The organism is uncultured Arcticibacterium sp. (genome assembly GCF_964021845.1).
In the GTDB taxonomy this organism is placed as follows: domain Bacteria; phylum Bacteroidota; class Bacteroidia; order Cytophagales; family Spirosomataceae; genus Arcticibacterium.
This window is the reverse complement of sequence record NZ_CAXHZC010000004.1, coordinates 461,372-505,970: the sequence shown is the minus strand read 5'-3', so window position 1 is coordinate 505,970 and position 44,599 is coordinate 461,372. Positions and strand designations below refer to the sequence as shown.

Below are 44,599 nucleotides of genomic sequence, written 5' to 3'. Positions count from 1 at the left end.
TTCTTATGACAGAGGTAGCGACAGACGTGACTCTGGAAGAGGTGATGCTAGACCTCCATTTAATAGAGGCGATAAAAGAGACGACAGAGGGGAAGAAAGACATTTTAGAAAACCACCTAGAGGTAAAGGAAAAACAGAGAAATCGGGATTTTCAAGAGAAGAAAGACCAAGAAAAGGCAGGCCTGAACTATCTACTTTCAAACCAAATTTAGATAGACAAGTTGGGCCAGAAAGACCACCTCGTTATGATGCAGCTGCTCTTAAATCTAAAGCTCCTGAGCGTATCAAAGAAAAAATAATGGAAGATGCCCCTTCAAAAGAAGAGGAAATCAGACTAAATAAATACATAGCCAACGCTGGCTTGTGTAGCAGAAGAGAGGCTGATGAGCTCATAGAGTCAGGAATGATTAAGGTGAACGGAAAAGTAGTAACCGAAATGGGCTACAAAGTAAAAGACAGCGACACCATAAAATATGGTAAAGATGTTTTGAACCGTGAAAGAATGATGTACATCCTTCTTAATAAGCCAAAAGACTTCATAACCACAATGGACGACCCAAAGGAGCGTAAAACTGTTATGGATCTAGTGGGTGGAGCTTGTAAAGAAAGAGTTTATCCAGTAGGAAGGTTAGATAGAAATACCACTGGTTTATTATTACTAACTAATGATGGCGAGTTAACGGAGAAACTAACACATCCTACTAACGACATCAAGAAAATTTACCAAGCAGAATTAGACCAACCTATTACTACCGAGCACTTTGAGGCCATCAAAGCGGGTATTGAGCTAGAAGATGGTTTTGTAAAACCAGACCAACTAGCTTTAGTAACTCCTGATGCACACGTAGTAGGAATAGAAATACACTCAGGAAAAAATAGAATTGTAAGAAGGATATTTGAAAACTTTGGATACGAGGTTACAAAATTAGACAGAACAACTTTTGCTGGATTAACAAAAAAGGATTTGCCTAGAGGAAAATGGCGTTTTCTTAATGAAAAAGAGCTAATCAGATTGAAATACATGATCTAATGGTTTTTTGCTAATCCGTTGAAAACCTACTATTTTAGTACAAATAAACCTTAAACCAAATATAGAAATGTTAGACAATCTGAAAAACAAAGCAGGTGACTTAGCCAATAAGGCAAAAGACACCGCCGCTAAGACTGTAGATACTGCTGCCGACGCTGCTGGTAACGTAGCAAATGCTGCTACTGATGCGGCTGGAAACGCTGCAAATGCCGCTACCGATGCTGCAGGAAGTGTTGCTAAAGGAGCAACTGATGCTGTGGAAGGTACTGCAAATGCAGCCAAAAACGTAGCTAGTGAAGCCACAGGTGCAGCTAGTGCTGCTGCCGGTAAAGCAAAAGGTGCTGTTTCTGGATTAGCAGATGAGGCCACTGAAGCCACTTCTAAAGCTAAAGCTGCCGCTTCAAAAATGGCAGACGAAGCTTCTGAAAAGTTTGATGATATAAAAGAAGACGCTAGCGAAGCATTTGACGATGCTAAAGCAAAAGCGAAAGAATTTGCTGGAGATGCTGAAGAAGCTGTAAACAAAGCCAAAGAAAAAGTGAAGGACTTTGTAGACAGTGAAAAGGTTCAAAACCTTAAAGCTGAGGCTTCTGAAAAATTTGAAGATATGAAAGATGATATGGAGGAAGCAACTGAAAAAGCAAAAGCGAAAGCCTCTGAATTAGCCGATGAGGCAGAAGAAGCAGTAGAAGAAATTACAAAAAAAGCAAAAGGCTTTTGGAGTAAGCTCTTTGGGAAATAATAAAAATACGCAATCATAAAAAAGCCTCTTCCTTTTAAAGGAAGAGGCTTTTTCTTTGTTGTACTGCTAAAGATTAATCTAAAACTACCCTCCTACTAATTCCATCTTCACCCTGACTCACTATCACAAAGTGTGTTCCTTTAAGACCCTTCTTTAAATCTATTTGCCCTACAAATTCTCCTTTAAAGTCCTTCGTTTCTTTTTGAGCTACCACTTTACCTTTGGTGTCAATTACTGAAATACTTACATCGCCCTCTTGAGGTGCAAAAAACTTCACATTAATAACATCAGAGTTAGGCTTGTTTGGGAAAACATCTAAAGAACGAATTGGGCTATTACCAACCTCTGCCAATACGTTATCAGACCAAGCATAAAAACGAGGTAAGTGCTTTTCTATTCTATAAGGAATTTCCTCTCCAAGCATTTTCATATTATCACCAAAACGCTCCATTTCTATTTCAAAATCTTCCTTCCAGTCGTTCCCTCCTTTTCTGTTTTTCTTATAGATTCTAACTTCATTATCATGCTCGCTATCATAATGCTGCCATACACCGTTTTCGTCTTCTGATAGCTCAAGCTCTTCATCTTGCTCCCCCATGAAAACGTCTCTATCGTCTTCTATCACCACTTTCAGCCTTTTCTTACTATTTACATCACCTATAAGTGAGTCTTGCACATTCTCAATCACAGCATCCCTTTCGGCATCTGTCATGCCCGCCGTGTTAATTTTTCTTACCGTAACTTCTTTTTCGCCATCTACTATTTTTTCTACACGAATTGTTACGGTTGACGACTCACTTTGGGCGTAAACCATGGAGCTCATGAAAGCCAAACAGGCTAATATTGCTAACTTTTTCATAATTAAGTTTTAGTTTTTTATAATTTGTACTGTAGTGCTTTAGCACCTTAACAACACAAATCTATATTATTCATTTCTTAATTTTTGTTAAAGAAACTTAATGTCTCTGCGTCCTAGTACTCGAAAAGAATGAAACGAATAGAAATTCGGAAAGATAATTGTAGCACATATTCTGAACAATTTTCCACGACTTCATCGTTGTTAAAATATGATACGTAAAATTTCCTATATCCTTAGTTTTCTATTCATCGTTCAATTTTCTTTTGCGTCAGCTCCAGTTACCTCTTCCGAGAGCGTCGAGGTAGTTGTCAATAAAAAAGGCAAGAGGAAGAAAAATGGTCGTTACAAAAAACGACGAGGTCTATTCAAAAGAATTTTCAAAGGGAAAAGCAACTGCGACTGTCCAAAACACTAGAATTTGTGACAGAAAAAAGAAATAATATATACGAGTTACATCTTAAAGAACTTCAATTAAAAGATGGCAGTGAACCCTCAAAAGCTATAGCGTTTGACTTTCAAAATCATGATAACATTTTTGAACTATTAGAACGCTTCAAAAACAGAGAACTCTTTGAAAATAAAAATGATAATATAGAATTTATGGTTGGCTTAAAGCTATTCAGTGAGGTAATTCTAAAAAACAAGAAACACCCCATATTTGAAGAATTTGCCCCAGCATTTGGTCAATTAATGAAGAAGCTTAAAGGAAAATAGTTAGCATTATTATTCCCCGCAAATTCCAACTAGAAAGAAAGTCTCATTAATTAGCACTTTACAAAGTTCTAATTCTGATTAACCGCAGTTAAATCCGTTGATATTTAATTTTCCGCAAATAGCTTCTAAATCTTTTTTGTATTTTTCTAATTTCCAAAGTACATTTGACACCCGTTAGGATATGCCACATTTGTGGGAAATCTTTCATTCAAAACTTAAGCATAAAAACGATCAATGAGCGTACTTGTCAATAAGGATTCAAAAGTTATAGTACAAGGTTTTACAGGAACAGAGGGAACCTTCCATGCAGGTCAAATGATAGAATATGGCACTAATGTAGTGGGTGGTGTAACCCCAGGCAAAGGTGGTCAGACTCATTTAGACAGACCTGTTTTTAATACTGTAGAAGAGGCCGTTGAAAAGGCTGGAGCTAATGTTTCCATAATTTTTGTACCTCCAGGGTTTGCAGCTGATGCAATCATGGAAGCTGCTGATGCGGGTATTAAAGTAATTGTTTGTATCACAGAAGGAATTCCAACTAAAGATATGATTACTGCCAAGTCTTACATCAAAGGCATGGACTGTACATTAATAGGACCTAACTGCCCAGGTGTAATTACACCAGGCGAAGCGAAAGTTGGTATTATGCCAGGTTTTGTATTCAAAAAAGGAAAAATCGGTATTGTATCTAAATCAGGTACTTTAACCTATGAAGCTTCTGACCAAATAGTAAAAGCTGGTTTAGGAGTTTCTACAGCTATCGGAATTGGTGGTGACCCTATCATTGGAACATCTACTAAACAAGCTGTACAATTATTAATGGAAGACCCTGAAACAGAGGCTATCGTTATGATTGGAGAAATTGGAGGAAACTATGAAGCTGAAGCTTCTAGATGGATAAAAGAGCAAGGCAATCCTAAGCCAGTAGTTGGTTTTATTGCTGGTCAAACTGCACCAAAAGGTAAAAGAATGGGACACGCAGGTGCTATAATTGGTGGTGCTGATGATACTGCAGAAGCTAAAATGAAAATTATGGCTGAATGTGGAATTCACGTTTGTAAGTCTCCTGCCGAAATCGGCGAAGTGATGCTTAAAGCTCTTGGCAAATAAGCCAAACATTTTAAAATCTTAATGAAGAGATTGCCCATAAGGGCAATCTCTTTTTTTGTGCTCTTTTAAAATTAAAATGAGAATCAAGCACAATTATCTTATATTTGTTTAACTAGAACTATTTTTCAGTGAACAATATTAAAGATTCTTTTACCATCAATGACCTCGAGAACATCTCAGGCATTAAGGCACATACCATACGTATTTGGGAAAAACGTTATGATTTACTCCAACCTGAAAGACTTAACAGAAACGTCAGGTTATATAACCTAGAGAGTTTACAAAAAATCCTTAATGTTGCTTTGCTTAATAAGCATGGAATAAAGATTTCTAAGATTGCTAAACTTTCTGAAGAAGAGATAATCCTAAAGACACGAGAGTTCGTAAATCAGGCATTCAAGAACGATAAAGCATTAGTACTCCTAAAACTCTGCATGTATAATTTTGATACCTCACTTTTTAACGAGATTTATGGAGAGCAGCTACAGACGAAAACCTTTAGTGAAATATTTCTTGACCTTTATGTACCTTTCTTAGAATTTGTAGGGTTAAACTGGCAGACAAACTCCATTAATCCAGCTCATGAGCACTTCATAAGTAATCTGATTTATCAAAAGATTCAGGTGAACATTGAAAACCTTGATTGGAATACAGAGAAGGATACGGATGCTACTTATGTAATTTACTTGCCTGAAGAGGAAATGCACGAAATAGGTATTCTATATTTTAATTACGAACTATTACTTCGTCATAAGAAAACTATTTACCTCGGTAGAAGTGTGCCTATTTCAGATTTAGTATCGCTCCAGAATCAGTTCAAGAAAGTTGTTTGGATAAGTCAGTTTACTGTATCACCTAAGTCAGACCATATAGAGATTTACCTAGAACAAGTGAAAGAACTCTTAATAGGTAATGGAAATGAATACTGGGCTATTAGCTATCGTTTGAAAGACTTGAAAATTAATACAGACCACAATAATCTTAAAACATTCACTTCAATTAAAGATGCAATTAAAAGTTTATAATTAATTACACTCTGTTTAATTAATTACTATTTTTGTTAAACAATATGAAAAAAATATCTATTATCGGTTCAGGCTTTTCTTCCATTTCGGCAGCATGTTACCTTTCTCAAGCAGGTCATGAAGTTCAAATTTTTGAAAAGAACAAAACCATAGGAGGTCGAGCCAGAAGGTACGAAAAAGATGGCTTCACTTTTGACATAGGCCCTACTTGGTACTGGATGCCAGATGTCTTTGAAAAATTCTTTAATGACTTCAATCAGCATCCAAGTAATTTTTACACTCTTGAAAAGCTCAATCCAGGATATGAAGTCTACTTTGACAAAAACGACAGCGTTAAAGTCTCTGGTGATATTGAAGAGATTTATCAACTTTTTGAAGACACAGAAAAAGGAAGTGCAGCCGAGTTAAAGAGTTTTCTTAAACAGGCTAAAAGAAATTATGAAATAGCCGTTCAAGATTTAGTTTACCGACCAGGGAATTCGCCGTTAGAACTTATCACTTTAGAAAGTGCCACTAGATTACGCCTACTTTTTGTAAGTATTCAATCTCAAATACAGAAGAAGTTTAAAAGTCCGAGATTGAGAAAGCTGCTTGAATTCCCCGTGCTTTTTCTCGGAGCTAAACCTAGTAATACTCCTGCCATGTATAATTTCATGAACCATGCAGATTTTGGGCTTGGTACATGGCATCCTAAAGGAGGTATGTACTCCGTCATAGAAGGAATGCAAAAGTTGGCAGAATCTTTAGGAGTGATGTTCACTACCGAAGCCAACGTTGATAAGATTTTAGTAAAAGATGGAAAGATAGACGGTCTAACAGTCAATGGGAAAAAGATAGAATCTGATTTCGTATTATCAGGTGCTGACTATCATCATACAGAAACCTTACTAGATGAAAAGCACAGACAGTACTCTGAAAAATATTGGTCAAAGAAGGTTTTTGCTCCTTCTGCCCTATTGTTTTATATCGGTATAAATCACAAGCTAGAAAACCTTTCGCATCATACGCTATTCTTCGATACGGATTTTGAGCCACATGCTGCAGATATCTATGATAATCCACGCTGGCCAGAAACACCTTTATTTTATGCCAGCTTTCCTTCTATGACTGATGAGGCCTTCGCCCCTGTGGGTAAAGAAGCAGCTACTTTTTTAATCCCACTTGCTCCAGACTTGGAAGATACAGAAGAGCTTCGCCAAAAGTATTTGAAATTAATTTTAAAGCGATTAGAATCTCTTACAGGACAAGATATTCAAAATAACATGCTATTTTGTAAATCATATTGTGTAAATGATTTTAAAGAAGACTATAATTCATATAAAGGAAATGCCTATGGATTAGCCAATATTTTGACGCAGACGGCTTTTTTAAGACCAAAAATCAAGAGTAAAAAAGTGAAAAATTTGATCTTCTCAGGCCAATTAACCGTACCTGGACCAGGAGTTCCTCCTGCTCTTATCTCGGGAAAAATAGCCGCGGAGCAAATACTCCAAAACATTTAATTTATGAAACACCTATTTGATGAGCTCTCACTTCAGAGTTCAAAACTTGTTACAAAAAAATATAGCACTTCTTTCTCCTTAGCTGTTGGACTTTTATCTCCAACAATAAGACCTGCTATCTATAACATCTATGGTTTTGTTCGTTTGGCAGATGAGATTGTCGATAGTTTTCATGAATATCCTAAAGAAGAATTGTTTAACAAGTTTGAAGAAGACTATTATAGTGCCTTAAAACATGGAATAAGTTTAAATCCTATTCTTAATGCCTTTCAAAAAACAGTAAAGGAGTACGACATTGATGCGGAGCATGTATCAGCATTTATGAGCAGCATGCGAGCTGACCTAGAAAAACAAAAGTATGAGAGCCGGAAGGAGATTGACACGTATATTTATGGTTCAGCAGATGTAGTTGGACTCATGTGTTTAAAGGTTTTTGTAAAAGGAGACCATGAAAAATATTTGCTTTTAAAAGACTCTGCCATGCGTTTGGGCTCCGCTTTTCAAAAAGTCAATTTCTTAAGAGATTTAAAAGATGACTATGAAATTCTTAACCGTTCATATTTCCCAAATATTGATTTAAGAAATATTACTAAAGGTCAAAAAGAAGAGATAGTTAGAGAGATAAAAAATGATTTTGAAGAAGCATATAAGGGTATAGTAAAACTACCACTAGAGGCTAGAATGGGGGTATATGTAGCATATAGGTATTACAATCGTCTGCTGCATAAGTTAGAACAAACCCCTTCTGAAAACATCATGAATGAGCGTATAAGGGTTTCTGATTTAAGAAAACTAGCTATTCTGGGAGACTGCTACATACGCTTTAGGCTAAACAAATACTAAAATGAAAGCAATCATAATCTTACTGACACTTTGTGCATTCCCTCTAAACGATGTAAAAAACTTGTTAAATGACTTTCACAGCATTAAATCAGAAACAGAGGAAAAAGCCTTTATAAAAAAGTATGGTGTAGAAAACTCCGCCACGTATCAAGCTTATGTGTGCTCTATGGAAATGAAGCAAGCTGAGCATGCTTTTAGTCCTATTAGAAAACTAAGTATTTTTAATGATAGCAAAGACAAACTAGAAAAGCTAATTAGTAAAAACCCAGAGAATATTCATCTCAGATATATTAGATATTTAGTACAGTCCAATGCTCCATCTTTTCTATCTTACAATGATAATTTAGAAGTAGATAGAAAAATGTTAAAAGATTATATTAAGTCAAATTCTTCTGACGACACCCTGAGTAAATACATTAAGATAAAATGCTCCTTATGATTTTTGCATTAACCACATTAGTAACTTTTTTAATAATGGAAGGTGTCACTTGGTGTACACATCGTTTTATTATGCATGGCCTTTTATGGGTTTTACATGAAGACCACCATCAACCGCATGAAGGTTTTTTTGAAAAAAATGACCTCTTTTTTGTCATATTCGCTATGCCAAGTATTGCATTATTTTACTTCGGTGTGGAAGGGGGATTAAATATCCTCTTTTTCATTGGCCTTGGAATCATGCTCTACGGCTTAGCCTATTTTTTAGTGCACGATGTATTAATACATCGCCGCTTTAAATGGTTTGACAAAACCACCAATCCATATCTTAGAGGTTTAAGAAAAGCTCATAAAATGCACCACAAGCATCTTGGCAAAGAGCATGGTGAATGTTTTGGGATGTTGTACGTACCTTTAAAATATTTCAAAGTACATCAAACGGCATGACTTGGCTATACTTTCTACTTAATATTGGGTCTTTAAGTATTCCTTTTTTATATTCCTTTCACCCAAAGATGAACTTCATCAGACACTGGAAGGCAATATTTATGTCCTCGTTTATTATAGCCGTCATCTTTATAATATGGGATGTAATTTTCACTAGAAATGGCATTTGGGGTTTTAATGAAAAATACCATTTTGGCATTGAATTCTGGAGTCTTCCTTTTGAAGAGATACTCTTTTTCTTTTGCATTCCTTATGCTAGTATTTTCATACATTACTCTTTAGAATATTTTGTTCCTAAGGTAAAATTGAGTCTAACTTTGGTAAAAGCCATCACTATCTTACTTGCTATTTTAGCAGTGGTGCTAAGTATCCAGTTTTCAGATAGAGCTTATACTTTTGTTAATTTCACCTTCTTCTCCGTAGTACTAGTTGTTTCGTGGTTAACAAATTTGGAGCTTTTAAGGAGGTTTTATATTTCTTTCCTAATTATTCTAATTCCTTTTTTCATTGTCAATGGAATACTTACTGGCAGCTTTATTGAAGAGCCGGTAGTGTGGTATAACAATGCAGAAAACTTAGGTATCCGTCTTTTTACTATTCCGTTAGAAGACACTGCCTATGCCTTCAGTATGATTTTTTCTAACCTAATGCTTATGAAGTATTTTCATCTAAAAATCTCAAAATGATAACATTTAAAAGCCATTCTGGAATACATACTTTAAAAGCTGAGCAAATATTACCTATTTCGCTTGAAGAGGCTTGGTCTTTTTTCAGTTCTCCACTAAATCTTCCACGAATAACACCTTCAGACATGAGTTTTAAGGTAACTTCTGAAGTTGATAAAAAAGCTTATCCCGGTCAAATAATCAGTTATAAAGTAGGCATATTGCCTGGTGTAAGAGTTAATTGGGTTACCGAAATAACTGCAGTAAAAAGACTAAGTCACTTTATAGACGAGCAGCGTTTTGGCCCTTATACCATGTGGCATCATGAGCACTTTTTTGAGGCTTTACCAGATGGTAAGACTTTAGCTACCGACAAAGTGTCTTACAAAATACCCTTAGGACCTATCGGTAACCTGATGAACATTCTTTTTATAAAAAGTAAACTAAAACACATTTTTAGTTACCGAGCAGAAAAGCTCACCGAACTCTTTCCAAATGACTAAATCCTTAAATATTTTCTGGTTTAGAAGAGACCTAAGGTCTGAAGATAATCACGCTCTTTATGAAGCTTTAAAGAGTGGCAAAACACTTCCTATATTTATTTTTGATACCCGAATCATAGACGAGTTAGATAAAGATGATGCTCGAATTAGTTTCATATACAAAACGCTTAAGCACCTTCATCATCAGTTTAAAGGCTCGCTTAAGGTATACATAGGTGACCCTCTTAAAGTTTGGAATGAAATTATAGAGAAATTCGATGTAGAAAATGTTTTTCTCAATAAAGACTATGAGCCATATGCTTTAAAAAGAGAAGAGGCTGTAGTTGACTTATTGGCAAATAATGGAATAGCTATACACCAACTTAAAGACCAAGTAATCTTTGAAAAAGACGAGGTAGTAAAAGATAATGGAGAGCCATATACAGTTTACACGCCGTTCAAAAACAAATGGCTGAGTCAGTTTAAGGATGACTTTATACGTCCATATGCTAGTGAAGCAAATCTAGGCAACCTAATTCCTTCAAAATTTGACTTTCCCACTTTAGAGGAAATAGGTTTTAATGCATCTGAAATAAAGGTACCTGCATACACTTTTGATAAGCTTGAGAATTATGAAGATGTAAGAAACATTCCTGCCTTAGGGCAAACCTCCTACCTCAGCACTCACCTAAGATTTGGCACAATTTCCGTGAGAAAAGCCGTTAAACTCGCCAAAGAAACAAATCAAACGCTATTAAGTGAGTTAATTTGGAGAGAGTTTTTCATGCAAATTCTTTTTCACTTCCCTCATGTAGTTACCCATAGTTTTAAGCCAAAATATGATAAAATAACATGGCGAAACGCTGAGGATGATTTTAAAAAATGGTGTAATGGCGAAACAGGTTACCCAATTGTAGACGCAGGAATGCGTGAACTTAACGAAACTGGCTTGATGCATAACAGAGTAAGGATGGTTACAGCTAGTTTCCTAGTCAAACACTTACTTATAGACTGGCGAGAAGGTGAAGCGTATTTTGCAAAAAAGCTTCTGGATTATGATTTATCAGCTAATAACGGAAACTGGCAGTGGGTAGCGGGTACTGGCTGCGACGCTGCCCCGTATTTTAGAATATTTAATCCTACCTCACAACAACAGAAATTTGACCCGAAAGCTAAATATATCAGAAGGTGGGTTCAGAATTTTGATGACCTAAGCTACCCAGCTCCTATGGTAGAGCACACATTTGCCCGAAAAAGATGTCTAGAAGTCTATAAGCGGTCTTTATCTTAATTTTTATAAATTGCAACGTGCACTGTGAAGAAATAAATTGTACTATTCAGTCATTTTTTTGACTAATTATTTTACATATTTAAGTCTGTAATGCATTTCATTGCATCCTAAGTGTATTTAGAAACATTTTTACACTCTTAAAATATTTTAAAATAGCAAGCTTGATTATAAAAATATATTCAAAACTGTCATCTTTTTTCTATGTCTTGGCAAAGACTTTATTAAATAAAATGAAGCTGACTTCAGGTGGTATTTTTCTAAAAATGATACTGCCCTTGCTTACTATTTGTTACTCCACCGCTTTCTCACAGCAATACGGTCTCGGTTTTCATGGAAATGAAAAAAACAGTGACCTCAGAACATCACTAATTCTTGGAGATAAGAAAAAAATAAGTATTAGTAATGACTTTGAAATAGACTTCAAAGCCAAAACAGATTCCCATGACAATAATTTTTATGGTTATATTTTCAGATTAATAGACACCGACGACAATAACATTGACCTAATTTTTAGGAGTAACACTTTTCAATTTATTATTGGCCAGCAAAACTTTGATTTAAGTGACAAATCAAAAACACCAATAGAAACTAAAAAATGGAATAACCTTAAATTAAAGGTTGACCTCATTAGTTCAGAGGTATGTTTCTATGTTAATGAAGTTCTTTTAGTAAAGACAAAAAGTACCTCGAAATTTGCCAAGGACTTTACACTCTATTTTGGTCAAAGTCACCATCCCGGATTTAGCTATAAAGACGTGGCGGCCATGACCATTAAAGACATAAAAATAAGTTCTGAAGAAAAACTAAAACATCATTGGTCTCTAGACCAAATATCAGGAAGTATAGTTACTGATACAAAAGGGAATCTAAATGGAAAAGTGCTGAACCCAAAATGGGTAAAAAGAAAAAACTATACTTGGGAGCTGGTTTTAGATAATAACTTTGATGGTGTAATAACTACCTCTTATAACAGTCCAGAAAATCAGCTGCACATATTCTCAGAATTCAATCACTTTTCGTATAACCTTGAAGAAAACAGTTCGAATATTGAAACTTATAAGGGAGCAATACCTAAAATCACTTTTGGCGATGCTGGTGTTAGCTTTAAAGACAAAAATGGTTTTGTCCGAGTAAACAAACATCAATTCTTTCCATATAACCCTAAAGAAAGAAATTTTTTACCTAAAGTTTCTGAACCTGACACGCTTACTGAATTCTGGCATCACAACACTTATATATACCCTGAAGACACCGCTATTGTTACCATAGGTGGCTATGGCATGTTTAAATATAAGAACTCTTTCCAAAAATTTTCATTACTAACAGGTGTGTGGGAAAACCTGAATATGAGTGGAGACATCCCCGCACCGAGGTATTTAGCAGGTTTTGGAAACTCTAAAGATGCCACTACTTCCTATTATATTGGTGGTTATGGGTCTGACTCTGGAGACCAATTAATTACGCCAAAAAACTATTATGATTTCTATAAAATTGATTGGATAAATAATGAAGTATCCAAAGTATACACACTTCCAGAGCCTAAAGAGCCTTATGTTTTTGCCAACAACCTGATTTTACAGGAATCTAAGGATCTTTTTTGGGGAATTACTTTTAATCAGTTAAAACACAACTCAGAACTACAATTAGTACAGGGTTCTTTAGAAAAACCTGAGTTAACTAACATAGGGGATAAACTACCTTTCTTATTTAATGATGTTCGAAGTACAGTGAACCTTTACTTCAATGAACTTGACAAAAAACTCTTTTTAGTGCTTACGCTTCATGATATTAACATTAGCCGTACAAATGTCAAAGTTTACCAAATAAGTGCTCCGGAAGATAAAGAAACTGAAGCTACCTTCTCGTTAATATACCTTATCCCTCTTTGTCTAATTGGTCTTTTAGTTTTCTTAAGAATATATTTGAGACGAAGAAACAAAGTCGGACAGCTTTTAGATATACAAAGTGGCAGTGTAGAAATAAAACCAGTTAAACAAAAGGAATCGCCAGCTTCAGAACAAAAGAGCTCTGTCATACTCTTTGGAGAATTCCAGATTATAAATCAAAACGGAAAAGACTTCACAAGGGCTGTAAGCCCTTTACTAAAAGAGATATTTGTTTATATTTTAATGCATACCCTTAGGTGGAACAAAGGCGTAAGCACTTCCAAACTTGATGAAATGTTTTGGTATGATAAAAGTAAAGCAAGTGCTAGAAATAACAGAGCGGTGAATATCCGAAAACTAAAAAGTATTTTGGAAGAAGTTGACGGCATATCACTTGCTAAGAAAACAGGGAATTTAGAAATAGAATATGACGAGAACCTAGCCTGCATAGATTACGCTAAGTTTTTAAAAATTGCCCTTTTTGAATCGGAAAACTCAAAAGACCAAATAGACCAATTATCAAAAATAGTTCAAAGAGGAACGCTATTGCCAAATCAAGATTTTGAGTGGCTTGACAGCTTTAAAAGCGAAACTTCGAATAAAATAATTGATAAATATTTACTTTTTGCTGAGACTTTAACGCTTTCTAAAGAAAACGCAAAAGAGCAGATTGATATAGCGAATAACATTTTCCTATTCGACCCATTAGATGAAATAGCAATGAGCTTGAAATGCAGGGCTCAGCATATTTTAGGAAAACACACGCTGGCTAAGGAGACTTATGAAAAATTCGTAACTAATTACGAAAGCCTTTTTAATGAAAAGTTCGGCAAAACCTATCAACAAATACTGGAAGAATAAGTAAACATTTCGCTTCGCCCCCCCTATCTTATCAAGCCTCATCCTTACTCATAATTATCTTCTGAGTCATTACCCCCCTTATTATTCCTTATCAAAAAGGACTTAAGTATATTTTTTGGAGACCAAAATCCAATCATCATATTCCTTCTCCCAATATAGTAATTACGAGACATTATTATATTTTTCTACAAATTCTATAATTCGTTAAGCTTTTGTTAAGCTTTTATTAACACACTTTATGTATAATTACAATTATTAATTTTTTTTAGTAATTCAATGTTACTTTTTAATACTTAATAATACTTTAACCTTTTTAAACCTTTCGTAGCATTAAAACGCTACAAACCCTTTCATTACTTAATATTCAATATTCCAAAACTAATTTATTACATGAGAAAAAAACTATTCCGATTGTTTCTTGCTCTGATGGCTACTGTAAGCAGTACGGCCTATGCTCAAGACGCAACAATTACAGGTAAGGTTACTGACGCATCAGGGGAAGCCCTGTATGGTGTTAACGTAACTGTAAAAGGTACCACGAAAGGTACTATAACAGGTGAAGGCGGAGTTTATAAGATAGCTGCCGCTTCAAACCAAACTTTAACTTTTAGTTATATTGGTTTTGATTCTAAAGATGTCTTGGTAGGCAATCAAACTACTATCAACGTTTCATTATCAGAAAATGCCAGTGTTCTTGGCGAGGTTGTAGTTACAGCATTTGGTATTGAGAAAGACAAGAAGAGTCTTGGATACTCCGTAACACAGGTTGAAGGAGACAAATTTACTGAGTCTAGAACAGCCAATCTTGGTAATGCATTAACTGGTAAAGTAGCCGGTGTAAATGTATCTACACCTTCTACTGGTGTAGCTGGTTCTAGTAGAGTGGTAATTAGAGGGGGGTCATCTTTAAGTGGAAACGACCAGCCTCTTTATGTTATTAACGGTGTACCTATGGACAACTCTAACCTTGGTAATGCAGGCTTATGGGGTGGAAATGACAGTGGTGACGGTTTGAGCTCTATTAATCCTGATGATATTGAGAACATCTCTGTATTGAAAGGTAATACGGCCTCTGCACTTTATGGTTCTAGAGCCTCTAACGGTGTTATCTTAATAACAACCAAGTCTGGTAAAGGAGCAAAAGGTCTTGGAATTAGCTATAACACTAACTACACTATGGACAAAGCTGTTGACCATACTGACCTTCAAGAGGTTTATGGAACTGGAATTGACGGTTTAGCTCCAACATCTTTAGCAGAAGCTTTAGACAATGGAGGTAGCTCATGGGGAGCAAGACTTGACGGTTCAAATGTAATACAGTTTGATGGTGTAGAAAGACCTTACTCTGCTACAGGGGAAGGCCTAAATGATTTCTATCGTGTAGGTAACACATGGACAAACACTTTAGCACTAGCTGGAAGTAATGACGTTGGAAATTTCAGATTCTCCGCTTCTAATCTTCAAAATGAAGATATCATGCCAAACTCTGGTTTCGATAGAACTACTTTCAATGCGAACATGAACGGTAAGTTTGGAAAATTTGACTTAGCTGTTACTGGTCAATATAGTTTGGAAAGTGCGAAAAACAGACCTAGACTTTCTGACTCTCCTGGTAATGCTAACTATACTGTAATTACAAAAGCTCCAAATATTTCATTTGCCGATTTGATGGGAGACCCTTCTAAATTAGGTGCTATGGAAGATGGCTATGAGCTTGGTCATACTAGTAACATTTATGCCACAAACCCTTTCTGGGCAGCATATCAGTTTTTACGTCTTGATGATAAAAACAGATTCTTCGGAAATGCTTCTGCCACATATCATATCACTGATTGGTTATATGTAAGAGGTAGAATTGGCACTGACTTTAATTCGGTTCGTTTTGAAACTACGGAACCTTACGGTACTGCTTACAAGCTTACTGGTGATTATAACATCACAAACAGAACTATTCGCGAAGACAATGCTGACTTATTCATTGGCTTTAACAAAGACTTTGACCAAATCAGTTTTGATGCCATAGTAGGTGGTAACCGCATGAGAAGGTCTGATGAGTCGGCTAGAGTTGGAGGTCAGGGACTTAATGTACCGTTTTTCGGTAGTGTTAATAACGTAGCGGCTACTAGTTATGGTTACGGTTTTTCAGAAACTGGAATTAACTCCATCTTTGGTTCTGCTAATATTGGATACAGAAATTTCTTATTTCTTAACCTAAGTGGAAGACAAGATCAGTTTAGTACGCTTTCTCCTGAAAACAATACTATCTTCTATCCTTCTGTAGGGCTTAGTTTTGCATTCTCTGATGTTATCCAAAACCAACCTTCTTGGTTAACCTTCGGAAAAGCTAGATTATCTTATGCACAAGTAGGTGGTGGAGCTCCTGGAGCATATACCAACAACTTGACTTATAGATTAGAAGGCTATCAGCATGACGGTGCTGTTTTAGGAAACATCAACAATGGTTCTATTCCTAATCCTAACCTTAAGCCATTTCTTTCTAGTGAAATTGAATTTGGTTTAGATTTAAGATTCTTGAAAAACAGATTAGGTCTTGATTTTGCTGTTTATCAAAGAAATACAGTAGATGACATCCTTAATACTTCTATCTCTGGAACTTCTGGATACGGAAGTACTTCTATTAACGTAGGTGAGCTAGAAAACAAAGGTGTTGAGTTTTTGATAACTGGTACACCAATTAAGAAGGGTGACTTCACTTGGGATTTATCTCTTAACTTTTCTAGGAACATCTCTAAGGTTCTTAACCTTGGGACAAATGCAAAAGGAGAGAACATTGAATTTCTTAACTTAGAAGAAGCAAGATCAAGACAAGAAAGAATCAGACACTATGTAGGTGAGCAATTAGGTGTGATAGCTGGTTATAAGCAAGCGACCATCGATGGTGTTCCTGTTTATAGTGATGCTGGTTACCCTGTTAGAGGTGATTTTGAAATGTTAGCTTTGGGAAGACACCCAATTAGTGCAGGTTTCTCAAATACATTCTCTTACAAAAACCTAAGCTTAAGTTTCTTAATTGACATGCGTCAAGGTGGAAACATGATGTCAGGCACAAACCTTGGACTTCACTCTGCTGGTCTTCATAAAGGAACATTAGAAGGAAGAGAAGATGGACTTACTGTAACTGGTGTAACAGCTGCAGGCGAAGCCAAAACATGGCAAATTGCCCCATCAGATGTAGATCAATATTACCAAGAGTACAGAACTATTACTGAAAACTTCATTTATGATAGTTCATTCGGTAAGTTGAGAGAGCTTTCTTTAGGCTACAGCCTTCCATCTAGCCTATTAGCTAAGACTCCTTTTGCGTCGGCTAAAGTATCTGCCGTTGGTAGAAACTTAGCTCTATTATGGTCAAGCGTTCCTAACATAGACCCAGAAAGTGGTTATACAAACATTGGTGGAGCTCAAGGTCTTGAGTACTTCTCTATGCCAACCACAAGAAACCTTGGTTTTAACCTTGCACTTTCTTTCTAATTCAAAAAAAAGACTTTAAAGATGAAGAAAAACATAAAACAAATAGCTCTTTTCACCCTTGCTGCATTAACATTTGCATCTTGTGATGAAGACAAACTCACCGAGTTAAACATAGACAAAAACTCTCCTACTTCTATTGACATGGGTTACCTGTTAGCTTACAGTCAATTGCGAGTGGCGGGTAGTAGATACGAAAGCTGGAGAACTAACCTAATTTATAGTTCTACCATGATCCAGCATAATGCTACTTTAGCTGGCTACTGGTCAGGTGACAAGTATTACTATAACTCTTCTTATAGTGGGGCGTATTGGGAAAGTCACTATACAAACCCAATCAAAAACCTTACAGAGGTAGTTGACAAAACCGCTGGAATCCCAGAACTGGCAAATATTCATGCTGCAGCTCAAATAATGAGAGCCTTTGACTTGCATAGAATAACTGACCTTTATGGTGATGTACCTTACCTTCAAGCTGGACGTGGAGTAGCAGATCAAGCTAACTGGTTCCCTACTTATGACAGCCAAGAAGTGATTTATCAAAACCTTATTGCTGATGTAAAAGCAGCAAGAGATGAATTCTCAGAGTCTGCGAATGCTTTAGGTGACCAAGATGTCTTATTCAAAGGTGACCTAGTTAAATGGAGAAAATTCGCAAATTCTTTATTGATGAGAATAGCGATGAGAATGAGTAATGTAGACGAAGCTACTGCCAGTGCAGTATTTGCAGAAGCTTTTGCTAGTGGAGCCATTGATGGTACAGACTCTAATGCTTTTTTAGTTCAACAACTAGGAAACGGTGGAGATACAAACTACAATGGAACCTCATTGGTTTACGCAAATCACTCAGGTGGTGGTGGTGACGATAACGCCAGAATCTCTAAAACTTTTATGGATTGGATGAATGCTAACAATGACCCAAGAAAGATGATCATTGTAGGTGGTGTTGGTAATTTTTATGACAGCAGCACATGGAATACAGATCCTGATGCTCAGCAAGGTTTACCGAATGGTTATACAAGTACTACTATCAAAAACATACTTCCTGATTTTGGTACTTATAATGATTACAGTTTCCCAAATCCTGAAATTTTAGACTTAGACGACCCTACACCTTTCATCTCGCATGCAGAAGTTGAATTCATGAAGGCAGAAGCTGCCCTTAAAGGATGGATTTCTGGAAGTGCAGAGGCTTACTTTAATGCTGGTGTTACCGCAGCAATGGATTCTTGGTCTCTTTTTAAAGTAGCTACTCCAGCTCCTGAAGAAGTTAGTGCTTACATTGAAGGTTTAGGTTTTGGTTCTGCTGATAATCAATTAGAATTGATTGGTGAGCAATACTGGGCTGCTACTTATTTGAACCATATCGAGTCTTGGGCAAACTACAGACGTTCTGGATTCCCAGCGTTAGTACCAACTTCTGACCCAAATAACGTAACAGGCGGAACTATCCCTCGTAGGTTAAGATATTATGAAGATGAGGCTGGAAGTAACCCTAGCAGTTATACTGCTGCGGTGGCTGCTCAAGGTCCAGATTTAATGACTACCCGCATGTGGTGGGATAAATAATCTTAATTGATTTATATTAAAAAGGCTGTTTCGATAATCGAAACAGCCTTTTTGCTTTTAAGAAGATTGTGATTAATTCAATTCCTCAATTCTTTGATCATAAAGTTTTTTACTTTCTTCTACAGCTACATTAAGCTCATTCATGATACCATCTACTCTGCCTTCAATACTCTCTAACTGAGCGTTAATATTATCAAAAGAATTTAAGGCTACCGCCACCTCTAAAGCCTTTACCACATCCACCGCATCTGTATGAAGTAGTCTTAATTTATCAATGGCTTTTGAGGTATTCACTAGCGTGCCATTATATTTTACTCTAGCCGTTTTAATTGCTTTTGAAAGGTCTGCTTTACTTTTAGCGTCAGATAAACTATTGGTTTGCTCTTCCATGGCAGTAAATAAGCCCTCCGCTTTCGCTTTTAGATCCTCATATTCTTTCGTTAAATCCTTCACTCGCTTATCCACTTTTTCCCAATTGCCATACACTTTGGCAAATTCCTTATCCTCGTTTTTGGCATCTGCCAAAGCGGCCTGTAATCCACTCAATGAACTGAGGCCCTTTGTTACATTTTCGTTTGTAGTGTTTTTATCTTTTTCAAAAGTCTCCACTTGTTTTTGAAAAGCGGCTTTCAGTCTTGGCAAATCTTCTGGGCTTTTATTTTTCCAACAAGAGCTTGCTATCAAACTCAAGAGAAATAAAGGGGCAAGTATTTTTTTCATTTGATTTATTTTTTTGAACAATCTCCAAAACTAACATTTTCAAAACACAATCCAATTTGACCTAAGGAATATCTATTCGTTTCAATGGCCTTTATTGCGTAAATTTGACCTATAAATTTTAACCATTTTAGTATGCCTCGTATAGCACTTTTATTATGCTTGTTTCTATCTGTAACATTCAGTAGTTCAGCACAAGAAAGACCAGATTTCCTAACCAATTATAATGGAGTTTGGGTTGATTCTGTTTTTAATTCTTTGACTATTGACCAGAAAATAGGTCAATTACTAATGCCTAGAGGTAATTTCTCTGGCCAAGGATATGAGCCAGAAAAATTAAAAGAATGGGTTACAAAATATCAAATAGGAGGCTTGGCTATGTTTGCTGGTCAGCCAAGTGTTCAGGCTCAGATAATTAACGACCTTCAGGAGCTTTCAGAAGTGCCTCTTTTGATAGGGATGGACTTCGAATGGGGTTTAGCCATGCGTTTAGACAGCACTGTTCGGTTTCCTTACCAACTTTCTTTAGGAGCCATGGATGGCGAAACCGACCTTATAGAGGCTATGGGAAAAGAGATAGCTCTTCAATGTAAAAGACTGGGTGTTCATGTTAATTACGGACCTGTGGCCGATGTCAATGTGAACCCAAATAACCCCGTTATTAATTTCCGTTCTTTTGGCGAAGATAAATTGGACGTGGCCAGAAAAGCCATGGCATACATGAAAGGGCTTCAGAGTGAACACGTGATTGCTACCGCAAAACATTTTCCAGGTCATGGAGATACAGGTGTAGACTCTCATTATGATTTACCCGTAATTCCTCATAACAGAGCAAGGCTTGACAGTATTGAGTTATTTCCATTCAAAACCATGATAAACAATGGTCTAACAGGAATAATGACAGCCCATTTAAGTATTCCAGCCCTAGATGACACTCCTAACCTAGCTGCCACACTTTCTCCCAAAATTATTACAGAGGTACTGAAAAAAGACCTAGGTTTTGAAGGATTAACATTTACAGATGCCATGGATATGCAAGGTATTACAAAGCATTTCCCTAATGGCACTGCTTTGGTACAAGCCATTATAGCCGGAAATGATATTCTAGAAACGTTTATTGATGTTCCTACGGCCGTAAAGGCCATAAAGGCTGCTTTAAAAACTGGAGAACTCACCGAAGAAATTTTGAACGAACGTGTTTTAAAGATTTTGAAAGCTAAATCTTGGGTAGGTTTAGACCATTACAAACCTACTCAGGTCCACAATCTCATAGCTGATTTGAACACAAAGAATGCAGATTATATTAATAGAGAATTTGCAGAAAAGACACTTACACTGGTAAAAAATGAGAACAATACTTTGCCAATAAGAAACTTACAAAGTAAAATAGCTTTTGTGTCTCTCGACAACCCTCAGACTACACTTTTTCAAGAAATGGCAAGCAACTATACCAAGGTTGACTTTTACAATATACCTGCCAAGCCATCTGAAAGCTTGATAAAGGTTATTCAAAACAAAACGAAAGATTACGAAGAACTGGTAGTAGGTGTTCACCTTCAAAGTATAAGGCCTTACAGCAATTATGGCGTAACAGAAGGAAATCAAGCAGCTTTAAATGCTCTCCTTGAAAACCCTAACGTAACCGTAGTACTCTTTGGAAATGCCTTTTCATTGGATAAAATTAAAGGATTAGAGAAAGCAAAAGCCATAGTGGTGGCCAACCAACTTTCGCCATACATGGAAGAGGCAGCTACACAGGCTATTTTTGGAGCAATTCCTTTCTTAGGTCATTTGCCTGTAACGGTAAACGAAATGTACCCATACCGCCATGGTTTATACCCAGCGGCTCTAAAGCGACTTGCCTACGGTGTTCCTGAGCAGGTAGGAATAAATTCAACAATACTTAATGCTAGAATCGATTCGGTAATATATCATGGATTAACAGAGAAAGCATACCCAGGAGCAGTAATGCAAGTAGCCAAAGACGGAAGGGTGATTTACCGAAAGGCTATTGGTTTCCATACCTATAAAGATGCAAAAAACGGTGTAGTATTAGAAGAAGAGCAAACTTTTGAAAAAGGGAACAAGGATGTCATGGATAATTATGACCCATTTGAGCCAAATAGTCAAGTAGGTTCTCCTATGCTCATTGGTAATGAGGAAGCCAAGAACCTACGTGGTTCTGTTCAATTAACTGACCTCTACGGTCTTGCTTCAGTTACTAAAATAAGTACCTCTGCCCTAGCGGTAATGCAACTTATGACGGAAAATAAGTTTGAGCTAGATGCTCCATTTGGTCAATATTATGAAGAGTTTAAAGGTACCAACAAAGAGAACTTGACTTTCAGAGATATGCTTACACATAGAAGCGGCTTGAAAGCATGGATTCCGTTTTGGATGGACTGTATTGACAGCCTAACTACCATTAACAAGGGCTTAATTAAGCACCCTGAGTTATTATCACAATTTGAATATTTTCCAGAGCCTGAATTGAATTTTTTCCAGCGACTATTTAGACAAAAGACTACTCCTGCTATTGACTACCAAGGGTCTGTATTGAGAAATAATGATTTATGGCTAAGCCTAATGGACACCGAAACTATCACATGGAAACCTAATATCTTTTCAAGTGCTCCTTCTGATAGCTTTACCGTGCAGGTAGCTGATAAACTGTGGCTTCATAAAGATTACAAGAAAACCATTTTTAAGCAGATAGAAACCTCCAAGGTAAAACCAGAGCAAGGCTATATTTACAGCGACATGCACTATTATTTCTACCCGGAAATAGTACCTAGAATAACAGGAAAGCCATGGGAAACATACTTAAAAGAAACTTACAAAGACTTAGGAGCTAACTCTTTAACCTATAACCCTACACGTTTTTATCCTTTAAGCCAAATAGTACCAACGGAGCTTGATACACTTTTTAGGAAATCACAAATTCATGGCAGAGTACATGATGAGGGTGCAGCTTTACTAAGTGGTATTTCTGGTCATGCTGGTCTTTTTGGAAATGCAAATGACCTAATGAAGCTTATGCAGATGTATCTTCAAAATGGCTATTATGGTGGTAGGCAATTTATTTCGCCCGAGGTCATTATGGAGTGTACTAAATATCAATTTGACCCCGTTGATAATAGAAGAGCCATCGCTTTTGACAAACTTCACCCTAATAAAAACATTGCCAATGGACCTCAAAAAGGCTCTGACCTAAGTTATGGCCACAGTGGTTATACTGGAACTTTCACCTGGATAGACCCACTTTATGACATGGTTTATGTATTTCTGTCAAACAGAGTTTATCAAACAAGAGATAATAATAAGATAAGTAAAATGAATATCCGAACGGAGGTAGGAAATCAAATTTATAAAACTATTCTAGGGGAATAATCCCCTTAGAATGGTTTTTCTTATTTACTAAGAATTTTTAATTCAGCTTGATATAAATCGGGTTCAAAAGTAGCAGAGTCGTTTAGCAGCTGCACGCCTCCATTGTTATAGACTTGCCATTCAGGTAGCCCTTCACCATTTGGATTACCTGTTTTAATAAAGTTTAACCAATAAGAAGATATTAATGTTTCCGCTTTGCGGTCAATATCTCTCCAAGGCCTGTCCCATGTGTGTAGATTATGCAATGTTAATGGCACATCAGAAGTGTGGAAAGCTCCATAATTCGGAAAACCTGGCTTTTCTACTGGAACGTGGTTAATTTCATATACATAAACGGGCTGGGTATTATACTTTGCCAAAAGATGCACGGGTAAACCAGCAAATCCTAGCATATTTTTCTTACTTATGCTTGCCTGCAATTCGTCCGAATTATTTCCTGGAAAAAGAGCTAGGTACCCTTCCGCTTTTTCACCATATTCTTCTGTTATTTCCTTTTTATAATCCTCAGGAGAAATCTCTGGGGCAGAAAGTAACTTGCCATCGCCAGACACCCATCCCCCTAAAAATGGTACATCATTAAACTCTCCAGACTTAAAAGAGCCTTCTAAATCATTTGCCAGCACTACGCCATCTCTTACTGGAGCATAACTTGTATAACCTACCTTATTTACCATCTGAAAGAGTTCTTCGGCAGGAACGCCACGTAAATCTTGTATGCTTTTACCATCCAATTTATCGAAAAGTTCTTTTCCTTTAAGTTCTGCTTCTTCTAAAGTTACCGCTCTATTTCCTCCAAGGAAACCTCCGCTTTGACCGATAGCTTTATTAAAGAGCCCTTTCGCCAATGGCGAAGCCACCAAAGAATGAACACTCATACTACCTGCCGACTGCCCAGCTACGGTTACATTATTAGGGTCGCCACCAAAAGCTGCAATATTCTTTTGTATCCATTTGAGAGCTTGAATTTGGTCTAGTAGCCCGTAATTACCAGAGATTCCTTCGTCATTTTCACTACTTAATTCTGGATGAGCTAGATAGCCAAACATATTTACACGGTAATTTATGCTAACAAAAACCACGTCGTTTTTGGCATATTCTTCTCCATCATAAATAGCACAGCCCGCTGAACCAGAATTAAAACCTCCACCGTATATCCAGACAAAAACCGGTTTCTTTTCTTTTGTGTTTTTTGCCCATATATTTAGGTAAAGACAGTCTTCACTAAGTGGTTCTGGAGGAGAAATAAACTCCGCCGTCCACATTCTAAAAGGTTTTGGTTTAGACTGAATTGGGCTTGCTGAAAATTCTTTGGTCTGTAGTACGCTTTCCCAAGTTTCGTGTTCTTGTGGAGCTTTCCATCGTAGGTCACCTACCGGAGGAGCGGCAAAAGGAATGCCTTTGAAAATATCAATATCGCCTTTCTCATAGCCCTCAACGGTTCCTTTATCGGTTTTTACAATAAAACTATGTTCAGGTTTACAGCCAATGGCAACAAAAAGAATAAATAAAAAACTAAGTAACTTCATGGATAGTTATTGGGTTGAAAGTTTGAAGTTAAGTTTTTCCTTCAATTTCTCTATCCTACCTTGTGGTATTAGTTCTATCTCTCAAAGTTATCTTCAAAAACCACATGCCCATCTAAATCAGAGATTTTAATATTATCTACAGCACCTCTTCCCTTGATAAAGTATTGGATACCACATAAATCACCAACCTCTCCACGGTATGGGCTTTCAAAAATAAGTTCTTCGTCTACAAATATCTTAGCTACTTGGTCTTTCATTATAACCTTGACGTCTCGCCAAAATGATAAATCAATTCCCATTTTATTTAATTTAGCTCGCTCCTCAAAACTTTTAAGGTGCGTGTCTGCAATCAGCATGTTTGCATATATGACAGCATCTGGAGACAATAAATTAAAAGCAAGTTGCTTCCCTTCACGTCCAAATAAATTTAAACTTACATCAAACGCCCATGCACTGCCCATTTCAGCAGAGTTTTTAACACGTGTCTCAAAAACCAAGGCGTCTCCTTTTATCTTAAAATCCTTGAATAATTGAAAGTTACCATAAGTTTCTTTAACATCTGTGGGAGCTAACTCCTCTGGTAATCTCATAACCCCATTTTCTATAAATGGAACGTTGTATATCGGCTTATCTAAATTTACACTACCCCACCAATCTCTTGTTTTCACAAAAAGTACTTGAGTCTTTATAGGTTTACTATCCACCATAAGCCGAACAGACCTCCTACCTGGTGTACGAAACTTAAACTTTTGTTTACCTTCTCTTTTTTGAACAATTTCCACCTGCCCATTAATATCAAATAAGGCTCTACTATAATCTAAATTTTTTAGGTCGTAATCTATATCTATCTCCTCATCAAAAAAAAACTCTGATCCATTATTAACCACGAATCCAGGTTCCGAATCTTCTATTTGCCCTCCATAACTCCAATAAATAAATGCAATACCAAAGACTACTAAAGCGGCCAAACTCAGATACCATTTTGATTTTTCACCTCCTAACCGTTTGGTAGGTTCTTTTGAACTAGCATTTTTAAGACAAAAATCTTTGAAATGTTCGTAGCCAAGATAAACTGAAAAAGCGTCTTTATTTTTATCATTAAAAGACTTGCTATAGCTAAGATCTAAAAATCGTCTGACGGAGTCTTTTGAAACACTTCTTCTACTTGCTACAGCTAAACCAAACTTCTTAGATAAAGCTTCGTCTACCTCATCCTTTATCTCGTTGTAAAAACCATCCTTATTATTGACAGAATCTAAGCCTTCATATTTTTCGGCAAAGGTTACCTGCTTTTCTCTATCCCAATCCTTCTGGATTTTAAGATGTACAGCTTCTCTTAGCTTTAGCGTATATATTTTTTCTGGCGTCATAAGTGGTTTGTAGTAGAACACTGCAAGTTAATAGTTTAAAGTTATTTGCAAAAGGTTTGCAAACACCTAGAAAAACTCTTGCTATCGGTTTATAACTGAAAAAAGTGAGTTTTGACTTACTAAAAGGTACCAAATGCCACTCTTTCTCGCTTACTTAAAAATCCACAAAATTCTATGAACTACTTTTCTTCGAAAGTTGAAAAACTAATAGGAAGCAACCTTAAAGATGTTTCTCACTTCAAAGCCGATATAAATTACACATGTATTCATTTAAAAAATGGAGAAAAGCATATGTTAAGTTATACCCTGAAACGCTTTGAAGAAATGCTTGAAGACTCTGAAAACTTTGTCAGAATACATAGAAGATATATTGTCAATTTCGATTTTGTCTCCTATAGCAATAAACATGAAGTTCAATTACGGAATGGAGAATTCCTTCCGATTGCCAGGAGGAAGAGAAGTTTAAGTAATAGTCATTAAAAGATAATTAAGTTCTCTTATAACCCTTTACCTTTTTCAGGTATAACAACTTTAATGGCAGACAGAGCTATCCCTTTCGCTCCTAATATTCATAAATGGATATGGTTCTCATACTTTCTCTTTTTGAATAATACCGACACACGTTCCTTGGCAAAGTTCCACTTTTAAGTAATACAACTTCACAAACACTATACGAATGAAAATACTGCTGTGGTAATTCGTAAAACTCTTAAAAAAACAAAGTAGAGCTTTTCGGTGCTATTTAAGATGCAAATACCTTCGGTCAAACAGCTATTACCAAATCACCTTTAGACGCCGGTGCAGACAAAACTCTTGTTCACGAAAGGTGCAACACCGCTTTAATGCAATCCAAGAACTCAAAAGGCTGCAAACACTCTTAGAAGGGACTTAAGGCAACTTTTTTTTTAATAAAAAATCCGTGTCAATTTCTTCTAAAGAAGATTTCAACACGGATTTTCTCTTTTCAAAATTAAATCTTAGTAAAGGTTATCAGCCTCTTCATCGTCGTCAGACAAAAACTTATTTGGGTCAAAAAGGTTATCCAATAAGTCATTAAAATGAAGACCTTTATCTAGCGACTGTTTACTAATTAACGAGAATTCGGCTAATCCATGAAGAGCAAATTCCATCATAAAGAGCTGTTGTTTCCCTTTTAGCTCTGGATGTAGCAAAACAACCAATTCTTTAAGACCATCAATTGTTCTTAGCCTAGCTGCATATTCCTTATCAGTAAGGTCATTTAAAATATCAATCTCATTTCCACCAGCAAACCATGAAGTTATTTCCGTATAAGGATTTTTAACACTCTTCTTTTTCTTGATAATTTCAGGGTCAGGGAAATACTTTAAAAATTCTGTTCTCACGGCTTTCCCTATCAAACTCTGGGCTACATAAACCGGACCTTCTACCTCGCCTTCATATACCAACTCTATTTTCCCATTAATAGCAGGAATAGCTCCGTAAAGATCTCCCAGCCTAGCATAAACATCTTTTTCCCCATTAATTAATGTTCTACGTTCTGCGGAACTTATTAAGTTTTCAAAAGCCGAAATAGTCATTCTAGCAGAAACTCCAGACTTAGAGTCTACATATTCACTTTCTCTAGCTTCCACCGCTATTTGCTCCACTAAATCTTTCAGAATTTCATCTGCTTTGATTTTCTCTTGCCCTTTTTTCAAAACAGCTTCTTGCTCGGTAATTTTTCTACCAATCTCAATAGACTTAGGATAATGCGTCACTATCTGAGAATCTATTCTATCCTTTAGAGGAGTTACTATACTTCCTCTGTTAGTATAATCTTCGGGATTCGCTGTAAATAAGAACTGAATATCGAGTGGCAATCTTAATTTAAAACCTCTGATTTGAATATCACCTTCTTGAAGAATATTGAAAAGAGAAACCTGAATTCTTGCTTGCAAATCTGGCAACTCATTGATAACAAAAATACACCTGTTAGAACGTGGTATTAAGCCAAAGTGTAATACGCGTTCGTCAGAATAAGGTAATTTCAAAGTAGCAGCCTTTATTGGGTCCACATCACCAATTAAATCGGCGACAGATACATCTGGCGTAGCTAATTTCTCATTATATCGCTCAGCTCTGGCAAGCCAGGCTATGGGTGTCTCATCACCTTTTTCGGCAATTATATCATGTGAATACCTTGAAAGTGGCTTTAAGGGGTCATCATTTAGTTCAGAACCAGCCACTATTGGAATATACTCGTCTAACAAATTGACCATTAATCTTGCGATTTTGGTTTTAGCTTGTCCTCTTAGTCCCAAAAGATTAATATGGTGCTTTGAAAGAATAGCTCTTTCAACGTCAGGTATCACGGTATCTTCATACCCCCAAATACCTTCAAAAACCTGCTCCTTGTTCTTTATCTTTTCAATCAAATTATCTCTAAGCTCATCTTTTATCGATTTGCTTTCATATTTGATTTTCTTTAATTCCCCGAGTGTTTTAACTTTTAAATACTGCTTGTCAAAAGACATAATTATACGACAGGTTTTAATTTCTTGAACTATTAAACGAAAGTTTTTCAGTCTAAGCCTTATTAACAGTAATAAAACCAAACGAATTCCTAATTTTGAAAAAAACAATTCGGTAAATGAATTCTAAAACCCTTTTAGCAAGAAAAAGAGTAGCCTTGGTAGCCCATGATAACATGAAAGCACAGTTAGTAGAATGGGCTAAATACAATAAAGCTACACTTTTAAAGCATCAGCTTTTTGCCACAGGAACCACAGGAACGCTCCTTGAAGATGCTCTAGATGTGCATATTACTAAACTTATGAGCGGTCCCTTAGGTGGCGACCAGCAAATAGGTGCATTAATAGCCGAAGGCAAAATTGACGTATTAGTTTTCTTTTGGGACCCTATGTCTGCCCAACCACACGATCCAGACATAAAAGCATTATTAAGACTAGGTGCTGTCTGGAATATCCCAATAGCCTGTAATCGCTCTTCGGCAGATTTCTTATTAACCTCACCTATAATGAATCAAGAATATGAAGTAACACTTCCAGATTATGCCTCATATTTGAATAGAAAAGTTTAATATCCAGTTCCTTATCAATACTTTTGCAAAAAAAAGCCTTCTTGAAGCTTAAAATACTATTTCTCCTCCTATTTGTGCAAACCGCCTATGGTGCTAAAACTGGCCCCAATGATGGATATTTTGTGATATATAACTTATCACAAGATCTACATGTTTACAATCAACAAGAGGAGGCCTATGAACCATATATAGAGGGTATTACTCCCCCAAATTTTGCCCACACTGTTTTTTTTGAGGTCGCTAATTATCAATATGCTACCCTCTTGATAAAAACTGATGTACCAAAGAGTTATGTATTTATTAATGGCTTGCTTTACAAAAATCTAGTAGAAGACGAATGGTTGGAAATCCCTATTAAAGAACTTAGTAGGTATGGTGAACAAATAGCCTTATCTTTTTATGGAAGTACAAACCCAAACTATAAAGAGATGATTATAGCTAGTAAAGTGAGTACTACTAGCCTTTCTTCTAAAATCATTAGAAATAACCTTTTCAACATGAAGCTAAGGGAGCAACTCGCTAACTTTAATGTTTACATCATACTTCTCCTCATAATTTTTACGTTTTTAACACTTCTGAGCGTAATTAATCCGAAAGCATTTAATGAGTACTTTAATTTCCAAGACCTACTCACCGTAAAGATAAGAGATACAAAGCTCCTTATTAGCAAGCCTCTCAATCAAATAAATATCACATTTGTGGTGCTTTTAAGCATGCTTAGTAGTTTTTTCTACCTACTTCTTAGAGGAAAAGGAATTTACATGTTCCAAAACCAATTCCCTCATACTGAAGTACTAAGTAGCTTTTCTTTCTTATTTATATTCCTCAAAGTAAGCCTCCTTTGTGTAGCAGGGTACTTAGGAAAATACTTTCTTCTAAACATTGTAGGAAACCTTTTCGGTTTAGAAAAATCTATCAATATTCATTATTTCAAAGCTATCCAGTTCAACCTTTTCGCTTTTCTCATAATTGGAATAGGACTTTTCGCATACTTTATAACACCTTCATCTGTGAATCTAAACTTAGGTTTCACATTGCCTTTATTGGGCTTTTTGACCTATGGATTACGTACAATACTAGTTTACTTCACTATTTTAAAAAGTACAGGTATTCAAAGTGTTTATTTATTTGCTTACCTTTGTGTCGTTGAAATCCTGCCAGTTTTTATAGGTATCCGATTTGCTTTTTAAATTAAAATTGATAGACTAACAATTTAGAATATTTTTATATAAAGGGCTTGAAAAGAACATCTGGCAATTACCAACAGACTTTGAGTGCACAGGTACTCAGGTTTCGTAAACCCAATTAACAATCAAAATACGCTACTCTAGAATGAGTCAAAACTTAGAGCAAGATCTTGGGAAGGAAAGGAAGAAAAAGGTAGAAAGTATTTTAGTCACCTTATCTGACCCATTAAAAGCAGGGAAAAATAATACGCCTTACGACAAACTGAAGGAAAAATATGGCATTAAAGTAGATTTCAGAAACTTCATTGCAATTGACGGTTTGTCTTCAAAAGAATTCAGAAAACAAAAAGTTGATATTCTTAGCCACACGGCCATCATTTTTACTAGTAGAAATGCTGTTGACCACTTTTTCAGACTTTGCGGAGAGTTAAGAATAGAAATGCCAATTGATATGAAATACTTCTGTATTTCTGAACAAACAGCGAACTACCTACAGAAATATATTACCATCAGAAAACGTAAGATTTTCTCCGGAACTCGAACTGCCGCTGATCTAGAACCTTTCTTGGTGAAAAACAAAAAAGAAAAGTTCTTATTCCCATGCTCAAATATTAGAAATGACAGTATTCCTGATATCATGGAAAAAAACGGCATCTCATTGACAGAAGCCATCATTTATGAAACTGGACCTGCAGATTTATCTGACCTGACCGAGGTATTCTATGATGTCATTTGTTTTTTTAGTCCTTCTGGTGTTCAGGCTTTGGTTCAAAATTTTGAAGGCTGGCAACAAAAAAACACGAGACTTGCAGCTTTTGGTTCTACTACGGCACAGTCTATAGAAGATGAAGGTTTAATTTGTGACATTCAAGCACCCCTGCCAAATGCCCCATCTATGACAGGAGCATTAGAACTGTACATTAAAGAAGCCAATAATTTATAGATTTCCTAAGTAAAAGCGACGGTCAAATTTCCAATTTTTAAGACGATATACACTTTAAAGAGATTTTATATTGATAAAATTTGTTATCCTTACATAATTGGAATTAATTCAGGACGTTTTACTACAAACAATTAAATCTTTGGATAAACTCTTCAACATTAAAAAAATATTCTTGGTGTGCACCTTGAGTCTCTTTGGTCAATTAACTTTTGCCCAGTCAGACCCTCAGTTTACCCAATACGTTTTTAATAGATTTTATCTTAACCCTGGAGCTGCTGGCCTAGGTGGTCAAACGGATATCACTGCGTTCTATAGAACGCAATGGTCTGGCTATACTGGTACTTTTGACCCAGGTGGGGCACCACAAACCCAGTTGATTTCAGCCTCAGTTCCGTTTCCTCAGTTAAAAGGAGGTTTGGGTCTTTACTTTATGAACGACCAAATTGGTGGAGGAAGTGGCAACAGAGAAATTAACTTTTCATACGCATTTCATAAAAGAGTAGGAAATAACACGCTAGGAATAGGGGCTTCCGCTGGATTGTTTACAAGAACACTGGATGGCGGAGAATTTAGACCTAGAGAACCAAATGATGATGTTATCCCTACTTCAAAAATAAGCGAATCTCAAATTGACATAAGTGCTGGAGTTTATCTTTATAACCCATCTTATGAACTTGGGCTTTCTGTAAAACATATAAATCAACCCTCTTTTGGGTTTTCAACATTAACAGGAAAAAACCCATTGAATAGAAGTCTCTATTTAAATGGAAGTTTTCTAATTGGCATATCTTACACACTGGACGTACGTCCTATGTTTGTCATAAAAAGTGATTTTAAAACAGTGTCACCTGAAGTTGGAGCTTTGGTCTCTTACAACTCTTCCTACTGGGCAGGGTTAAACTACAGGTGGCAAGATGCGGCATCTTTCCTAATAGGTGGCAATTTCTTGAACAAGAAGGTTAAAATAGGTTATGCTCTAGATTATGTAGTTTTTGGTCAACTAGCCAAAGCTACCACATCTCATGAGCTAATGCTTTCCTATACTTTAAGCCCTCCTCGTTCTGGAAAAAAATCTATTATTCGTACTCCGCGGTATAGATATTAAATTTAAATTTTAGACCTCTTACTGGTAAAATACGTAATTGGTTAAGATCAATTTAATGAATGAATTTGATTGGCATGATTTATGCAAATTGAACTCTTGAAATAAGATAATGATAGCAGAAATGTGCTTTCCGCATTTTCTGCGAACTTTAATTTATTTCCACAATAATAAGGAATAAGACTACGTTTTTAGTCTGTTCTTTAGTACTAACAGGCTTAAAATACTAATAATTAACATCTTGTTTATATGAACAGGTTTCAGTTTCAAACATTATCAAAAACTTTGCTCATCGTAATACCCCTTTTGGTATTGCAAAGTTGCGGCTTCCTTAATAAAACCATGGAGAAGGTGGGAATTGGTAAAAATGGTGGAGGAGATATCGCAGGTGATGGCTTAGACGGTCTTACCAATGGTGAAGTGGTAGCTACTGCCCGTAAAGGCTATAAGCAAACCGCACCTACTGGTATGGTTTTAATCCCTTCTGGCTCATACACTATGGGCCAAGCAGACCAAGACATTCTTTCTTCCAGAGTTTCTATGAACAAAAGGGTAACTATTAACCCTTTCTATATGGATGACACTGAAATCACCAACCATGAGTACAGAACTTTTGTAAACTACATGTTTGCTGACTCTGTTTCTGTCCTAGGTGAAGAATATATATCTTCTAAACTAGCTCCGGACAGTACCGTATGGAGTAGAGATTTCTCTTATCATAACGGAGATCAAATGACAGAATACTATTTCTCAAGTCCTGCTTTTGATATGTATCCGGTAGTGGGTGTTAGCTGGGATGCAGCTCAATACTTCTCTGACTGGAGATCAAAGCAATACAATGCTTTTAGAGAAGAAAACGGTCAATTTAAGTCTCCTAGGTTTAGACTTCCATCTGAAGCCGAATGGGAATGGGCTGCTCGTGGTGGCAAAGAAGGTGCTAAATACCCATGGGGTAACCCATACGTTGCTAATGGAAAAGGTTGTTTCCTAGCAAATTTTAAACCTTACAGAGGAAATTACAGAGCAGACGGCTATTCCTATACCGCACCAAGTAACTCTTTTAATACAAACGACTTTGGCCTTTACAACATGGCCGGGAACGTGGCAGAATGGACACAGGATGCTTACTCCGAATCTTACATGCCAGTAACATGGGATTTAAATCCAGTGTACGATGATCCTGATGAGCCGAGAAAAGTTATTAAAGGTGGCTCTTGGAAAGACGTAGCTTACTTCTTAGAAACTGGTACTACTTCTTTTGAATACAGAAGCACTACTCGTTCTTACATTGGATTTAGAAATGTAATGGACAGACTTGGTTCTATACCAGGTAGAGAATAAAAACATAGAGCGGTTTTCAAGCCGCTTTTTCTAATTAATAAAATAAACCAATTAAATCATTTAACTAATTTTTCATTCTAATGGCAGCAAACAGAGAACCTAGCATTTTTTGGGATAAAGTTATTCCTTTCTTTTATGGCCTTGGAGCGGCAGTCGTAATTGTCGGTGCATTAGGTAAAATTCAACATTATGACTGGGCTGGTATAGCTCTGCCAATTGGATTAGGTACAGAAGCTCTTATATTTTTACTTTATGCATTCCAAGTAGTACTTAGACCCGATGTTGAGTATAAATGGGAAAATGTTTACCCTGAACTTTCTGATGATTTTTCTGGTGCTCCGAGGAAAGCCGTTTCTACTGAAAACATTGGCCTAACATCCAAAATGGATAATATGCTTGCTGATTCTGGAATCGGTTCAGATGTTTTTGACAACCTTAAATTGGGTTTCAATAAATTGACAGAAACGGTTAGCGGATTAGGCGAAATTTCAGATGCTACCGTAGCCACAAAAGAATACGCTGCAAATGTAAATGCCGCTTCTCAAAAAGTAGGTGAAATGAATAATGCATACGGAGTAGCAGTAACTGCTATGAACAGCATGGCTGATGCCACAAAAGACGCTCAAGATTATAGAGATCAATTTCAAAAAATCACTCAAAACATGGGTGCTTTAAACGCGGTTTACGAATTAGAACTTCAAGACACAAACAAACACCTGAAAGCGATGAACTCGTTTTACGGTAATCTTTCTTCTGCTATGGAAGATATGTCTGAAGCATCTAAAGATACGCAGAATTTCAAACAAGAGTTAAACAAGCTTACAACTAACTTAACATCGCTAAATTCTGTTTATGGTAGTATGCTTTCAGCAATGAAAGGTTAGTATCCCCAGCTCTTAAATAAATCATAAACCGTTTAAAAATAAGATATTATGGCTGGTGGAAAAGAATCACCTAGGCAGAAGATGATAAATGTGATGTACCTGGTACTAACAGCAATGTTAGCTCTCCAGGTCAGCAATTCGATTCTTCAGAAATTCCTTACAATTGATAATAGTTTAATAGCTTCTAACATTCAGGCGAATACTTCTAATGAAAGAATTATTCAATCTATGAAAGAAGCAGTGGACAAAGCAGGTAACAAACCTGAGTATGTACAGTTACTTTATGCTGCTGACAGTGTAAGGAGTGCTACGTCTCAAATTAATGCATACATTGAAACATTACGAAATAGAATTGTTGAAGAAGCAGGGAAGGGCATAGACCCTGAAACTAATCAAATCGTTAATCTTGCCGAAGAAGAAAAAGTTTCAAATATTTTTGTTGGTCCAGCTGACAAAAAAAACGGAGAAGGCTACATACTTCAACAAAAATTGAGAGCCTACACTGAAGGTATTTCAAAATATGCTAATGGTGCTGTTAGCCTTTCTGACCTAGCTCCAGATGCTAAGGACGACCCTGCATTTAGCGGTACAAAAGACCCAGGAGAACTCAATAAAGATTTTGCTCAAGTTATGTTCTTGGCTACTCCAGTTCCTGCAGCATTGGCTTCTTTAAGTCAAAAGCAATCTGAAATTAGAAGACAAGAAGCGGAAGTGTTAAGTCACCTTGCTCAGCAAGTAGGTGCTAAAGAAATTAAATTTGACAAAATATTTGCAGTAGTTATTCCAGATTCAAGAACAGTAGTTGCAGGTCAAACCTATAAAGCCGACGTGGCTATTGGAGCATACTCAAGTGCCATCACGCCAAAAATCAGCATTAATGGTTCTCCATTAGCTGTAGTTGATGGTAAAGGTACTTATGAAACAAGAGCTCAAGGTGGCCAGTATGACGCCAATGGTCAATTAACCAGGTCATATAAAGCTACCATCTCTTATCCAAAACCTGATGGTTCTACTGAGCTAGTAGAGCAAGAAGAAACTTACACTGTACTTAAACCATCCGTACAGTTAGAGTCGGCTTCACTGCCAGCACTTTATTTCAGATGTGCCAATAAATTACAAACAAGTTCACCGGGTCTTGGGCCATTGTTTAAGCCTACATTCTCTGGTCAGGGAGCTGACTTTATTGCTGGTGGCGGCGGAAACGTAACCGTAGTACCGAATGCTAGTAAAGTGGTATTGAATGTTAACAATGATGGTGTAAACCTACAGTCATTCCCTTTCAAGGTAAGACGTGTACCTAAACCAACTATTCAGGTTTTAGCAAACAACGCTCCTGTAACAGATAATGTTAGTCAAAAAGGTCTTCCTGCGTCTTCTGTAAGAACGATTAATGTTCAAGCCATTTCAGACGAGGACTTTAAAAACAACAATCCTGAGGATGCTAGTTTTAGAGTTACAGACTATGATATTTTCTTAGCTTCTGGTATAAGACCAAAGGGAAGACTTAAAGGTGTGAGTGGAAGTCAAAGTTTAGGCTCTATTGCACGCGATGCAGAGGCAGGAGATCGTTATATAATTACTATTAATAAAGTAATGAGAAGAAACTTTAAAGGAGAAACTCTGGAAGTCAATGTAGGAGAGATGACTGTCCAGATTCCTTTGAGATAAAATTAAAAGAAAAAGACAATGAGAAAAATCAAATCGCTAGCTATTTTGACTGGTCTTGTGATAAGTCAAATGGCTGTTGGTCAGGAAAAGTCAGACAATGGTATGAATCCTTTGTCTCTACGCCCAATTCACGAGTCAAACGTAGCTTACAAAGTAGGTCTATGGAGAAGAGTAGATTTAAGAGAAAAGCAAAATCAACCGCTTTTTGCTAATAACAATGAGATTACAAAGTATCTTATTGAAGGTGTTAAATCTGGTATTTTGGATGCCTACTCTGATGATCAATTGGAAGAAAGACTGACGCTAAACGAATTTAACGAACGAATGTTCAAGCGTTTTGAAGGCGGCGGTTTATCTCAAGAAGAGCTAGATGCAGGTTTTGGAACAGACGATGCTGGAACTGATGACGGATGGGGTGAAAGTACCACCGGCGGTACAGATGACGGCTGGGGTGAAGAAACTACTACGGAAGATAACTCTCAAGATGGAACTGTAGCTGCTGCTAGCACACAAGCTCCTTCAGACGGATACGAAATGTTTCCAAATGAGTTTTACCTTTTAGAACTTAAAGAAGATTGGATTTTTGACAGACAGCGTTCTCGTCAATATTTCGATATTCAAACCATAAGCATCAAAATACCTGCAGAGGCATCAAATGATGGTTTAGAAAAAACTTTAGCTACGTTTAAATATACGGATTTGGAGCATTTCTTTAGAAATAACCCTAATGCAGTATGGTACAATGAAGCTAACACAGCTAAGCATATTAACTTAGCAGATGCATTTGAACTTAGACTATTCCATGGTAGAATAGTTAAGAAATCTAGCTCATCTGACAGATACCTTGATCAGCAGTACAAGTCTCCAAAAGAAGCTTTAAACAAGTCTCAAGAATTAGAGTATGAACTAATCGAATTTGAGCATAACCTTTGGGAGTTCTAACTCCTCATGATTTCAAAAATATAAGCCTCGGAATTTTTTAAAAGTTTCGAGGCTTTTTTATGCCGTGCCAACCTTCTAAAACAACCAAAATGAATTCTACTTTGACTCTTATAGTCTCTTCAAAAAGCATGTAAAAAAAAAAGCCCCGCATCACTTTACTGATGCGAGGCCAATTTCAAGGACAAAGACCTTAAATCTTAAATTTAAAGTTAAAAGACACCTTAATTTCTTCATCAGTTGACATACCCATAAGGCTTGGAGGTTCCACTCCAAAATCTGTCATGTTCACATCAAAATCACCTGAGATTGATAAAACACTTTTGCTTAATTTTTGGACACCCACTACAGTAAATGGTTTAGTTTGACCATGAAAAACTAATTTACCCTTTGCAGTAACCTTATCTCCGACATAAGAGAGCTCTTCTGCAGTAAAAGTTACATTCGGATATTTTAAAGCTTCCACTGTCTCTATAACATGAGAATCTCGGTTTGAGTTACCACTATCAAAACTATTTACAGCCACCTTAACAGCAATAATTTCCATTTTTTTTGAATCCTCATTATAAACACCGATTCCGTTAAAGTTTTTACTCACGGCCTCAAAGCTGTGTAATGGATGATGCAAGGCGTACATAAATGTGGAAGAACCTGTATCCGCTATCACCTTCTTTTTAACAGGCATATTACTTACAAAACTTCCGAGACAAAGGATTACTCCCAATGCCAATATTGATTTTTTCATAATAAATAGATTTCTTAAAATTCCAACTTAATTGTTACAATAGAAGCTGTGTAAACAACGAAAGTTCCTACTGCGGCAGCTCGGTGCCATTTTTTATCCACTTTTCCCGCACTGGCTTTTTGAGCCAGAATATTGGTAGCTATCATTCCTGTAAAATGCGTAATAGCCATAAGTTTGTGCAATTTGATATTATCAAACTTCTTCCTGTTCACCATAGGTGGTGGTGACGCCAGAGCCATTAAAGCTGTAGTTCCGTACGCAATATTGGTACCTAGGGCTACGCCTTTATGAGCTTTTCTTACGTCAAAATTAGTTCCATCTTTATATAATTTTGGTCCTAGAATGGCCTGACCTATCATACCCGCAGCAGCTAAAAAACCAGTAGCCTGATGTATTTTGAACATTGTTCGCCTAGCTTTTAACTCTCGCTGCCTACTTTCTGCAGTTAATTCCTTTGGAGCAAAACCGACCTTCCTATACAAGCCATTCTCCCCCCAGAGCATTCTTTGCGTAAAGAGCATCTTCTCTGGTAAATAGGCAGGTTCTACCTCTTCTGAGTTGATATCGCCCATTAAGTCATCTAGAGAAATTTCCTGACCTATAGAAACATTAAAAACGCCGAAAATCAAAGCAAAAAACAAAGTCCAATTTTTCATGTACATACTTTTATTAATTACTCAAATTTAGGCAGATATACTCAAAGTGTTTTTATCAGCAGAAAGCACTACTTTAAAAACTGTAAGTCCTGAGCCTGCTGGTGATTTTGTAACCGCTCCCGAAGTAGCAAATTCAGAACCATGATTAGGACATCTGAAATCATTATTATCTTTGCGATATTCTACAGAAGTACCTTGGTGTGGACATTTCTTGGAAAGAGCTATATAGCTTTCAGAACCAACATTGGCTATGATGACATCACCTGCATAATCAAAAGCACCGTCAGTTTTTAGTTTTGAAAAATTGGCATCCGTCAAGTCTAAAGTGAAATTTATATTTGAGCCTGTAGAATTTCCTACAATAGCATTACTTGTCCCTTGCTGACCTCCAGGATTATTATTGCCTTGAGGCTCTACACCGTCGTCTGAACTGCAAGCGGCTAAAGTACCCATGCAATAAAAAGCCATAAGGGCTTTAGAACTCATGCCTAATTGTTTTAAAAATTGTCCTCTGTTTAATTCGCTCTTTTGCATATTTCTAAATTTTTAAAGTTTGGAATAATATGCAGTTAATACGAGAAGCAAACAGAAAAGGTTGATTTCTTAATTTCTTAAAGGAACCTTTGTAGAGATAAATAGCCCTGCCGTGGCCAATTTGACCTTTCCGTAACCAACGTTTCCTACCGGAATTTTAAAAAATGGTTCTACTTGGATAGACATTTTGTTAAATAATCTTTTTTCTAATCCTCCAGATACATTAATTACTCCTGCAGCGTAAAAACCAGTTTTCCCTTCCCAAGACTTCCAGACTTGGTCATTGTAATTGCTAGCAAATATGTACTCGTAATTTTCCTTCAGCATTAAATAACTGGTAAAGCCAGCCTGAGCAAACCACCTATTTCTGGTATTAGTAAAATCATACCGTATGTTTAGAGGAATATCAATCATACTACAGCGAGCATCAATTTGATTCAACTCAGCGGGTGCATTTCCCCAAGTTTCTGGCCATTTGTACTGAGCAGGGCTAGCTTGATAAAATTTTAAAGACTTTATAACACCCGTTTGAATACTCCATTTATTGTTAAACCTATGCTCCAAAAGAGCAGCCCAATTATGACCTATTTTAAAGAAAGAGTTTTCTGGTACCACACTAAAATCAGGAGAAAATGCAAACCTCAAAGCGAAACCTTTTAGCATTTTTTCTTCTTCATTCACCTCTAATGAAACCTTTTCAGGGCTAAGAATAATATGTGGGTGCAATTTAATTTCAAAGGGCACAAAATCCTTCCTAGAAAGTTTAGTCAATGAAACTATATCACCTCTATTTAACTGTTCATATAATGGTTTTTTATTTTCTAATGTCAATTCATTCTTGCTTGACGGTTTTGAAAAATCTGCCCCTAAACCTTTTTCAAGTACATCTCCCTTGTTAGTATTCCCAGAACTCCTTTTTACCCCTTTTTCAGAATTCGGCTTTACACTCTTTTTGGAAGCTGAAACATCATCACCTAAATCCTCTCCTAGCCTATTTAACAGCTCTCTTTTCTTCAAATCAGCAGTACTCCCCTTTACTCCAGATCTATTTTTTTCATGATTAAGTTTAGGCATATTTCCTGCTAATTGCTCAGTTCCGCTCAAAAGCTCCTTTTCAAAGTTTTCCTCTAAAGGGTTGCCAGTAGTTCGTTCATTTTTAAGTGAACTTAAGGGATTTAACCCTTCAGATAAATTTGAATCTCCGCCAATAGACTCCACTTTAGTCGTTTTTAAAATGGAAATCTTAGCAGTATTCTTATCAAATAATTTAAAGCCTACATATGAAATAGACAAAAGGAGAAGGATGATACTTGAATAAATCAAGGGTTTCTTCCACCATGTAACTACCGGTGCTTCAGTATCATCCAATAAAGCGACCATTTTATCCCAAGAAGACTCATTAAAATCAGGCACAGACTGGTCGGCAGACTCTTGGAAGAGTTTGTCGAGGTCGGTATCCTTCATGTTTTTAAAATCTTTCATTTTATAATATTCGAACGCTCAGAAATTGACACTAATTTCTCTCTTAAAACCTTCCTTGCCCGAGACACATTTGATTTTGAAGTACCTATACTAATGCCGAGCTTTTTTGATATTTCATCATGAGAAAAACCATCAATGGCAAACAGACAAAAACTTGTCCTATAAGCCATTGGTAATTCATGTACCAGACACATGAGCTCATCATGGCCTATATCGCCTTCTGCATTTTGTAGGTTGCTTTTAAGAGAAAAAGCAGTATTAATATCCTGATGGTAGTAATGTTTTTGCTGACTTCTATAAAAGTCTATAGAAGCATTTATCAGAATCCTCTTAAACCAATTCTTAAAAGAATGGGAGGTATCATACTTTTCTAAGTTTTTAAAAACCTTAAGAAACGCATTATTTAAAACCTCTTCTCCTTCTTCTTTAGTTTTACAATATCTTAAACATATTGACATAGCAAAGCCATAATGACTGGTGTACAATTTTCTTTGTGCACCACGTTCACCGTTCTTACATTTTTCGATCAAGTCGAAAAACTCGGAATTGATAGCCTTACCGTTCATTCTGAACCAATACGTATGAAAGAAAGGAAAGGTTGCCCTTAAATTTTAATTTATTATCACCCCTATTTAGTGGTGTTCTTGCGAAGCATTATATCCCACAGCAAAAACTATGGTTTCCAAAATAGTCCCAAGAATAAAGATAAATAAATCACCAAAAACTGCCAAGATTGCGAGTATTGCAAGATAGATAACAATCATTAACCAACTAGGAATTTTTGTAGATACACTTTCAGACATTTTTTGCTACGTTTAAATTTGTCACGAAACTACGAAATTTACCATTTCCAATGAACTCAAATAATCTTTTTTTGTCTTGAACTTCTTAGCTTACTTTGAAGCTATTATTAAAAAAGCAGCCAAATAATCTGATTTTCCGTATCTGAAAATGATGAAGACAGTTTATATACCCGTTATTCTTCTTGGCTTTCTGTTTTTCTCCCAAAGCTTTTGCTATGGACAAGACTCCCCTTATTACCAAAGACCTACTGAGCGAAGCCTTAACAATAATGATATAGCTCTGCCAAATCTTAAAACCGAAAAAGTTTATTGGTATTTTGGGGGAAACGGCGGACTAAAGCTCGCTTCACAAAAAATAAATAATGACTTAGAGGGTAGCCTTACAGCAGCCAAAATTAATACAACCTACGGTGAAGCCTACTTTGGCGTTAATCATGACGACCGCTGGCAAGCTGAATTAGGTTATATCAACAACCCTTTTAAGCTACAATGGCAACTATACCAAAATAGTTTAAGAGCACCTATCCAATTTATTGCAAACGAGCCAAGTCATGGTTTAAGTTTAAAATTTAAGAAAAGGCTTTTCACACTAGACAAAATCACCAAAAACACAAGACTAAACCTCACCTCAGGGCTGATTTATGCCGTTGACAGAAAAAACACCACCCTTTCAAATTATGCATTTAGAATTCCTACGGGATTAAGCCAAAATGGCTATACCGACACCTTAACTGTAACTGGTAATTTCACTCAAAAAGCTGCTCCTTTTTCTGGAGAACTAGGCTTAGAACTTATTAACCGTTTGGCTAATCCCATAGAAATAGGTGTTTATGCAAAATATGTACTTAATGGAAAAGATATTCTGAAGGGGAAGATGGCCGTGGAAAGCAATTTTACCGAATCTAAAAATTCTGAATTAACGCTTAACGGGAGTAATTTCATGTTCGGTCTCACTATGCGTTGGAATTTCTTACACGGAATACGTTATATACCAGAAATAGAGTAATATACGTACCAAAAATGCCCTAAAATTCATGGTAAGGCAAAATAAAAATGTTAACATTGTATAGAAAATAACTCCCTTAAACTTAACAATACTAGCATGAGTAAATTTACAGAATGTGTAGAGCTCTATAAAGCTCAAAATTCCGAATTAGGATTAGGACTTAGCGAATCACTTTTAACGAGTGTAGCAAAAGGACTAGGCCCTTCTATATATAATCCTGATTCTTCTAAGGTTTCTGGTTCAGACCAATCAGAATTAGACCGTGTAAAAACTAACTTTTTAATTAAGAAGTTAGGTCTGGCTGATAGCCCTGCTTTAGATGCAGCAATAGCCGAATGTATGGATAAATTAGGTAGCTCTAACAGAAACAAATATAGAGCAGTAGTATACGCATGGCTAACCGTAAAATTCGGAAAAGAAAGCGTTTATAATTGATAATCGGCACTTTCTCTAGCAAGCCTTGGTTTACATAATAAATCAAGGCTTTTCTTTTTATGCGTTATGTAGCCATTTTTATTGTAAGACTTTACCAAGCAGCTATTTCGCCTTGGTTTCCGCCTGCATGTAGGTTTGAACCTACATGCTCAGAGTATTCTGTGCAGGCCTTTACCAAACATGGTTTCTTTAAGGGTTTTAAACTTACTATTAACAGATTAAGAAAATGTCATCCTTGGGGTAGTAGTGGCTACGACCCCGTTCCATAGAATTTTGCATTTTATCTAGGTCAAACTTGACTAATCTAATATATTTCAGTTTTGAATCTGATGTCTCTTAGGGAGATTAGAAATGTATTTAACTTTGAACCTTTCAATCACAAAAAACCGCTTTTTACTGTGGCTAGTACAACACCTAAAAAATACTTCATAATAGATTTTGATAGCACTTTTACTAAAGTAGAAGGCTTAGATGAACTTGCAAAAATTGCCTTAAAAGGCTCCTCCAACCAAGAGGAGACTGTTGCAGAAATCAGAAGATTGACCGATTTAGGCATGAGTGGTGAACTTACCTTTGCGGAAGCTCTTTCAAAAAGATTAGCACTGCTAAGTGCAAACAAAACTCATATTAACGAATTAGTAAGTTTCCTGAAAGATAACATTTCAGATTCATTTGCTAGAAACGAGGTATTCTTTGAGCATTGTGCTGAGCAAATAATTATACTATCTAGCGGTTTTAAAGACTTTATAGTTCCTGTAGCCACTGGTTTAGGCGTAAAAGAAGAAAACATTTACGCCAACACTTTCACTTTTGATGCCGAAGGAAATATTACAGGTGCTGATTCTGAAAACGTTTTGGCCGGTAACGGCGGAAAAGTAAAACTGGTAAAATCACTAAACCTTGATGGCGAGGTTCATGTAATAGGTGATGGTTTTACAGACTATGAAATAAGACAAAGTGGTTTGGCTGACAAGTTTTATGCTTTCATAGAAAATGTAAAGCGTGATAAGGTAGTAGCCGTGGCAGATGAGGTAGTGAAAAGCCTTGATGAAATCCTTTGGATGAATCACATGCCTAGGAGCCAGTCTTACCCAAAATCTAGAATCAAAATTCTTTTACTAGAAAATGTTCACCAAGCTGCAGTAGCCGCTTTCAAGAAAGAAGGTTTTGACGTTGACTTCCATGTAGGAGCTTTGGATGGTGAAGAGTTAATTGAGAAAGTTAAAGATGCCTCTATTATAGGGCTTCGTTCTAAGACAATGCTAACTGCAGAGGTTTTAGAGCATGCCGAGAAATTAATAGCGGTAGGTGCTTTCTGTATTGGTACCAACCAAATAGACTTAGAAAAATGTACTGAAATGGGCGTAGCCGTTTTTAACGCCCCTTACAGTAATACACGTTCTGTGGTGGAATTAGCCATAGCAGAAATGATAATGCTTATTAGAAAGATACCTTCTAATAGCGAAAGAATGCACAGGGGTGTTTGGAATAAATCCGCCACCAATGCATTTGAAATTAGAGGTAAAAAACTTGGTCTGATAGGTTACGGCCATATTGGTATGCAACTTTCTGTAGTAGCTGAAGCCATGGGCATGGAAGTTTACTTCTATGATGCTATGGATAAGATGCCAATAGGAAACGCTATCAAATGCAGAAGCATGGAAGAGGTGTTTCAGGTTTCTGATGTGGTTAGCTTACACATTGACGGAAGGCCTGAAAACAATGATCTAATTACCGCCAAAGAGTTTGCTCAAATGAAAGACGGCGTTATCTTCCTTAACCTTGCTAGAGGTTTTGTGGTAGAAATACCTGCCTTGGTAGATGCTCTTAAATCTGGAAAAATAGCAGGAGCCGGTG

The 44,599-nt window shown here is 36.5% G+C and carries 40 protein-coding genes (1 of these 40 only partly in view); 29 read left to right on the top strand and 11 right to left on the bottom strand.

The window, feature by feature from the left end; all coding sequences use genetic code 11:
- The coding region (locus tag AADJ06_RS14525; protein ID WP_341227199.1) for a pseudouridine synthase at window positions 1-1,030 on the top strand (1,030 nt) is incomplete at its 5' end.
- A gap of 67 nt (window positions 1,031-1,097) precedes the next feature.
- A complete protein-coding gene (locus tag AADJ06_RS14520) occupies window positions 1,098-1,772 on the top strand; it encodes a hypothetical protein (protein ID WP_341227198.1) in 675 nt (224 codons plus the stop codon).
- A gap of 73 nt (window positions 1,773-1,845) precedes the next feature.
- On the opposite strand, the gene AADJ06_RS14515 is transcribed toward AADJ06_RS14520, so the two are convergent.
- A complete protein-coding gene (locus AADJ06_RS14515; protein ID WP_341227197.1) occupies window positions 1,846-2,631 on the bottom strand; it encodes a T9SS type A sorting domain-containing protein in 786 nt (261 codons plus the stop codon).
- Window positions 2,632-3,051: 420 nt separating this feature from the next.
- Here AADJ06_RS14515 and AADJ06_RS14510 point away from each other — a divergent pair, with 420 nt between their 5' ends.
- The 13 genes from AADJ06_RS14510 (at window position 3,052) to AADJ06_RS14450 (ending at window position 18,953) form a co-directional block, all read left to right on the top strand.
- A complete protein-coding gene (locus tag AADJ06_RS14510) occupies window positions 3,052-3,345 on the top strand; it encodes a DUF3861 domain-containing protein (protein WP_341227196.1) in 294 nt (97 codons plus the stop codon).
- A 234-nt stretch (window positions 3,346-3,579) separates the two neighbouring features.
- Window positions 3,580-4,455: a succinate--CoA ligase subunit alpha gene (gene sucD, locus AADJ06_RS14505; protein WP_341227195.1), complete on the top strand. Its 876-nt coding sequence runs from the start codon at window positions 3,580-3,582 to the stop codon at window positions 4,453-4,455.
- 128 nt (window positions 4,456-4,583) lie between these two features.
- Window positions 4,584-5,480, top strand: a complete 897-nt coding sequence (locus AADJ06_RS14500) for a MerR family transcriptional regulator (RefSeq protein ID WP_341227194.1) — start codon at window positions 4,584-4,586, stop codon at window positions 5,478-5,480.
- A 44-nt stretch (window positions 5,481-5,524) separates the two neighbouring features.
- Window positions 5,525-6,982, top strand: coding sequence for a phytoene desaturase family protein (gene crtI / locus AADJ06_RS14495; protein WP_341227193.1), 1,458 nt, complete (start codon window positions 5,525-5,527; stop codon window positions 6,980-6,982).
- A 3-nt stretch (window positions 6,983-6,985) separates the two neighbouring features.
- Entirely contained in the window at window positions 6,986-7,825 is an 840-nt protein-coding gene (locus AADJ06_RS14490; protein ID WP_341227192.1) for a phytoene/squalene synthase family protein, read from the top strand.
- A gap of 1 nt (window position 7,826) precedes the next feature.
- Window positions 7,827-8,264, top strand: coding sequence for a hypothetical protein (locus AADJ06_RS14485; RefSeq protein ID WP_341227191.1), 438 nt, complete (start codon window positions 7,827-7,829; stop codon window positions 8,262-8,264).
- Window positions 8,261-8,710: a beta-carotene hydroxylase gene (locus AADJ06_RS14480; RefSeq protein WP_341227190.1), complete on the top strand. Its 450-nt coding sequence runs from the start codon at window positions 8,261-8,263 to the stop codon at window positions 8,708-8,710. The genes AADJ06_RS14485 and AADJ06_RS14480 overlap by 4 nt, the downstream gene beginning before the upstream one ends.
- A complete protein-coding gene (locus tag AADJ06_RS14475) occupies window positions 8,707-9,396 on the top strand; it encodes a lycopene cyclase domain-containing protein (protein ID WP_341227189.1) in 690 nt (229 codons plus the stop codon). The genes AADJ06_RS14480 and AADJ06_RS14475 overlap by 4 nt, the downstream gene beginning before the upstream one ends.
- Window positions 9,393-9,878 carry an SRPBCC family protein gene (locus AADJ06_RS14470; RefSeq protein ID WP_341227188.1) on the top strand — a complete coding sequence of 162 codons (486 nt, stop codon included), beginning with the start codon at window positions 9,393-9,395 and terminating at the stop codon, window positions 9,876-9,878. The genes AADJ06_RS14475 and AADJ06_RS14470 overlap by 4 nt, the downstream gene beginning before the upstream one ends.
- On the top strand, window positions 9,871-11,148 hold the full coding sequence (locus AADJ06_RS14465; RefSeq protein ID WP_341227187.1) for a deoxyribodipyrimidine photo-lyase: 1,278 nt from the start codon (window positions 9,871-9,873) through the stop codon (window positions 11,146-11,148). The genes AADJ06_RS14470 and AADJ06_RS14465 overlap by 8 nt, the downstream gene beginning before the upstream one ends.
- Window positions 11,149-11,378: 230 nt before the next feature.
- On the top strand, window positions 11,379-13,895 hold the full coding sequence (locus AADJ06_RS14460; protein ID WP_341227186.1) for a hypothetical protein: 2,517 nt from the start codon (window positions 11,379-11,381) through the stop codon (window positions 13,893-13,895).
- Between the two features lie 390 nt (window positions 13,896-14,285).
- Window positions 14,286-17,387, top strand: a complete 3,102-nt coding sequence (locus AADJ06_RS14455; RefSeq protein WP_341227185.1) for a SusC/RagA family TonB-linked outer membrane protein — start codon at window positions 14,286-14,288, stop codon at window positions 17,385-17,387.
- Window positions 17,388-17,408: 21 nt separating this feature from the next.
- The gene (locus AADJ06_RS14450; protein ID WP_341227184.1) at window positions 17,409-18,953 is read left to right on the top strand and encodes a SusD/RagB family nutrient-binding outer membrane lipoprotein; all 1,545 of its coding nucleotides are present in this window, start codon (window positions 17,409-17,411) and stop codon (window positions 18,951-18,953) included.
- 72 nt (window positions 18,954-19,025) lie between these two features.
- Here AADJ06_RS14450 and AADJ06_RS14445 read toward each other — a convergent pair whose 3' ends face one another.
- Complete coding sequence (locus tag AADJ06_RS14445) at window positions 19,026-19,673, bottom strand: hypothetical protein (RefSeq protein ID WP_341227183.1); 648 nt, start codon at window positions 19,671-19,673, stop codon at window positions 19,026-19,028.
- A 132-nt stretch (window positions 19,674-19,805) separates the two neighbouring features.
- On the opposite strand from AADJ06_RS14445, the gene AADJ06_RS14440 reads away from it, so the two are divergent.
- Window positions 19,806-23,060: a glycoside hydrolase family 3 N-terminal domain-containing protein gene (locus tag AADJ06_RS14440; RefSeq protein ID WP_341227182.1), complete on the top strand. Its 3,255-nt coding sequence runs from the start codon at window positions 19,806-19,808 to the stop codon at window positions 23,058-23,060.
- A gap of 20 nt (window positions 23,061-23,080) precedes the next feature.
- On the opposite strand, the gene AADJ06_RS14435 is transcribed toward AADJ06_RS14440, so the two are convergent.
- Together AADJ06_RS14435 and AADJ06_RS14430 are read right to left on the bottom strand one after the other, a co-directional pair.
- The gene (locus AADJ06_RS14435; RefSeq protein ID WP_341227181.1) at window positions 23,081-24,586 is read right to left on the bottom strand and encodes a carboxylesterase family protein; all 1,506 of its coding nucleotides are present in this window, start codon (window positions 24,584-24,586) and stop codon (window positions 23,081-23,083) included.
- Window positions 24,587-24,660: 74 nt separating this feature from the next.
- Window positions 24,661-25,956 carry a hypothetical protein gene (locus tag AADJ06_RS14430; protein WP_341227180.1) on the bottom strand — a complete coding sequence of 432 codons (1,296 nt, stop codon included), beginning with the start codon at window positions 25,954-25,956 and terminating at the stop codon, window positions 24,661-24,663.
- Window positions 25,957-26,130: 174 nt separating this feature from the next.
- Here AADJ06_RS14430 and AADJ06_RS14425 point away from each other — a divergent pair, with 174 nt between their 5' ends.
- Complete coding sequence (locus AADJ06_RS14425; protein ID WP_341227179.1) at window positions 26,131-26,436, top strand: LytTR family DNA-binding domain-containing protein; 306 nt, start codon at window positions 26,131-26,133, stop codon at window positions 26,434-26,436.
- A gap of 497 nt (window positions 26,437-26,933) precedes the next feature.
- Here AADJ06_RS14425 and AADJ06_RS14420 read toward each other — a convergent pair whose 3' ends face one another.
- Complete coding sequence (locus AADJ06_RS14420; protein WP_341227178.1) at window positions 26,934-28,451, bottom strand: magnesium chelatase; 1,518 nt, start codon at window positions 28,449-28,451, stop codon at window positions 26,934-26,936.
- 116 nt (window positions 28,452-28,567) lie between these two features.
- Between AADJ06_RS14420 and AADJ06_RS14415 the strand changes: the two genes are divergently transcribed.
- The 8 genes from AADJ06_RS14415 (at window position 28,568) to gldN (ending at window position 37,084) form a co-directional block, all read left to right on the top strand.
- On the top strand, window positions 28,568-29,017 hold the full coding sequence (locus AADJ06_RS14415) for a methylglyoxal synthase (RefSeq protein ID WP_341227177.1): 450 nt from the start codon (window positions 28,568-28,570) through the stop codon (window positions 29,015-29,017).
- Between the two features lie 41 nt (window positions 29,018-29,058).
- The gene (locus AADJ06_RS14410; RefSeq protein WP_341227176.1) at window positions 29,059-30,207 is read left to right on the top strand and encodes a DUF4271 domain-containing protein; all 1,149 of its coding nucleotides are present in this window, start codon (window positions 29,059-29,061) and stop codon (window positions 30,205-30,207) included.
- A gap of 142 nt (window positions 30,208-30,349) precedes the next feature.
- Window positions 30,350-31,147 carry a uroporphyrinogen-III synthase gene (locus tag AADJ06_RS14405; RefSeq protein ID WP_341227175.1) on the top strand — a complete coding sequence of 266 codons (798 nt, stop codon included), beginning with the start codon at window positions 30,350-30,352 and terminating at the stop codon, window positions 31,145-31,147.
- Between the two features lie 139 nt (window positions 31,148-31,286).
- Window positions 31,287-32,252 (top strand): type IX secretion system membrane protein PorP/SprF, encoded by a 966-nt coding sequence (locus AADJ06_RS14400; RefSeq protein ID WP_341227174.1) that lies wholly within the window; start codon window positions 31,287-31,289, stop codon window positions 32,250-32,252.
- A 246-nt stretch (window positions 32,253-32,498) separates the two neighbouring features.
- A complete protein-coding gene (locus AADJ06_RS14395) occupies window positions 32,499-33,590 on the top strand; it encodes an SUMF1/EgtB/PvdO family nonheme iron enzyme (protein ID WP_341227173.1) in 1,092 nt (363 codons plus the stop codon).
- An 80-nt stretch (window positions 33,591-33,670) separates the two neighbouring features.
- Window positions 33,671-34,474 (top strand): gliding motility protein GldL, encoded by an 804-nt coding sequence (gene gldL / locus AADJ06_RS14390; protein WP_341227172.1) that lies wholly within the window; start codon window positions 33,671-33,673, stop codon window positions 34,472-34,474.
- A gap of 48 nt (window positions 34,475-34,522) precedes the next feature.
- Window positions 34,523-36,142 carry a gliding motility protein GldM gene (gene gldM / locus AADJ06_RS14385; RefSeq protein ID WP_341227171.1) on the top strand — a complete coding sequence of 540 codons (1,620 nt, stop codon included), beginning with the start codon at window positions 34,523-34,525 and terminating at the stop codon, window positions 36,140-36,142.
- Window positions 36,143-36,160: 18 nt separating this feature from the next.
- The gene (gldN, locus tag AADJ06_RS14380; protein WP_341227170.1) at window positions 36,161-37,084 is read left to right on the top strand and encodes a gliding motility protein GldN; all 924 of its coding nucleotides are present in this window, start codon (window positions 36,161-36,163) and stop codon (window positions 37,082-37,084) included.
- 190 nt (window positions 37,085-37,274) lie between these two features.
- Here gldN and AADJ06_RS14375 read toward each other — a convergent pair whose 3' ends face one another.
- The 6 genes from AADJ06_RS14375 to AADJ06_RS14350 all read right to left on the bottom strand — a co-directional run bounded on the left by AADJ06_RS14375 (window position 37,275) and on the right by AADJ06_RS14350 (window position 41,301).
- The gene (locus tag AADJ06_RS14375; protein WP_341227169.1) at window positions 37,275-37,826 is read right to left on the bottom strand and encodes a YceI family protein; all 552 of its coding nucleotides are present in this window, start codon (window positions 37,824-37,826) and stop codon (window positions 37,275-37,277) included.
- Window positions 37,827-37,840: 14 nt separating this feature from the next.
- Window positions 37,841-38,482, bottom strand: a complete 642-nt coding sequence (locus AADJ06_RS14370; RefSeq protein ID WP_341227168.1) for a hypothetical protein — start codon at window positions 38,480-38,482, stop codon at window positions 37,841-37,843.
- A gap of 27 nt (window positions 38,483-38,509) precedes the next feature.
- Window positions 38,510-39,016, bottom strand: a complete 507-nt coding sequence (locus AADJ06_RS14365) for a Rieske 2Fe-2S domain-containing protein (protein WP_341227167.1) — start codon at window positions 39,014-39,016, stop codon at window positions 38,510-38,512.
- A gap of 69 nt (window positions 39,017-39,085) precedes the next feature.
- Complete coding sequence (locus AADJ06_RS14360) at window positions 39,086-40,498, bottom strand: hypothetical protein (protein ID WP_341227166.1); 1,413 nt, start codon at window positions 40,496-40,498, stop codon at window positions 39,086-39,088.
- The gene (locus AADJ06_RS14355; RefSeq protein WP_341227165.1) at window positions 40,495-41,064 is read right to left on the bottom strand and encodes a sigma-70 family RNA polymerase sigma factor; all 570 of its coding nucleotides are present in this window, start codon (window positions 41,062-41,064) and stop codon (window positions 40,495-40,497) included. The genes AADJ06_RS14360 and AADJ06_RS14355 overlap by 4 nt, the downstream gene beginning before the upstream one ends.
- Before the next feature lie 66 nt (window positions 41,065-41,130).
- Entirely contained in the window at window positions 41,131-41,301 is a 171-nt protein-coding gene (locus AADJ06_RS14350; protein ID WP_341227164.1) for a hypothetical protein, read from the bottom strand.
- A gap of 148 nt (window positions 41,302-41,449) precedes the next feature.
- Here AADJ06_RS14350 and AADJ06_RS14345 point away from each other — a divergent pair, with 148 nt between their 5' ends.
- The 4 genes from AADJ06_RS14345 to serA form a co-directional block, all read left to right on the top strand.
- On the top strand, window positions 41,450-42,307 hold the full coding sequence (locus AADJ06_RS14345) for a hypothetical protein (RefSeq protein WP_341227163.1): 858 nt from the start codon (window positions 41,450-41,452) through the stop codon (window positions 42,305-42,307).
- Between the two features lie 96 nt (window positions 42,308-42,403).
- The gene (locus AADJ06_RS14340) at window positions 42,404-42,742 is read left to right on the top strand and encodes a DUF2853 family protein (protein WP_341227162.1); all 339 of its coding nucleotides are present in this window, start codon (window positions 42,404-42,406) and stop codon (window positions 42,740-42,742) included.
- Between the two features lie 59 nt (window positions 42,743-42,801).
- The gene (gene yidD / locus AADJ06_RS14335) at window positions 42,802-43,011 is read left to right on the top strand and encodes a membrane protein insertion efficiency factor YidD (RefSeq protein WP_341227161.1); all 210 of its coding nucleotides are present in this window, start codon (window positions 42,802-42,804) and stop codon (window positions 43,009-43,011) included.
- A 129-nt stretch (window positions 43,012-43,140) separates the two neighbouring features.
- Window positions 43,141-44,599, top strand: partial view of a phosphoglycerate dehydrogenase gene (serA, locus tag AADJ06_RS14330; protein ID WP_341227160.1) — the 5' portion only. The gene runs 443 nt beyond the window's last position; the window shows 1,459 of its 1,902 coding nt (coding positions 1-1,459); its start codon is at window positions 43,141-43,143; its stop codon lies beyond the right edge, outside the window.

Excerpts from the sequence above, each read along its gene's own strand:
- AADJ06_RS14455 (WP_341227185.1), top strand. The coding sequence starts at position 14,286 with ATGAGAAAAAAACTATTCCGATTGTTTCTTGCTCTGATGGCTACTGTA.
- AADJ06_RS14370 (WP_341227168.1), bottom strand. The coding sequence starts at position 38,482 with ATGAAAAATTGGACTTTGTTTTTTGCTTTGATTTTCGGCGTTTTTAAT.
- AADJ06_RS14365 (WP_341227167.1), bottom strand. The coding sequence starts at position 39,016 with ATGCAAAAGAGCGAATTAAACAGAGGACAATTTTTAAAACAATTAGGC.
- yidD (WP_341227161.1), top strand. The coding sequence starts at position 42,802 with ATGCGTTATGTAGCCATTTTTATTGTAAGACTTTACCAAGCAGCTATT.
- AADJ06_RS14460 (WP_341227186.1), top strand. The coding sequence starts at position 11,379 with ATGAAGCTGACTTCAGGTGGTATTTTTCTAAAAATGATACTGCCCTTG.
- AADJ06_RS14465 (WP_341227187.1), top strand. The coding sequence starts at position 9,871 with ATGACTAAATCCTTAAATATTTTCTGGTTTAGAAGAGACCTAAGGTCT.
- sucD (WP_341227195.1), top strand. The coding sequence starts at position 3,580 with ATGAGCGTACTTGTCAATAAGGATTCAAAAGTTATAGTACAAGGTTTT.
- AADJ06_RS14485 (WP_341227191.1), top strand. The coding sequence starts at position 7,827 with ATGAAAGCAATCATAATCTTACTGACACTTTGTGCATTCCCTCTAAAC.
- AADJ06_RS14475 (WP_341227189.1), top strand. The coding sequence starts at position 8,707 with ATGACTTGGCTATACTTTCTACTTAATATTGGGTCTTTAAGTATTCCT.
- AADJ06_RS14520 (WP_341227198.1), top strand. The coding sequence starts at position 1,098 with ATGTTAGACAATCTGAAAAACAAAGCAGGTGACTTAGCCAATAAGGCA.
- AADJ06_RS14470 (WP_341227188.1), top strand. The coding sequence starts at position 9,393 with ATGATAACATTTAAAAGCCATTCTGGAATACATACTTTAAAAGCTGAG.
- AADJ06_RS14340 (WP_341227162.1), top strand. The coding sequence starts at position 42,404 with ATGAGTAAATTTACAGAATGTGTAGAGCTCTATAAAGCTCAAAATTCC.
- AADJ06_RS14350 (WP_341227164.1), bottom strand. The coding sequence starts at position 41,301 with ATGTCTGAAAGTGTATCTACAAAAATTCCTAGTTGGTTAATGATTGTT.
- AADJ06_RS14415 (WP_341227177.1), top strand. The coding sequence starts at position 28,568 with ATGAATTCTAAAACCCTTTTAGCAAGAAAAAGAGTAGCCTTGGTAGCC.
- AADJ06_RS14420 (WP_341227178.1), bottom strand. The coding sequence starts at position 28,451 with ATGTCTTTTGACAAGCAGTATTTAAAAGTTAAAACACTCGGGGAATTA.
- AADJ06_RS14345 (WP_341227163.1), top strand. The coding sequence starts at position 41,450 with ATGATGAAGACAGTTTATATACCCGTTATTCTTCTTGGCTTTCTGTTT.
- AADJ06_RS14450 (WP_341227184.1), top strand. The coding sequence starts at position 17,409 with ATGAAGAAAAACATAAAACAAATAGCTCTTTTCACCCTTGCTGCATTA.
- AADJ06_RS14395 (WP_341227173.1), top strand. The coding sequence starts at position 32,499 with ATGAACAGGTTTCAGTTTCAAACATTATCAAAAACTTTGCTCATCGTA.
- gldL (WP_341227172.1), top strand. The coding sequence starts at position 33,671 with ATGGCAGCAAACAGAGAACCTAGCATTTTTTGGGATAAAGTTATTCCT.
- AADJ06_RS14405 (WP_341227175.1), top strand. The coding sequence starts at position 30,350 with ATGAGTCAAAACTTAGAGCAAGATCTTGGGAAGGAAAGGAAGAAAAAG.
- gldN (WP_341227170.1), top strand. The coding sequence starts at position 36,161 with ATGAGAAAAATCAAATCGCTAGCTATTTTGACTGGTCTTGTGATAAGT.
- AADJ06_RS14435 (WP_341227181.1), bottom strand. The coding sequence starts at position 24,586 with ATGAAGTTACTTAGTTTTTTATTTATTCTTTTTGTTGCCATTGGCTGT.
- crtI (WP_341227193.1), top strand. The coding sequence starts at position 5,525 with ATGAAAAAAATATCTATTATCGGTTCAGGCTTTTCTTCCATTTCGGCA.
- AADJ06_RS14425 (WP_341227179.1), top strand. The coding sequence starts at position 26,131 with ATGAACTACTTTTCTTCGAAAGTTGAAAAACTAATAGGAAGCAACCTT.
- AADJ06_RS14430 (WP_341227180.1), bottom strand. The coding sequence starts at position 25,956 with ATGACGCCAGAAAAAATATATACGCTAAAGCTAAGAGAAGCTGTACAT.
- AADJ06_RS14440 (WP_341227182.1), top strand. The coding sequence starts at position 19,806 with ATGCCTCGTATAGCACTTTTATTATGCTTGTTTCTATCTGTAACATTC.
- AADJ06_RS14445 (WP_341227183.1), bottom strand. The coding sequence starts at position 19,673 with ATGAAAAAAATACTTGCCCCTTTATTTCTCTTGAGTTTGATAGCAAGC.
- gldM (WP_341227171.1), top strand. The coding sequence starts at position 34,523 with ATGGCTGGTGGAAAAGAATCACCTAGGCAGAAGATGATAAATGTGATG.
- AADJ06_RS14515 (WP_341227197.1), bottom strand. The coding sequence starts at position 2,631 with ATGAAAAAGTTAGCAATATTAGCCTGTTTGGCTTTCATGAGCTCCATG.
- AADJ06_RS14375 (WP_341227169.1), bottom strand. The coding sequence starts at position 37,826 with ATGAAAAAATCAATATTGGCATTGGGAGTAATCCTTTGTCTCGGAAGT.
- AADJ06_RS14355 (WP_341227165.1), bottom strand. The coding sequence starts at position 41,064 with ATGAACGGTAAGGCTATCAATTCCGAGTTTTTCGACTTGATCGAAAAA.
- AADJ06_RS14480 (WP_341227190.1), top strand. The coding sequence starts at position 8,261 with ATGATTTTTGCATTAACCACATTAGTAACTTTTTTAATAATGGAAGGT.
- AADJ06_RS14360 (WP_341227166.1), bottom strand. The coding sequence starts at position 40,498 with ATGAAAGATTTTAAAAACATGAAGGATACCGACCTCGACAAACTCTTC.
- AADJ06_RS14490 (WP_341227192.1), top strand. The coding sequence starts at position 6,986 with ATGAAACACCTATTTGATGAGCTCTCACTTCAGAGTTCAAAACTTGTT.